This window comes from Aquabacterium sp. NJ1 (assembly GCF_000768065.1).
Classification (GTDB): domain Bacteria; phylum Pseudomonadota; class Gammaproteobacteria; order Burkholderiales; family Burkholderiaceae_C; genus Aquabacterium.
In genome coordinates, this window is the sequence record NZ_JRKM01000001.1 from 4,399,347 (window position 1) to 4,456,808 (window position 57,462).

Here is a 57,462-nt window from a genome sequence, read left to right on the forward strand (position 1 = left end):
GGTGTACGTGTGGTGACGGAAGTTGTGCGTCTTGATCCAGTTGGCGCTGGTGCCCACGATGTCCCACTCAAAGGTCTTGCCGTTGAATTTCGGGTCATTCATCCAGTCGAACTGGCCGTGGATGACGTTGTGGCCCAGTTCCATGTTGTCCAGGATCTTGGAGATGCCCAGGATGACCGCGCCGGCCAGCCAGGTGGTCCACAACCAGCCTTCGGGCATGAGGATGCCGGCCATCAGCAGGCCACGGCCCAGGACTTCCGTCCAGCGCACGGCGGCGAAGATGCGGCGGATGTAGCGGGCGTCGCGGTCGCCGAGGTCGGCCACGGTGCGGGCGCGCAGGGCGTCGATTTCAGCGCCGAAATGCTGGAGTTCGTCAGCGGTCAGGGGGCGGCGGAGGGCTTGGCTCATGTCTGTCTTGTCTCTCTCAGATGTCCAGCGAGATGTCGGTCACGGCGCGGCTGATGCACAGGCGCACCTGGGTGTCAGGCTCGGTGTCCTGGTCACCCGTGTTGATGTGGCTGGTGGTGCCTTCGTGCTTGGTGCACACGCAGGTGTTGCAGATGCCCATGCGGCAACCGGAGGCGGGGTTCATGCCGGCTTGTTCCAGCGCGACCAGCAGCGATTGGCCGGAGGACACGTCCAGCGCGCGGCCGCTCTTGCGCAGTTGCACGCGCACGGTGGTGATCGCTTCTGGTGCCAGCGCGGGTGCGGCCGGCGTGAAGCCTTCTGCCAGGAAGCTGCGGGCCTTGTCAGCCGTCAAGGTGCGTGCCGCTTCGATGAAGCCGCCGGGGCCGCAGGCGTAGATCTGGCGTTCGGGCAGATCCTGGATCAGCTCGGCCAATTGCTCGGCGCTGATCAGGCCACGGGCCTCGTCGGCCAGCGTCTGGGCTTCGTGGGTCAGCACGACCTGCAGCTTGAAGTTGGCGTGGCGCTGGGCGAGTTCACGCAATTCGCGCAGGAAGCACAACTCGGCACGGGTCTTGGCCCAGTAGATCAGGCTCAGGTCGACCGGCATGCCCTGCGTGGCCAGCTGCCGCGTCAGGCTCATCAGCGGGGTGATGCCGCTGCCGGCAGCCAGGAACAGCCACTTGCCCTGTGGGTGGGCGTTCAGCGTCATCTCGCCAAAGGCCGTGCCCAGCTCCAGCACGTCACCGGCGCGGATGTCGCGGCACAGGTGGGTGCTCAGCTTGCCGCCTTCGACGCGCTTGACCGTGATCTCGATGCGCCCGTCGCGGCCGGGCACGTTGGTGATGCTGTAGCTGCGGGTGGTGCGCCGGCCATTGATCTCGGCGCTCACATTGATGTGCTGGCCGGGGCGCACCTTGCTGCAGTGGCGGTTGGGCTGGAGCACCAGGGTGATGGCGTCTTGTGCTTCCACGCGGCGGTCCACCACGCGGGCCAGGGGGCGAGCCCAGGACCAGGCCGGGTTGATCAGGCCAGCCCAGAAATCGAACACCGACGGCTCGATCAAGGGCGCGACCAGCCTTTGCAGGGGGCCGGCACCAGGGCCGACCGAGGAGGTGGGGGCAGAAACGGACACGTGGGCAGCTTTCAAAAACAGGGCGGCGGGCTGGTCAGCCTGCGGATGCGCGCAAGTATACGCAAGCATAGACAATTGTCTATACACTTGTGCATTAATTGCTGACGATATGATGTCGGACCTTCTGATCGGCATCAATGAGTACGAACCTGTCCCCTGTTCAGGTGGCCACCCCCGGCCGCAAACCGGTGATCTCCCGCGAGGACATCATGACGGCGGCGCTCAAGCTGGTGGGGCCGCACCGCAGCGTGTCTTCCTTGAGCTTGCGCGAGGTGGCCCGGGAAGCGGGCATCGCGCCTAACAGCTTTTACCGACAGTTTCGCGATATGGACGAACTGGCGGTCGCCCTGATCGAGCGCGCCGGTGAATCCCTGCGCCAGATCATTGGTGAAGCGCGCCAGCGGGCCACCTCGGACCGCAGTGTGGTGCGTGGCTCGGTCGAAGCCTTCATGGAGCAATTGCACACAGACGATCGCCTGCTGCAGATCCTGCTGCGCGAAGGCACGGTTGGGTCGGATGCGTTCAAGCAGGCGGTGGACAGGCAGCTCAATTTCTTTGAGGAAGAGCTGAAGCTGGACTTGATTCGCCTGGCCGAGGCCAACAAGACCGGCCTGTTCGAGCCGGCTTTGACCGCCAAGGCCATCACGCGGCTGGTGTTCACCATGGGCGCCACGGCCATGGACCTGCCTCAGGACAAATACGCCGAGCTCACCGAGCAGGTGGTGCTGATGGTCCGAATGATCGTGACCGGCACGCAGACGCTGGCGGTGACGGGCGCGCCGGACCGTTAAAAAAATTCAGTCCCCCCACCCACCTGGGTAAACACATGAACTGCACATTGCCATGCAGCCGGGAGCGATGCTGCACCAGTGGAGAGATCGGCGCTGGAGCAGGCCCGGGCGGGCTGGGTCTTTGGGGGGACTGAACAAAACGTGTTGAAGGCCCGGACGATCAGGCCCTCAACACCCACCAATTGACGCGCGGGTTGAGTTGCTCGCAGCGCACCTCGCGCTTGACGATGTATTCGATGGTGGGGCAGTGCTCAGCCGGGACCACCGGCGCCTGGGTCAGCCAGTAATGCACGTGCGCCTGCGTGATCCCGTTGCCGATTTCGCGTGCCAGCCTCGTTTGTGAGCCGACGATGCCAATCGCCTTCAGTAAGGCTTCCTGCGGTGTCATTGTTTTCCTCCTGCAGACGTATTTGTAGTCAATTATCGATATTTCTGCAAGATGCTCAACAAAGAGTTTTGTAGCATCCACGCATGAGCAAGAAAAACAGTGAATGGGGCAGCTACACGGGGCGTCTGTTGTGGGCCATGAATCGGGCCGGCAAGACCAACCAGAGCGAGCTGGCGCGCGCCGTGGGCATCAAGCCGCAGTCCATCCAGTACCTGTGTGATCCCAACTCTGGTGCGCGGGGCAGCTCGCACACCCCGTCGTTGGCGCGCGAACTGGGCGTGGGGGCCGAGTGGCTGGCGACAGGGCTGGGGCAGCCTGGCGGCGTCACGGTGGTGGACACGCGCGAGGCGGCATCCCCGGGGTATGCCGTCGGGAAGCTGCAAGCGGGGCAGGGGGCCCATCATGGGGTTCATCTGCGGGTGACGGGCACGCTGCGCACGGGCGGCCAGCCGGGCGAATTGACCAGAACCGATCTGGACAAGGGGCAGACCGATGGGGGCTTGATCCTGCCCTTGATGCTGCCGGTGGCGCCTGCCGTGCTGCGCGTGCAGGGCACCGCCTTGTCGCCGGGCATCAAGGACGGGCAGTTCATGGTGCTGCAGGCTGCACCTGACCCGGTGCAACTGGAGCCCGAAGACACCTTGCTCATCACGCTCACGGATGGGCGCGTATTGCTGCGCGAACTGATGGTGGTGCGCGAGCACAGCCTGCTGGTGCTGCCTGTGATGGGGGGGCGGGCCGAGCCGCTCGCCCGTGAAGACATCGCGGGGATCGAGCTGCTGGTTTGTGTGGTGCCGCGCCGCTGGTGGCGTGCCGGAGCGTGAAGCAGCCTGCCGCGGCCCGTCTCGGCCCTTGTGGCATGCACGGCGTCGGCCATGACCACGCACCAAGGTGGTCCATAACTTGCTGCTGTCACACAGACGCCTGCACACTGGTGCGGGCTCGTCCTAGCCGGAGATCTGTGTGTCCATTCACGTTGCCCTCAATCACGTCACGCATTACCGCTACGACCGCCTGGTCAACTTGTCACCTCAGGTCGTTCGCCTGCGCCCCGCGCCACATTGCCGCACCCGCATCCTGTCGTATTCATTGAGGGTCGAGCCCGCCGTCCACTTCATCAACTGGCAGCAGGACCCGTTTTCCAACCACCTGGCCCGCCTCGTCTTTCCGGAGCAGACCCAGGAGTTCAAGATCACGGTGGACCTGGTCGCCGAGATGGCGGTCTACAACCCATTTGACTTTTTCCTGGAGCCCGAGGCGGAGACGTATCCCTTCAGCTACGACGCCTCCACGCTGCACGACCTCACGCCCTATCTCGTCAAGGGCGAGTTGACACCGGCCTTCAAGGCTTTTGTCGACAGCATCGACCGCACCGAGGTGCGCACCATCGATTTCCTGGTCGGGCTCAACCAGCGCCTGCAAAAGGACATCAGCTACACCATCCGCATGGAGCCCGGTGTGCAGACGCCCGAGGAGACGCTGACGCTGAAGTCCGGTTCATGCCGGGACACGGGCTGGCTGATGGTGCAGGCCCTGCGCCACCTCGGCCTGGCGGCCCGCTTCGTGTCCGGCTACCTGATCCAGTTGAAGGCCGATGTGGCCGCGCTGGACGGCCCCTCCGGCACCGAGGTGGACTTCACCGATCTGCACGCATGGTGCGAGGTCTTCCTGCCCGGCGCGGGCTGGATCGGCCTGGATCCGACGTCCGGCCTGCTGGCAGGCGAGGGCCACATCCCCGTGGCCTGCACGCCCGAGCCCACAGGCGCCGCGCCCGTGACAGGTGCGGTGGACGAGTGCGAGGTCAGCTTCGAGCACCTCATGGACATCACCCGCATCTATGAAAGCCCGCGGGTCACCAAGCCGTATACCGATGGGCAATGGGATGCCATTGACGCATTGGGCACCAAGGTGGATGCCGATCTGCAAGCGGGCGATGTGCGCCTGACCATGGGCGGCGAGCCCACCTTCGTGTCCGTGGACGACCGCGATGGCGCCGAGTGGAACACCGACGCCCTGGGGCCCACCAAGCGGGGCCTGGCCACCGAGCTGGTCCACAAGCTGCGCCAGCGTTATGGCGAGGGCGGCTTCCTGCACTTCGGGCAAGGCAAGTGGTACCCCGGCGAGCAACTGCCACGCTGGGCCTTGTCGATCTTCTGGCGCACCGATGGCCAGCCTTGCTGGCACGACCCCAGCCTGTTTGCCGACGAGCGCAACTCGGTGCGCTACACCAGCCAGGATGCGCGCCTGTTCATCGACACGCTGGCCAACAAGCTGGGCGTGGGGCCCAGCTACATCCAGCCCGGTTATGAGGACACCTTCTACTACCTGTGGCGCGAGCGGCGCCTGCCGGTCAACGTCGACCCCTTCGATGCCAGGCTGGATGACGAGATGGAGCGCATGCGCCTGCTGCGTGTGTTCGAGCAGGGTCTGGAGCACCAGGTCGGTTACGCCTTGCCGCTCAAGCGCAACGATGCCCTGGGCCTGAGCGGCCCCAAATGGATGACCGGGCCGTGGTTCTTCCGCGATGAGCGCATGTACCTGTTCCCGGGCGATTCGCCCATGGGCTACCGCCTGCCGCTGGATTCGCTGCCCTGGGTCAGCAAGGGCGACTATCCCTACAGCCACGAGCACGACCCGTTTGCGCCACGCGGGGCCTTGCCGGCCGCGGCCTCCTTGAAGGCCCAGTACGCGCAGCACCAGGTTGGTGGCGGCTTCGCTCAAGGTGGTGTCGTGAGCACGCAGGGGCAGAACGTGGCCGGCCTGGGTGGTGCGGGCGTCAACGGCGAGTGGGGGGCACTGGGTGCCAACCCGCCTTCGGGCCCGGGTGGGGCGGCTGCTCAAAGCGGTGACGCGGCGCGCATGCCCAACCGCTTCGAGTCGGCGCACTGGATCACACGCTCGGCCTTGTGCGTGGAGGTGCGCAACCCCGATCGCGCCAGCGGCCCCAAGGTCGAGGCCGAGGGGCAGGGTGGTGGCGTGATGTACGTGTTCATGCCGCCCCTGACCTTGCTGGACGACTACCTGGACCTGCTGGCCGCCGTCGAAGCCACCGCGGCCGAGTTGGGCATGGCCATCGTGCTGGAAGGCTACCCACCGCCTCGCGACCCTCGCCTCAAGGTGCTGCAGGTCACGCCGGACCCCGGTGTCATTGAAGTCAACATCCACCCCGCGTCCAGTTGGGGCCAACTGGTGGACCACACCGAGTTCCTCTACCAGGCCGCACATGAAACCCGCCTGTCCACCGAGAAGTTCATGGTCGATGGCCGGCACACCGGCACGGGCGGCGGCAACCACTTCGTGCTGGGGGGCGCCACACCGGCAGACAGCCCCTTCCTGCGCCGCCCCGACCTGATCCCCAGCCTGCTGACCTTCTGGCACAACCACCCGTCCTTGTCCTACCTGTTCTCGGGTTTGTTCATCGGGCCGACCAGCCAGGCGCCTCGCATCGACGAAGCCCGCATGGACCAGGTCTACGAGACCGAGATCGGCCTCAAGGAGATTGAGCGCCAGATGGACATCTGGGGGCAATGCCCGCCCTGGCTCATCGACCGCACCTTGCGCAACCTGCTGATCGACGCCACCGGCAACACCCACCGCAGCGAGTTCTGCATCGACAAGCTGTACTCGCCCGACGGCCCCACCGGCCGCCTGGGCCTGCTGGAGCTGCGTGCCTTCGAGATGCCGCCCCACGCCAAGATGAGCCTGGTGCAGCAGTTGCTGTTGCGTGCGCTGGTGGCCTGGTTCTGGAAGACGCCTTACCAAGGGCATGGCGCCCAGCGCCTGACCCGCTGGGGCACCGGGCTGCACGACCGCTTCCTGCTGCCCAGCTTTGTCGAGCAGGACTTTGCCGACGTACTGGCCGAGCTGCAGATGGCGGGCTACGGCTTCCAGAACGAGTGGTTTGCACCACATTTCGAGTTCCGCTTCCCCTACATCGGCGAAATCTCGGCAGCCGGGGTGCGCCTGACCTTGCGCGGGGCGCTGGAGCCCTGGCACGTGATGGGCGAGGAGGGCTCGCCAGGCGGCACCGTGCGCTATGTGGATTCGTCCCTGGAACGGCTGGAGGTGCGCGCCACCGGCCTCAACGGCAACCGCCATGTGGTCACGGTCAACGGCCAGATCCTGCCGCTGCACCCCACGGGCCGTGTGGGCGAGTTCGTGGCCGGGGTGCGCTACCGCGCCTGGCAGCCGCCGTCCTGCCTGCACCCCACCATCGGCTCGGATGCGCCCTTGACCTTTGACGTGGTGGACAGCTGGCTCAAACGCTCTCTGGGCGGGTGCCAGTACCACGTGGCACACCCGGGTGGGCGCAATTACGACAGCTTCCCGGTGAACGCCTACGAGGCCGAAAGCCGGCGCCTGGCGCGTTTCTTCCGCATGGGGCACACGCCAGGCTTGATGCCGATCAAGCCCAAGCCTGCTGGTATCGAGCACCCCTTGACGCTGGACTTGCGCACGTCACGCTCGGCTTGAGGGAGGGAAGGGGCAACCCTAGGTATCTGGGGGCCCTGGGTTTGACACACTGGACTTATGGGTTGTAATCCCAACCCGTCGTTCATTTGTCAGTACCCATGTCGGTTTCGCCCCCCAGTGGCACACCTCAACCATCGGCCCCCTCCCGTGAGGCGGCCTTGAGCGAGGCCGTGTACCGCGATTGCTTTGATCTGTCTCCCGCCGCCCAGGTGATCCTCAATCACCGTGGCGAGTTGCTGGATCTCAACCTCCAGGCCTGCACGGTGATGGGCCATGAGCGCGCCGTGCTGCTGGGCCGCCGCCTGACAGACGTGGTGCACGCTGATGACCGCGCGGAGATTTTCTCCGCCATCGAGCACAGCACGGAACACAAGGTGCCTTTCGAGCTGGAGTGCCGCGTGCAGTCACCCGGGCAGGCGCTGCGCTGGTTCCTGGTGCAATCGCGGCCGGCGGGCCAGCCCGGGCAAGGCACGCTCTGGTACACCTTGCTGGCCGACATCACCGAACGCAAGAGGCAGGAGGCGTGGCTGACTCACCGCAATGCCTTGCTCACGGCCTTGTCGCACAACCTGCCCGGCATGATTTACGTGTTCAGGCCGGGCATGGACAAGGGCGGGCGCCTGGACTTTGTCAGCGAGGGGGTGCGCCACTTGTTCGGTGCCACGCCTGAAGAAGCCCTGGCCAGCCCCTGGGTGCTGTACAACCGGGTGCCACCGGAAGACCTCAGCAACTTTTTCCAGCAGCGTGACCAGGCCATCGGCGAGGCCAGCCGCCTGCACAGCGAGTTCCGCGTGCGCAATGCCGAGGGTGAACTGCGCTGGTGTGCGGCTGATTCGGTCGCCGGCCTGGATGCCGACGGCAACGAGGTGCGCTGCGGCTACATCGCCGACATCACCGAGCACAAGCTGTATCAGGAGGCCTGCATGGCCGCAGAAACGGCCGAGCGCGCCAGCCGTGCCAAGTCGCAGTTCCTCTCACGCATGAGCCACGAATTGCGCACACCGCTCAACGCCGTCATCGGGTTTGCGCAGCTGCTGCAGATGGACAAGAGCCCCGAGCTGGCCGACAGCCAGCGCCAGAAGGTCGAGCTCATCGAACGCTCGGGGGCGCACCTGCTGGACGTCATCAGCGATGTGCTCGATCTGTCACGCATCGAGGCGGGCGACATGCCCTTGTCGGTCGAGCCCATCATGCTGGGTGGCGTGATCAACGATGCCCAGGCCATGGTGGCCGAGGCGGCGGGCCGCGCCAATGTGCTCATGACCGAATCCGGCCGCAGCTGGGACATGTACGTCATGGCCGACCGTGTGCGCCTGCGCCAGGTGCTGGTCAACCTGCTGAGCAATGCAGTCAAGTACAACCGGCCGGGCGGTGAGGTCTGTGTGGCCGTCAGCATGGAGAGCGACACGCGTGTCCTGCTGGAGGTCACCGATACCGGCGTGGGCCTGAGCGAGAGCCAGATCACCCACCTGTTCGAGCCCTTCAACCGGCTGGGCGCCGAGCATTCCGGCGTCGAGGGCACCGGCATCGGCCTGGTGATCGTGCACCGCCTGGTCGAGCTGATGGGCGGCACCATCGCCGTGCGCAGCCAGGCCGGGCAGGGCACCACCTTCTCCCTGAGCCTGCCCGCCGCGGAGGTGGACCTGGCTTCCGACCACGGCGTGCTGGACGAAGCGCTGCCCGAGGCCCGCCAGGCCACCATCCTGTACGCCGAAGACAATGAGATCAACGTGTTGCTGGTGCGCCAGATCCTGGAGTTGCGCCCCTCCTGGAAGCTGGAGGTGGCCCGCAGCGGCGCCGAAGCGCTCAAGCTGGTGAACCAGATCCAGCCTGACCTGCTGCTGCTGGACATGCACCTGGGCGACATGACCGGTTTCGAGCTGGCCGAGCTGCTCGACCAGAACCCGGCCTTGCAGGGTGTGACCAAGGTGGCCTTGTCTGCCGACGCCATGCCCGATCGGGTGCATGCCGCACGCACCAAGGGATTCAGCGCCTACCTCACCAAACCGCTGGACGTGGCCGCGCTCCTGCGTTGCCTGGACGAGCACCTGGCCGCCAAATGACGGCTTTGCAGGCCGGTGGCCGGCCTTTTGCTTGCATGCCTGACAATCGGACGGGCTGATGCCCGCTGCCTCGCCCTGACTTGCCCTTATGTCCTCGACCCTCCAGCTCTTCGATGACCCCGCCGACTCGCCCTCGGTCGCCGCAGAAATGCAGCGCCAGGCGCGTCCGGTGGAGCCTGGGCATTACGACGAGTTGCGCGACGAGCAAGGGCAGTTGCGCCCGGCCTGGCAGGCCTTCGCCGAACACCTGGGTGCACCGTTGTCTGACCTGACGCGCCGCCAGAGCCTGCTGGCCCACCAGATCCAGGAAGACGGCATCACCTACAACGTCTACAACGCGCAAGGGGGCCCCAGCCGCCCCTGGTCGCTGGAGGCCTTGCCCCTGATCCTGTCGGCGGCCGACTGGCAGGCGCTGGAGCGTGGCGTGGCCCAGCGCGCCAGCCTGCTCAACCGTGTGCTGGACGACGTGTACGGCGAGCAGACCGTGCTCCGGGGGGGCTTGTTGCCCTCGGCCCTGGTGCTGGGCCACCCCAGCTACCTGCGGGGCCTGCAAGGGGTCAAGCCCGTGGGCGGCGTTTACCTGCATGTGGTCGCCTTTGACCTCGTGCGCGGGCCCGACGGCGCCTGGTGGGTGGTGTCGCAGCGCACCCAGGCGCCGTCCGGCCTGGGCTACGTCATGCAGAACCGCCTGATCGTCTCGCGGCTGTTCCCCGAGGCGTATCGGGCCATGAACGTGCAGCACCTGGCGAGCGGCTACCGGCGCCTGCTGGACACCATGACCGAGCTGGCCAGCCTGTGCGCCGGCGGCGAAACCCCGCGCCTGGCCTTGCTCACCCCCGGGCCTTACAACGAGACCTACTTCGAGCACGCCTACCTGGCGCGCTACCTGGGCCTGCCCCTCGTTGAAGGCGGTGACCTGGTGGTGCGCGACGAAGGCCTGTTCCTCAAGACCGTGCAGGGCCTGGAGCCCATCCACGGCTTGCTGCGCCGCCTCGACGACGATTTCTGCGACCCGCTGGAGTTGCGCTCCGACTCGACACTCGGCATCCCCGGCCTGATGCAGGCGGTGCGTGCCGGCAAGGTGGCACTGGCCAATGCCCTGGGCACGGGCTTCCTCGAATCCCCGGCCGTGCATGGTTTCCTGCCGGCGCTGTCGCGCAAGCTGCTGGGTGAAGAACTGGTGCTGCCCTCGCTGCCGACCTGGTGGTGTGGTGAATCGGCCGCCTGGCAGGACGTGCGCGACGACCTGACCGAACGCGTGATCCGCCCCAGCTACCCGCATGCCGGCACACCGGGCTTTGGCGGCTCCAGCACCGTGCGCCAGAGTTTTGACGCCGTCATCGGGCGTGTGCTGACGCCGCCTGCGCTCAAGGCCTGGCGCGAACGCATTGACCACGACCCGGCCGCCTACACGGTGCAACGTTTCGAGCCCTATCCCCAGGCACCGGTCTGGTCGGGTGGGGCGCTGAGCATGCGGGGCGCATCGCTGCGGGTGTACGCCTTGTCCGACGGGCAGGGTGGCTGGCAGGTCCTGCCCGGAGGCATGACACGCATTGCCACGCGCGACGCCGGCCCCGTTTCCATGCAACTGGGCGGCAGCAGTCTGGACACCTGGGTACTGACCGAGGAGCCGGTGGACACCTTCTCGATGCTGCCCTCGTCCATCAAGCTCGACGAGTTGATGCAGCGCCAGCGCCCCGTGGCCAGCCGCACCGGCGAGAACCTGTTCTGGATGGGGCGCTACACCGAACGCACCGAGCAGCAACTGCGCTTGCTGCAAACCTCGGTCAGCCTGCAGTCGGGTGACGACGAGATGCAGGCCAGCGTGTCACGCGCCTTGTCGGATCTGGCCGAGACCAATGGCCTGGTGCCCCCCGGCACACCCAGCCTGATCAAGTCGCCCCGGGTGTTCGAGCGTGCGGCGCTGGATGCCCTGATGGACGTGTCGGCCTCACAAGGGGCCTACAGCCTGGGCTTCAACCTGGGCGCCCTGGCACGCTCCGCGCAGAGCCTGCGTGAGCGCCTGTCGCCCGAGCATGCGCGCTTGTTGCGGGCCCTGGGCAGCGACTTTCAGCACCGCCTGACGCAAGCAGCCATGCCGCCTGACGAACTCGCGCATGAACACGTCGATGAGCGCGGTGAGCAGCCGGCTCGCACCGCACCACCAACCCGCCTGCGCAGCCTCACGCAGGCGCAGGACGCCTTCGAGCACCTGGGCATGCAACTGGCCGCCGTGACCGGTGCCCAGACCGACCGCATGACGCGCGACCCAGGCTGGCGCCTGCTGACCGTGGGCCGGCTCATCGAGCGCCTGACCGGCTATGCCGGCATGCTCAAGGCCTTCTGGGAAAACGAGGCGCTCACGCACCCGCAAGGTTTTGACCTCGTGCTGGACTTGTTCGACAGCACCATCACCTTCCGCGCACGCTTTCAGCGTCGTCTGGAAGTGCCGGCCCTGCTGGCCTTGCTGGTGATGGACGAGACCAACCCCCGCGCACTGGCCTGCGTGCTGCGTCGCTTGCGCACCGAGTTGATCAAGCTGCCCGCCCGCGGCGGCTCGCATGCCGACATGCTGGCTTTGTTGCCTCATGAGGGCGTGGGGGTGTCGCTGGCCGACTTGTGTGCACCAGACAAGGGGCACGAAGCCGTGCTGGCCTTGCTCAACCGCCTGATCGACGCGGGCTGGCGCCTGTCCGACGAAGTCGGGCGCCGCTATTTCGCCCACGCCGAACCGACCGACTCCATGGTGAGCGCATGAGCGAGCCGTCACGCGAACCGCTGAGCGAGCCCATCAGTGAACCTACGAGCGGCCGGGCACGCCTGTCCGTCGAGCACGAAACCCTGTACGAGTACAGCCGCCCGGTGGATCAGGCGCAGCACATCGCCTGCCTGCGCCCCTTGAGCGACGCGGGCCAGACGCTGGAGGTGTTCGACATGTCGGTCAGCCCGACACCTTCGCAACACAGTGTTCGCCGCGACAGCCACGGCAACAGCCGCGCCTATTTCGCGCTGCACGCGGCCCACTCGACCCTGCGCGTCATGGCACGCAGCCAGGTGACGGTCACCGCGCGCTATGAGGGCCTGGCGCCGGATCAAGGCCCGACCTGCGGCGAGGTGAGGGCCTTGCTGGCCTACCGCGCCAAGGCCCCGTTTCAGCCAGCCAGCGAGTTCGTGTTCGCCTCGCCCTACGTGCCCTGCCTGACCGCCTTGCGTGAATACGCCGAGGTCTCGCTCAAGGACGACCGCCCGCTGGCCGAAGCCGCCATCGAACTGATGAGCCGCATCCACGCGGACTTCGATTACGCCCCAGCCTCCACCGACATCTCCACCCCCATCCTGGACGTCTTCCTGCAACGCAAGGGGGTGTGCCAGGACTTCGCGCACCTGATGCTCGGTTGCCTGCGCGCCTGCGGTCTGGCGGGGCGTTATGTCAGTGGCTACCTGCTCACACGCCCGCCGGCCGGGCAGCCGCAACTGGTGGGTGCCGACGCCTCACATGCCTGGGTCAGCGTCTGGATCCCCGGTCTGGGGCTCGATCGAGCCCAGGACTGGCTCGACCTGGACCCCACCAACGACTGCGTGCCCGGGATTCACCACGTCCGGGTGGCCCACGGCCGCGACTTTGGCGACGTCACGCCTTTGCGGGGTGTGATCCGCGGGGGGGGGCGCCACACCTTGTTGGTGCGCGTCACCACCCGCTTGCTGGACGACCCTGTCCGCCAAAACCCTGTTCGCACCAACGCTGCCTAGCGGCGCCCCAATATGGGGAGCATCATGGCGTGAGTGCCCGAAAGCTGTGCCAAGCCAATACCCCTGATGTCGACCCTGGCACACTCTGTGCATGACTGAGTTGACCGCAGCTTTATTCACCCCTGCAAGGGGCCAGACGATGCGATTCTTCGACGAGATGCACGTGAGCAGCGCCCAGGTGCGCGACCACTACAAGACCTACGACCGCTGGTTGGGGCGACAGCCCCGCGAGCTGATGGCCTCGCGGCGCGAAGAAGCAGAGATGATCTTCCGCCGTGTGGGGATCACCTTCGCGGTTTATGGCGACAAGGACGAAGACGGCTCGGGCACCGAGCGTCTCATTCCCTTCGACCTGATCCCGCGCATCATCCCCGCCAGCGAATGGCGCGAGATGGAAAAGGGCTTGAAGCAACGCGTCACCGCGCTCAACCGCTTCCTGGAGGACGTCTACCACGGTCAGGAAATCCTCAAGGCCGGCATCATCCCCGCCGAGCCGGTGCTCAACAACGCCCAGTTCCGCAAGGAGATGGTGGACCTCAAGGTGCCCGGCGGCATCTACTCCATCATCGCGGGCATCGACATCGTGCGCGCCTGCAACCCCGATGGCTCGGGCACCTACTACGTGCTCGAAGACAACCTGCGTGTGCCCTCCGGCGTGAGCTACATGCTGGAGAACCGCAAGATGATGATGCGGCTCTTCCCGGACCTGTTCGCCGAGCACCGTGTGGCCCCCGTGGCCCACTATCCGGACTTGCTGCTCGACACCCTGCGCGCCATGGCACCGGCCAACGTCAACGAGCCGACCGCCGTGGTGCTGACCCCGGGCGCCTACAACTCGGCCTACTTCGAGCACGCTTTCCTGGCGCAGCAGATGGGCATCGAGCTGGTGGAAGGGCAGGACCTGTTCGTCAAGGACGACTTCGTCTACATGCGCACCACCCGTGGACCGCAGCGCGTGGACGTGATCTACCGCCGCCTGGACGACGACTTCATGGACCCCGAGGTCTTCCGCAAGGATTCGACCCTGGGCGTGGCCGGCCTGCTGCGCGCCTACCGTGCGGGCAACGTCACGCTGGCCAACGCCTTTGGCACCGGTATCGCGGATGACAAGTCCATCTACCCCTACGTGCCCAAGATGATCGAGTTCTACCTGGGCGAAAAACCCATCCTGCAGAACGTGCCGACCTATGTCTGCCGCGAGAAGGACGACCTCAAGTACACCCTGGACAACCTGGCCGACCTGGTCGTCAAGGAAGTGCACGGGGCCGGGGGCTACGGCATGCTGGTGGGGCCGGCGGCCACCAAGGCCGAGGTCGAAGACTTCCGCAAGGCGCTGATCGCCAACCCGAGCAACTACATCGCCCAGCCCACGCTGTCGCTGTCGACCTGCCCGACCTTTGTCGAGTCCGGCATCGCGCCGCGCCACATCGACCTGCGGCCCTTTGTGCTCTCAGGCAAGACGGTGCAGATGGTGCCCGGCGGCCTGACCCGCGTGGCACTCAAGGAAGGCTCCCTGGTGGTCAACAGCTCGCAAGGCGGTGGCACCAAGGACACCTGGGTGCTCGAAACCTGATCTGAATTGCTGTTTTCACGGAGGACACCGCCATGCTCAATGAACGCATCGAAAGCCATCTGCCCTCCCACCTGATCGAGACTGAAACAGGGGCCTTGCGCGCAAGCAATGCCTCGCATCTGGAGACCAAGCCCATGCTGTCGCGCACCGCTGACCACCTCTTCTGGATGGCACGCTACATGGAGCGCGCCGAAAACACCGCACGCCTGCTCGACGTCAACTACCAGACCTCGCTGCTGCCGCAATCGAGCGAGTCCGCGCAGGCGGGCTGGCGCGGCCTGCTGGGCATCAGCGAGTTGATGCCCGAGTACACGGCCAAGTATGAAGACATCAACGCGCGTGACGTGATGGCCTTCATGGTGACGGACGCGACCAACCCGTCGAGCATCCTCAACTGCCTGCGTGCCGCGCGTGAGAACGCCCGGGCCGTGCGCGGCGCCCTGACCACCGAGGTGTGGGAGACCATGAACCAGACCTGGCTGGAGTACAACCGGCTGGTCAAGTCCGGTGCCCTGGCCAAGGACCCCGGCGAGCTGTTCGAATGGGTGAAGTTCCGCTCGCACCTGTCGCGCGGCGTGACCCTGGGCACCATGCTGCAGGACGAGTCCTTCCACTTCCAGCGCATTGGCACCTTCCTGGAGCGCGCCGACAACACCGCGCGCCTGCTGGACGTGAAGTTCCACGCCCGCAACACCGAGTTCTTTGGCTCCGGCCTGGGCAACGAGGGCAAGGAGGTGGACTTCTACCACTGGTCTGCCGTGCTGCGCAGCGTGTCGGCCTTCGAGGTGTACCGCAAGGTCTACCGCAACGTGATCCGCCCCGAGAAGGTGGCCGAGCTGCTGATCCTGCGTGCCGAGATGCCACGCTCGCTCGTGTTCTGCATGGACGAGGTCGTGAGCAACCTGCGCGCCGTGGCCAACGACCACAGCCATGAGACCCTGCGCCGCGCCGGTCGCCTGCGTGCCGACCTGCAGTTTGGCCGCATCGACGAGATCGTGGCCACGGGCCTGCACGCCTACCTCACGCAGTTCCTCGACCGCGTGGGTGACCTGGGTTATGGCATCAGCCGGGACTTCCTGATGCCGGCTTGAGCCTTGGCCAGGCCCTGGCGACAGGCGTGAAAAAGCCGACCCGCGGGTCGGCTTTGTTTTGGGTGCAACGTGGCGCTACATGTGCAGCGCCGCGCGGGAGCGACCCAATCAGGCCCGATCAGGCCCGATCAGGCCGCGCGGCGGCGGGCCATGATGGCGCCGAAAGACAGGCCCAGCGCCAGGTAGGCCAGGGTGCCCGCTTCAGGCACGGGTGCCGTGGTGCCACCAATGGCAAAGCGCGTCTGGCCGGCGGCGATGGCGGCATTGAGGTTGCTCAGGAATGCGCCGTTGAGCGTGAAGGTCTGGTTGATGAAACCGGTCGACACGAGGTCACCACCATACGTGGCACCTGTGCCCAGATCGGTGTAGATGCCCGCGTCACCGTTGCCGTTGACCAGCGTGCCAATGTCGCCGGTGTAGTCCACCAGGGTGTATTGCAGCGGCGCGGTGACGTCAAAGCTGTTGAGCGTCAGGGTGGCGCTGGTCACCGGGGCGGTCAGGCTGGAGATGTCGAAGACGAAGAAGTTGTTGTAGTAGTGGCCGCCGCAGTTGTTGCAGAAACCAGCGATGTAGTTCTGGTTGTCCGGATTGTGGACCGCGTCGTCACGGTACCAGCCGCTTTTGGACAGGTTCACCGTCTCCGTGCCGTTCAGCAGCAAGGCATTGCTGGCCGAGGTATCGCTGGAGCCGAAGATGTAGGCGTCACCCTCCATGGCGTGCGCCGAGGCACCGGCGAACAGGGTGGAGGCGACCAGAAGGGCGCAGGCGCGGAAATTCATGGACATCAAAGTTCTCCCTCAAATGATTGAAACACCATGAAGACGATGCCGTTGATCGGCATGCCGCCAGCACACGCTGCGTCTTCGCAAGCTGAGGGGATTCTAGAACTGGATGCCCGGGAAACAGGCGCCGCGAGATCGCCCGAATGGGGGGTTACCCCAATGTGCATCGGCCCTCAACAGCGGCGCTCAACGGTTGGGGAGCGGCGCATCCATGACCACGGACTTGGCGAAGTCTGTGCCGATGACCAGGGAGCCTGCCGCGGTCGGGTGGTTGCCGTCCCAGAAAAGATGCTTGTCGGGGTCGTCACAGACGGGGCCGGGGATGCCCATGAACTTGGGGTCATAGCAGGCTTTCATCACATCGATGCCTTCTGCGGCAGCCTGGCTCACGCGCGTTTGCGAATACGTGAAGGTGTTGAATGTGCGCACGGTGGCCTGGGGGTAGGCCTTGGCAAAGCCGGCGAGCATCTTCGACAAGGCCGCAGCCATCTCGGCGCTCCGTGCCTTTGCGTTCACGTTGTAGTTGGTCAAGGCGGCGTTGTGGATGTGAGCCGATGGCGTGATGCTGAGGTCCGGCATCTGCGGCACGAAGAAGTGCCGGGCACCACGCTGGTACAGGCGCGTCATTCCGGTGCGGATGTCGTCGATGATGGCGGCCGTGATCGCGGGGTTGAACACGTTGCCGTCGGCATAGTAGTCATCGGGGCCCGTCCACAGGACGTACAAGCCATTGGCATCCAGGCGTGCGGTGGTGCTGGGCTGGTTGTCCAGCAGATCCTGGATCTGCTGCAGCATGCCTTTTTGCATGCCGTAAACCGGCACCAGGTTGTTGTAGCCGGAGCGGGCGCCCGCGAACGCGTAGTTCACCAGTGGCAGGTTCAGGGCATTGGCCATGGCCTCCAGCACCACGGGGCCATTCGAAAAGCGGCCCTGGTAGTTGGGGCTCGTTGGCAGGGGTGTCCTGGCACCGTTGCCGCGCATGGCGGCATACAGGTTGCCGGTGTCGCTCATGCTGTCGCCGAACGAAAAGATCTGCGTGTAGCTGTTGGCGTACACCTGTGCCGGCGGCGTGGGGGCGCTGGGCACGGGCCGCAGCCGGGGTGTTTTCTTCAGGGCCAGCATGCGCAGATCGTCAGAGTAGGGCGCCATGTAGGGCACGACCAGCTTGACGAGGCTGTTCCACAGCCCGGGCGTGACGGCGATGGTGTACATGGTGACGGGCGACACCACCACGCCGGACAACTGGCCTGTGGTGGCCAGAAACGGCGTTGGAAGCTCCAGCTGGGCTTGGGCCGATGTGGTGAGCAAGGCGGTGGCGATCAACAGGCCGAGGCGTTGGGGGCGCTTGGGTGTGAGCTTCATGGTGTGGACGTCTCTGTTTTAGTACGGAAGATGTGCGCACCTTGCCATCCGTCGAGCGCGGCTTGTGGATCAGATCACGTCAGCCAAGGGTTGACCCGACCACGCGTTCGCGCGTGACGCAAAGCCCGTCTGCGTCAGGCCTTTAACACTTTTGGACCATGCCGGTGCACCCGGTGTCAGCGATGTTTCTTATTTCGGGCCTTTTCAGCACACAAGGCGGGGCGCGGCAGATGGCATGCCTGACACGGGTGCTTCCTATCCTGATCACATGTTCAAAAGCCTGCTGCCAGGCCTGTGTGAGGAGCTTCCTGTGATGCCAACCCGGTTCGCCATGGTCGCCTTGACGGCGCTTGGTCTTTCGTCTGCTTCTCTGGCCTGGGCCGATCCGGCCAACCATGTGGTGGCCAACTATGGGGATGTCACGCTGCCGTTCACGCGCAGCATTGGCAACACCTTCTCGGGCTCGCCAACCGCCGGGTTCGTCTCCCAGGATGGCCAGCCCGTGGTGTACGCCTCGGTGGGCGGGCTGTCGTACTTCTATGACGACTACGTGTTCAACCTGCCGCTGGCGCCGCAGGCCAGTTTCAACGCGGCCGCTGTGTCCATCGACCTGGGCAGCTTCCTGAGCCTGCAGAATTTTTCTGCCCGGCTGTACAAGCTGGACGCGGGCCTTGACTCCCTGACCACGGGCTTGCCCAGCAGTGGCACGCCCATTCAGGCGTGGACGTCAACCTCGTTGCTGGCCCCGGGCGTGACGGGTACCACGGTGTTGTTCCAGAACGTGGACTTGCAGGCCGGTGCCAGTTATGCACTGGAGCTGCGCGGCACCATCAACGGCAGTTATGGTGGCAGTTATGGCGGCAACCTGAACATCACGCCGGTGCCGGAGCCCAGTGGCATGGCCTTGCTGGCGGCCAGCCTGGGCGTGATGACACTGGTCAAGCGCCGCCGTTCGTGAATGCTTGAATGAGCGTACCCGAGGGGGCAAGCAAAAAGAAAAAAGGCCGAACACCACTGTTCGGCCTTTTTGCTTGGGCGCTTGCACCCGTGAGCGTGGGGCTCAGGTTTACTGCGCGGGCGGCACGTAGCCTTGCACCTGCTCGGCGCCGGCGCCAAAGAAGAACTGCTCCATCTGGCGGGCCAGGTACTGGCGCGCGCGGGCATCTGCCAGGTTCAGGCGGTTCTCATTGACCAGCATGGTCTGGTGCTTGAGCCACATCTGCCAGGCTTCCTTGCTGATCTCGTTGTAAATGCGCTTGCCCAACTCACCCGGGTAGGGCGCAAAGTCCAGGCCTTCGCCTTCCTTGTTGAGGTGCTTGCATTGAATGGTGCGTGCCATGGTGGTCTAGTCCAGAGAGAAAAATCGATTACTTGAGTTGCTTGACCAGCACCTGAGAGCGCCGGTCCCACTTGTAGCTGCGTTTGCGGGCTTCGGGCAGCCAGGCCGGGTCGACCGGCGCAAAGCCACGCTTGATGAACCAGTGCATGGTACGCGTGGTCAATACAAACAGTGTGGACAGGCCCATTGCCCGAGCGCGTTGCTCGATGCGTTTCAGAATGCGTTCGCCGTCGCCCTGGCCCTGTACGCTCGGCGAGATCGTGAGGGCCGCCATTTCGGCCGTGCTGGCCTCGGGGAAGGGGTAAAGGGCGGCGCAACCGAAGATCACGCCGTCGTGCTCGATCACGGTGTACTGGGCCACGTCGCGTTCGATTTCGGTGCGGCTGCGTTTGACCAGCGTGCCGTCCTGCTCGAAGGGTTCGATCAGCTGCAGGATGCCGCCCACGTCATCCGGCGAGGCTTCGCGCAGGCTTTCGAGCTTTTCGTCCACGATCATGGTGCCCACGCCATCGTGCGTGAACACCTCCATCAGCAGCGCGCCGTCCACCAGGAAGGGGATGATGTGCACGCGCTCCACGCCGCCTTCGCTGGCCTTGACGGCGTGCTGCAGGTAGAAGGCCGTGTCGGTGGGCTGCAAGGGGTTGGGCAGGGCGGCCAGCAGGCGTTTGGCCTCGGCCAGGGCCAGTTCCTGGTCGATCTCGACATCGGGGTCGTGCTGTTTGGCTTCCAGCTCCTTGGCCTTGGCGGGGTCCTGCACGATGCTTTGCAGGATGCCGCGCACCTCGGTCACGAAGATGAGCTTGTCGGCCTGCAGGGCGATGGCGGCGCTGGTGGCCACGTCTTCCATGCTGAGGTTGAAGGCCTCACCAGTATGTGAAAAACCGAAGGGCGAGAGCATGACCAGGGCGCCGGTGTCGATCGCACGGCGCACGGCCATGGCGTCGATCTTGCGGACCAGGCCCGTGTGCATGAAGTCCACGCCGTCAACGATGCCGACGGGGCGGGCGGTCACGAAGTTGCCCGAGATGACGCTGACCGAAGCACCGGCCATGGGCGTGTTGGGTAGCCCCAGCGAAAAAGCTGCCTCGATTTCATAGCGCAGCTGGCCGGCGGCTTCCTGGGCGCAGTCGAGTGCCACGGGGTCGGTGATGCGCATGCCGTGGCTGAATTTGGACTCCTGCCCCTTGGCGCGCAGCTGCTCTTCGAGCTGCGGGCGAAAGCCATGCGCCAGCACGATCTTGATGCCCATGGCCTGCATCAGGGCCAGGTCTTGCACGAAGCTCTCGAGCTTGCCTGCGGCGATCAGCTCGCCTGACAGGCCGACGACAAAGGTCTTGCCCCGGTGCGCGTGGATGTGGGGTGCCACGGAACGAAACCACGGCACGAAGGTGTGGGGAAAGACCAGGTCCATTGAGAGGATGCAAGAGGGGCGCCAGCAAGGCGGCCGTTCAAAAAGGGTGGGGAATGCGTCAAGCCGTAATGTTACGGGCAATGTGCGTCTTCCACACGTTGTTGAACGGGCCTTGCGTGCGCGCCCGTGCGCCGCCTCTCACAGTTTGGGGCGTTTGTCGAACCAGGGGCGGGCTTGTTCCAGCTGGGCGGCCAGTTGCAGCAACAGGGTTTCCGAGTTGACGCCGCCCACGAATTGCACGCCCAGGGGCAGGCCATCAGGCGTCCAGTACAGCGGCACGGACATCGCCGGGCGGCCGGTGATGTTGGCCAACTGGGTATAGGGCGTCCAGGCGAGGTTCTTGAGGATGACGTCGCGGAAGAAGCGGGTCTTGCGGACGATCCCGAACAGGCCCAGCCCGGACATGAGCTTGTTGACCATGTGCAACGCCGGTGGGGTGGTCAGGGCGCCGATGGGGATGGGCGGCGCGCTGAGTGTGGGCGAGAGCCAGAAATCGAACCGCGCGTGAAAGCGGGCCAGGTCCATGGTGTGCTGGTGCCAGCGCTCCAGGCAGGCGATCAGCTCAGGTGCAGAGACCGTTCGTCCCACCGCTGCCAACACCTGGGTGTCGGGTTCGCAGTCCGAGGGCTTGATGCCCATTTGCCGACCGAGTTCGTCGATCAACATGGCCTGGGCGCAGGACCACGTCAGCAAGAAATCGGCCGACAGTTGCTCGCCGTCGAATGGCAACTTGACCTCTTCGACATGGTGGCCCAGCGAGGTCAGCAGCTTGACGGCATCCTCGGTGGCGGCCACCGCCTGCGGGTCGACGGGCGTGCCTGTGGGCGAGACGGTGGCGTAACCGATGCGCAGCGCCTTGGGCGGCCGGGTGATGGCCTGCAGATAGGGCTGCTCGGGTGGAGGCATCCAATAAGGAGCATGGGGCTCGGGGCCTTGCAGCAGGTCAAGCATGGCGGCGGTGTCACGCACGCTGCGTGACACCACGCCTTGCACGGCGGCACCGAACAGGCCTTCTGCGGCCAGCGGGCCCATGGAGATGCGGCCGCGCCCGGCCTTCAGGCCGAACAGGCCATTGCAAGCCGCGGGGATGCGGATGGAGCCACCGCCATCGTTGGCGCCGGCCACGGGCACAATGCCGGCGGCCACGGCCGAGGCGGAACCGCCAGACGAGCCGCCCGGCGTGCGAGACGTGTCCCACGGGTTGCGGGTCACACCGCAAGCCAGGGGCTCGGTGACGTTGCGCGCGCCGAACTCCGGGGAGTTGGTGGCGCCGAAGATGACCAGGCCGGCGTCGTTCCAGCGTCGGACGACGTCGCTGGTGAGCGGGGCAGGCTGGTTTGCAAGCCGGCGATTGCCCCAGCCACAGGGCACGCCCTCCCACTCCTGGAACAGATCCTTGATCAGGAAGGGCACGCCGGCAAAGGGCTGGTCGGGACGGAAGCCCTGCTTGACGCGTTGCTGCGCGCGGTCGTCGTAGCGCCGGATGATGGCGTTGAGCTTGCCGTTGACCTCATCGGCCCGGCTGCTGGCCGCCGCCAGCAATTCCGCAGGCGAGACCTCGCCGCGACGAACAAGGTCGGCCAGGCCCAGGCCGTCGTACTGGATGTAGTCGTGAAATTCCATGGCCGGCATCATGGCTGACTTTTTTCGTGCCGCGCATCCGTTTTTGCCTTGAAACGTGTTGCGTTGTTTTTGACAAGGTGCGCCAGCTTTCTGCCGCTCTGGTGGCCGCGAACGCATGGCGCCGGGCGCCTCGGGCACTCGCTGGATAATGTGCGCCTTGCCCGCGCGCCACCAAGTCTTCCGTGTCTGTCCGTCCCACCCTCATCGAGTTTCCCGAATCCCTGCCTGTCAGCGGCAAGCGCCACGAAATCGAGGCGGCTTTGCGCGAGCACCAGGTCATCATCGTCTGTGGCGAAACGGGCTCGGGCAAGACCACGCAGCTGCCCAAGATCGCGCTGGCCATGGGGCGAGGTGGCTGGGGGCAGGAGCGGGATCCGAACGCCCCACGCCACCTGCGGCCCAAGCTGATCGGCCACACCCAGCCCCGGCGGATCGCGGCTTCCAGCGTGGCCAAGCGCATTGCGGAAGAGCTCAACTCGCCGCTGGGCGAGGTGGTGGGCTACAAAGTGCGCTTCCAGGATCGCCTGCAGCCCGGCGCCAGCGTCAAGCTGATGACCGACGGCATCCTGCTGGCCGAAACCCAGGGTGATCCGGACCTCAGGGCCTACGACACCATCATCATCGACGAGGCGCACGAACGCAGCCTCAACATCGACTTCCTGCTGGGTTACCTGCGCCAGTTGCTGCCGCGCCGGCCTGATCTGAAGATCATCGTGACCTCGGCGACGATCGATGCCGAACGGTTTGCCAAGCACTTTGAATCTGCCAAGGGGCCGGCGCCGGTCATCATGGTCTCGGGGCGACTGTTCCCGGTGGAGCAGCGTTACCGGCCGTTCGAGGAAAGCCGCGAGTACGGTCTGAACGAAGCCATCACCGATGCGGCGGACGAACTCTGGCGCGAGGGCAGCGGCGACATCCTCGTCTTTCTGCCCGGCGAGCGCGAGATCCGCGAGGCGGCGGACCACCTGCGCAAGCACTTCGCTCACCACCGCGTCACCGCCAACATCCTGCCGCTGTTCGCGCGCCTGAGCCAGCAGGAGCAGGACGAGGTCTTCAAGACCGGCGGCGGGCGGCGCATCGTGCTGGCCACCAACGTGGCCGAAACCTCGCTGACGGTGCCGGGCATCCGTTATGTGATCGACTCGGGCATGGCGCGGGTCAAGCGCTACAGCTTTCGCAACAAGGTCGAGCAGCTGCAGATCGAGCCCATCAGCCAGGCCGCGGCCAACCAGCGGGCCGGGCGATGCGGCCGGGTGGCCAATGGCATCTGCATCCGCCTGTATGACGAGAAGGATTTCAACGCGCGGCCGCGCTTCACCGATCCGGAAATCCTGCGGTCTTCGCTGGCGGGCGTGATCCTGCGAATGAAGTCCTTGCACCTGGGCCTGGTGGACGACTTCCCCTTTATCGAGCCGCCGCTGCGCAAGGCGATCGCCGACGGCTACCAGCTGCTCAACGAGCTGGGCGCGGTCGACGACAACAACGAGATCACCAAGCTGGGCATGGACCTGGCCCGCCTGCCGCTGGACCCGCGCGTGGGCCGCATGATCCTGGAAGCCAAGGACCGGCAGGCCCTGGCCGAGGTGCTGGTGATCGCCGCGAGCTTGAGCGTGCAGGACGTACGTGACCGGCCCATCGACCAGCAACAGCAGGCGGATACCAAGCACAAGCAGTTCGACGACGAGAAGTCGGAGTTCATGGGCACGCTGAAATTGTGGAAGTGGCTGGATGACTCGCGCGGCGGGCACGGGCAGCACGAGCCGGGGCAGCCTGAGAAACACAAGCTCAGCCACCGCAAGTACGAGCAATTGCTGCGTGACAACTACATCAACCCGCGCCGTGTGCGCGAGTGGCGGGATGTCTACACGCAGCTGCACACCGTGGTGGCCGAGCACAACTGGCGCCTCAATGGCAGCCCCGCCACGTATGAGCAGGTGCACCTGTCACTGCTGGCCGGTTTGCTGGGCAACATCGGCTGCAAGAGCGATGACGAAGACTGGTACCTGGGTGCGCGCGGCATCAAGTTCTACAAGCACCCTGGCGCCAACCTGAGCAAGAAGCCGGGGCGATGGATCCTGGCGGCCGAACTGGTCGAGACCACGCGCCTGTTCGGCCGTGGCATCGCCAACATCGATCAGCAGTGGCTGGTGTTCATGGGCGGCCACCTGCTCAAGAAACAGTTGCTCGAACCCCATTGGGAAAAGAAGGCCGCCGAGGTGGTGGCGCTGGAGCGGGCCACGCTGTATGGCCTGGTGGTCTACAACAACAAGCGCGTCAACTTCGGGTTGGTTGATCCGCCCAAGGCGCGCGAGATCTTCATCCGCGAAGGCCTGGTGAACGACGAGTGGGAAACGCGCCTGCCCTTCCTGGCGGCCAACCGCAAGCTGATCAACCAGGTCGAGCAGCTGGAGCACAAGTCGCGCCGGCAGGACGTGCTGGTCGACGACGAGCTGATCTTCGCCTTCTACGACGCGCAGATCCCGCCCGAGGTGATGAGCGGCCACAGCTTCGAGCGCTGGTACAAACAAGCCAGCCGCGAGAACCCGAAGCTGCTGTACCTCAGCCGCGAAGAGCTGATGCGCCACGAGGCCGCCGGCATCACCAGCAGCGCCTTCCCCAAGGTCTTGCGCATCGGCGGGGTGGACTGCACCACGGCCTATCTGCACGAGCCTGGTGACGCGCGCGATGGTGTGACCGTGACAGTGCCCATCTTCGCGCTCAATCAGGTCAGCGAAGAAGCGGGTGAATGGCTGGTGCCGGGCATGTTGAAAGACAAGGTACTGGCCCTGGTCAAGAGCCTGCACCAGAAGCCGCGTGCACGCCTGGTGCCGCTGCCGGACTATGCCGAGTCCTTTGTCGAGTCGGCCGAGTTCGGCAAGGGCAGCCTGATGGACGCCTTGCTCAAGGCCGTGCGCGACAAGACGCAACTGGACGTCAAGCGCGCGGACTTCAAGCTCGACATGCTGTCGCCGCACCTGTTCATGAACTACCGGGTGGTGGACGAACACGGCCGCCAGCTGGGCATGGGCCGCAATCTGCCGGCGCTGAAGGCTGAGCTGGGCTCGCTGGCACGCGGGGCCTTCCAGGCGCTGGCGGCGCTCAAGGCGCAGGCGGTGGTGCAGGGTGGCGATATGGCCTCGGCGCCTGAGCGGCAGGTTTCGGCTGCGCAGCAGGCGGGGGCGCCACAAGGTGGGGCTCAGCCCGGTGGGGCCAAGCCTGGCTTGCAGCGCGTGCAGGGTGCGCAGGCGGCAGGCAAGGGCGGGGCGGGCAACGCCGCCGCGCCCGCTGGCAACAAGCCCGCCCAGGCCGCCCAAGCCCTGACGGACTGGACCTTTGGCGAGCTGCCCGAGCTGATGGAAATCCAGCGTGGTGGCCACACCCTCATCGGTTTCCCGGCGCTGATCGACAAAGGCCAGCACGTCGAGATCGAGGTGTTTGACGAGCCCGACGTGGCCGCAGCCAAGCACCGCGCGGGCCTGCGCCGCCTGATCGCTCTGCAGATCAAGGAGCCGCTGAAGTACCTTGAGAAGAACATCCCCGATCTGCAGAAGATGGCCATGACCTACATGAGCCTGGGCACGGCCGACGAGCTGCGTGACCAGATCATCGAAGTGGCGCTGGACCGCGCTTACCTCAACGACCCGCTCCCCACTGACGCCGCCAGCTTCAAGGCGCGGGTGGAAGAAGGGCGCACGCGCCTGAACCTGATCGCGCAAGAAGTGGCCCGCCTGACCGGCAACGTGCTGACCGAGTACGCCGCCGCCACACGCAAACTCAAGGACGCCCGCCCCCCGAAGGACGTGGCCGACGACATCACCGCGCAACTGCAGCGCCTCATGCCCAAGCGCTTCGTGGCGCTGACGCCCTACACGCAGATGCAGCACTTCCCGCGCTACCTCAAGGGCATCACCCTGCGGCTGGACAAGCTCAAGGGCGACCCGGCGCGGGACACGCAGCGCCTGGCCGAGCTGCGCCCGCTAGACCAGCGCCTGACGCGCCGCTTGAGCGAGCTCAAGGGCACGCATGACGCCCGCCTGGACGAGTTCCGCTGGTTGCTGGAAGAACTGCGCATCAGCCTGTTCGCGCAGGAGCTGCGCACGCCGCAGCCCGTGAGTGTCAAGCGGCTGGAAAAAGTCTGGGCTCAGATGACGTCCTGAGGCTGGCGGCTCTGCTGCCGGAAGGCCGAGGGCGTCTGCCCCGTCCAGCGTTTGAAGGCGTGCGCAAAGGCCGCGGTCTCGCTGTAGCCCAGCTTCTCGGCAATCAGTTCGATGGGCAGCTGCGTGTGGCGCAGATGGTGGATGGCGCGCTGCTGCTGGATCTGCGTGACCAGATCCTGAAACGTGCAGGATTCGCTTTGCAGCCGCCGCCGCAGTGTGCGCTCTGCGCAATGCAGGCGCTCGGCCACTGTGCCCAGGTCCGGCATGGGGTGGGTGCTCAGCAACAGGTTCTCGACCTGCCTGGTCCAGGGGTTCTGCTGGCGCTTGAGCAACTGGGCATCACATTGCTCCTGCATGATCTTGAGCGTGATGGGGTTGGCCAGCCTCAAGGGCTTGAGCAGTGACTGCCTGTGCGCGATCACACGCGTCTCGCTGGCGCCGAAATGCACGGGCCAGCCAAAGAAGGCCTGCACGGCGCCTATGTCGGCGGGCGCATCCATGGCGATCTCCATGTCGTCCACCAGTTGCGCCCAATCCTCCGCGCCCGCCTCCTTGCTCAGGTTGCGGATGAAGGCCAGATCCCGCATCAGGTAAAAGTCGCGGCATTCACCCAGGTCCATGCAGTCTACATAGCGCGCGCAGACCTGCTCACCGGCTTCTTCCATCAGGACGCGAAAGGGCGTGAAGGTCAGGTCTACATAGCGGGCCAGGAAGCGGCAGGCCTCCAGCATGGTGGGGTGGCTCACCAGCGCCGCACCCAGCGTGCCGAAGCTGTTGTAGTGATAGAAGGTGCTGGCGCGCAGGCCGGGCACCGATTCACGGGTCAGGCTCAGGTAATTGCGCACCACGATCAGCTCATGGCTGAAGGGCACGTCCCGGTTGGCATCGCGCAGCAAGGCTTCTGTCAGGCCGGTGCCCTGGAGCAGCTGTGCACTGTCCAGCCCCTCGTCCAGCGCGCACTGGAGCAAGGGGTAAACCGACATGGTGGGGACGCGAAGCGAGCGCTCGTTCATGACATCGTGATGGGCCTGAGGCATGGGTGCTGACAGCTCATGAAGCGGAATGGCCAGATCGATCAGTAGCCTGACCGTTCGCAGCATCCACACCGGTGGGCTGCCTGCCTAGCATGAGCCTGTTCATGATAACGAGGAGCAGTCGTGCAGTTGAGCGATGAAGACATCGTCATGATCGACGACAGTTTGCGGCACCTGTGCAAGGACCTGGCAGCGGCCGTGTTCTCCAGGCCGGAGCGGGCATGTGAGCCTGAGCCGTTTGTTCGGGCGATGAATCTGGTGATGGATCAAGGATTCGTCAACACGGATGAAGAATCGGGTTGCGGTTTGTGGGAAGCATGCGGGCAGGCGCCCCAGCTGGCCTTGACCTTGCGCAGCCTCACGGCGCTTGCCAGGGTAAACGCGGCCCTGGCCTTGAGCTTGCACCGCTCAGCCCTGGCGCATTTTGTCTTGCGGCAGTTGGGCCGGACCGACATGGGCGTATCGCACCCTGGCATCTGCCTGCATGGGCGGCATGGCATCGGCCGAGGCGAGCTGGCCAACTGGTGGCGTGGCCAGCCGGTGGATGAGGCCGTGCTGCGTGACGTGTTGGCCCCTGATCGGCCCTTCAGTGGCCTCATGCAACCGCAGACGCAGCTGCTGCTGGCACCAGCCTTCACCAAAGGGACGATGGCCTGGCTGTTGATCCAGGGCCAGGTCAAGCGGGTCGAGCCCGGCCATGGCCTGGACGAACTGCACGATGGCGCTTTCGAGCCTGCCCAGGTTCAAGTCATCGCCTTGCCCGAGCAGCAGGCCAGGGCCCTGTCCATGGATATCTGGCACCGCGAGTGGCTTGGCCTGCTGGCCATCCAGCAAGGTTGCGTCCAGCAGATGACGGAGATGGCGCGGCAGTTCAGCGCCTTGCGCTTCCAGGGTGGGCGCGTCATCGCCGGGCATCCGGCCGTGCAGATCATGTTGTCTGACATGCAAATGGCCTTGACCGATGTGCGCACCGTGCTCGCTGGCCAGGCGCTCAACGAAGCGGGCTTCGCCGATTTGCTGCGAGCCCGCAACAGGCTCAACGATGGCCTGGCGCTGGCCGCCAATGTGGCCATGCAGACCTTCGGTGGGCTGGGCTATATGCGGGACAACGGCATCGAAAAACGCTGGCGGGATGTCAACCACCTGCGGCAGCAAAGCGGCGGCGCGCTGGACATGCAGTTGATGTCCGCCAACTGGTGCAGCAACACGGGAGCCACGGCATGAGCACGCTTGACCACATCGACGGGCATGTGCCGCCCGTGCACAGGCTCAACCCCCTGCAGCGCATCAAGGAACTCAACACCTTGGCCCGGGCCTTGACCCACTACGGCCCCGCCGACCTCTGGGAGATGGACACCGCCAGCCTGCCAGCGGCACTGGGCCAGTTGCGTCGGCGTGCGCGGCAGTTCGCACAGACCCACATGGCACCCCATGTGCGCCTGCTGGACGAAGCCGAGCATGCACAGCCCGGCACCCTGCACCCCGTGGCGCGGCAACTGTTGATCAAGGCCGGGCACGAGGGCTTGATGTCCAACGTGGTGCCGGCGCCGCTGGGTTCGGCCTCACTGTGGGACATGCGCTTCTCGCCCGCCTACCGCATGGCGATCCAGGTCGAAGAACTGTCGGCCGTTTGCGCCGGGCAGATGCTGCTGTTGAGTGCGCACAACCTGGGCCTGGCACCCGTGCTGCTCAGCGGCGACCTGAAAGCCATGTGGCGCTTCATTCGCCCCATGCACCAGGATTTCATGCGGGGCCAGCCGCACCTGTTCGCCTACGCCATCACCGAGCCCACCGCTGGTAGCGATGTCGAGGATGGCCACGGCGCGCAGACCAACCGCCCCCGTGTGGTGGCCAGGGCCGTGCCCGGCGGCTACCGCATCAGCGGCCAGAAGTGCTACATCAGCGGCGGTGACGTGGCGCGCAAGGTGGCCGTGTTTGCCTCGCTGGAAGGCGAGGGCTTCGAGTCCTGGACTTGCTTCATGCTGGACGCCAGCAACCCCGGCATGAGCGCCCGCCGCACCGAGCTGAAGATGGGCATGCGCGCCAGCAGCGCCGCCGAGCTGACTTTCGAGGACGCCTTCGTGCCGGACGCCGACGTGATCGGTGGCCTGCGCAAGGGCTGGGCACTCAACCGCGCCACCCTCAATGCGTCGCGCTACCCCGTGGCCGCCATGGCCGTGGGCATCGCCCGCCGGGCTTGCGAACTGGCCTTGAGCCATGCGATGGACACCCGCCTGGGCGGCCGCCCGCTCATCGCCTACCAGGAGGTGCAGTTGCAACTGGCTCAGATGGTGGCCGAGACCCGCACTATCCGCTCCCTGCTGTGGCAGCAAGCCAGTGCCAGCCAGCAGGCCCGGCAATCGGGTGCCTGCATCAGCAAGTTCATGGCGACGGACCTGGCCCAGGCCATCTGTGAGATGGGCATGGCCTTGATGGCCGAGCACGGCACACGCACGGCCACCGGCCTGGAAAAGCTGCTGCGCGACATTCGCCTGACCCGCATCTTCGAGGGCACCAACCAGATCAACCGCCTGGGCCTGATCGAGGACATGCAGCCCCAACTGCTGGCCCACATGGCCGGCCAGCCCATCCATATCAGCGTGTAAGCCAACCAGGACAAGACATCATGCGAACCTATTTCGACGTGGACAGACAGACTTACCCGACGCGCGTCGGGCCGGTGGAGCTGCCCATCCTTTACTACAACGCCGCGGCCGTGTTCGCCTCGTTCCTGGTGGACGAGGACAAGGCCCAGGCTGTCTTGCCCCCGGAGCTGAAGGCCGTGACCCTGCGCCCAGGCAAGGGGCTGGTGACCGTGGCCTTCTTCGAGTACGTGGACACCTCCGTGGGTTCGTACAACGAGATGGGCATTGCCGTGGCCGGCAGCCCCGTCAAGTCGAGGTTCAAGGACACGGCCGCCTGGCATCTCGGGCAATCGGCCCTGCCGGGCATGTACGTGGCGGACTTGCCCGTGACCACCGCGGCCGCCCATGCCGCCGGGCATGATTGCTGGGGCTACCCCAAGATCATCGTGCCCATTGACTTCCAGTTGCGAGACCGTGATCTGGATTGCGGGGTGCGCAGCGAAGATGGACAGGCGCAGCTTTGCCGCCTGTCCGGCCGCATCGGGTCGGGCGTGAGGATGTCGGCGCCCAACCTCATGACCTACACGCTGTTCAAGGGGCAACTGTGGCGCACGGTGATCAACACGCGCGGCCGCATGCGGCACGCGCTGGGCGGCGAGGTGAGGCTGCAGTGCGATGGCGACGGCGCCCACCCGCTGAGCACACGCCTGCGTGACCTGGGCCTGCATGGCGCCAAACCCCTCATGGTGCAGAGCATTCAAGGGATGCAGGCGATCCTGCCCGCGGGCGTGCCAGTCAAATGATTTTCGGCTGAGCAGCCTGGGCCGGCGGTTTTCGGTATAAACTCTCGGTCTCGTCGGGGCGTAGCGCAGCCTGGTAGCGCATCTGCTTTGGGAGCAGAGGGTCGTGAGTTCGAATCCCACCGCCCCGACCATTGAATCAACGGGTCAGCATCTTGTGGTGCTGGCCCGTTTTGTTTTGTGTGCTCGTCTGGGCGCTCGCTCATTCAGAGGCTGTTCGCGGGCGTTGGCGTCTCCTAGAATGCCTGCCACTGCGGCATATTGCACACCCGTTTTGTGATGCAAAAAGCCGCCAGGGAGGCCGGCTTTGAAGATCAGCACAAGTACTCGAACCAGGCGCACGCAGCGGGGCATGTCCCTGCTGGAAATGGTGTGCACCGTTTCCATCATGGGCGGCTTGTCCGCGACGGCCTTGCCGCATTTCGCGGATCTGCCGGGCGATGCACGCAAGTCGGTCGTCATGAACATGCAGGGCGCCTTGACGTCCGCCAGCACGCTGATGCACATGAAATGTGCCACCCAGTCGGATTGCAGTCTCCACAGCGGGGGCGCCTTGGTGGCCATCAGCGACACGAGCGTGGCCATGACCCGAGGCTATCCACAGGGCGGTGATCCAGCAGGCATCCAGAACGCCGTGCAGTTCTCTGGTTTCGTCCCTGTTCATGTCGGCGAGAAAACCGTCTTCCAGAAGGAGGGCGCGCCGGATGCCACTGCATGCTCGGTGAGCTATGTGTCTCCCCAGGTCGATGGTGGCTTGCCGCTCATCACGGCCGAGGTTTCCGGTTGCTGACCGCCGACCCTGCCTGAATCACGCTGCGCCGGACCTGACACCCGCGGCGCCGCCCGACAACTGCTGTCGCAGGAAGGGCACCACGGCTTGGGCCACGCCCTGAGGGTCATCCGCAAAAGGGAAGTGCCCGCTTTGCGGCAACAGCACTACCTGCGCTTTGGCAAAGGTCTCTTTCTGCTGCTCGGCGTAGCGGGCCGGCAGATACGGGTCGGCCGCGCCCCACACCACGAGCGTGGGCGGGTTGAGGGGCGCGAGCATCTTGCCGAGCGCCTGGCTGCGGTTGTTCAGGTCGCCCGTGGCTCGGTAGAGCTTGAGGATGGCCCGTTTGGTGCCCCAGTCCAGATCCTGGTACATGCGGTTGATGAACTCAAGTGGCAAACCCTTGGGGCAACCCACCGAAATCGCCCATTTGAAGCCGCTGCGGGTGGTGATCAACTGCTGCAGTTCGCCCAGCAAGGGGGTGCGCCAGATGCGTGCCATGTAGTGCCAGCGGTAGCCTTTGAGCACACCCGTGTTGATCAGCGTGAGGCTGGCCAGCCCCAGCGGGTTCATGGCCGCCCACATCAGGCCCCAGGGGCCGCCGAAATCGTGCAGCACCAGGTGGGCTCGCACGATCCCCAGTTGCTTGAGTGCCTCAGTGAGGAAGGCGGTGCCGCCTTCCACGGAGTAGGGATAGTCGGCGGGCTTGTCGGCCTGGCCGAAGCCGGGCATGTCCAGGGCCACGACGCGGCCAAGCGGCGCCACAGCCTGCATCAATGGCCGCCAGTCTTCGCTGGAGCCCGGGTTGCCGTGCACGAAGACCACGGCTTCCGTGGCCTTGAGGTCCTGCCCGCCTTGCAGCACCCGCGTGCGGATGCCGCAGGCGCTCAGGCTGGATGACTGCAGTGGCCACTCGGCTTGGGGTGTGCTGGACATGGGCGGGCTCCTCGTGTTGTAGATGGGGCAGGCCCCAGATCATGCACGCAAAGCCCGCCGTTCGTCATGCACGGGGCGCCCAACCGCCTCAATGTCGCGACGAATGGCAGCCTGCTGCCGCGGTCGGCAATGGTGTGCCGGCCAGGTCATCCAGGATCGGGCAGCAGGCACGCTCGTCGCCATGGCATTGCTCGGCCAGGTCGTTCAAGGTGCGCTTCATGGCTTCGAGTGCCTGGATGCGGGCCTCCAGCGTGGCCACGTGCTGAACGGCCAGCTTCTTGACGGCGGCACTGGAGCGACGGCGGTTGCGCCACAGGTCCAGCAACTGCCCGATGTCTGCCATGCTGAACCCCAGGTCGCGCGCACGCCGGATGAAATGCAGCGTGTTGATGGCGTCTGGGTCATAGCGCCTGTAGCCCGAGTCGGTTCGTGGCGGTGCCGGCAGCAAGCCCAGCCCCTCGTAATGCCGGATCATCTTGGCCGACACGCCCGTCAGCCGGGATGCTTCGCCAATATTGACCGGCTGGCCGGTGGGCGTGGCCTCAGGCAGGGCGTCAGGGCTGGACTTCATAACCTTCTTCACCGATGGCTTGCGCCGTGGCTTCGCGGCTGAGCGTGGTGAGCACCGTGACCGTGCCTTGCGGCAGATCCACCGTCACTGTGGCGCCCGCATCACGACTCTGGATCGCTTTGGTGACGGCTTTCACGCAGTGCTGGCAGCTCATGCCTTTGACCTGAAGTTGATGGTTGTGGGTGTCGCTCATGGAAGTCCTTTCGATGGAATGGTCAGTATCAACGCAGTTCAGTCTGAACCTTGACATCATGGCAAGGTCAAGCGGATGCCCATGACCGTGATCAAACCAGGGTGAGGTGTTCGGCGGACTTGACCTTGACATCATGTCAGGGTTGAAAGTGCCATCATCATGGACCCATTCAAAGGCCGCGTCATGTCCTCCGTTTCTGTTTCTTCGTCGCCGATCGAGCCGGTGCAGCTTGCCGTGCGGGGCATGACCTGCGCCGCCTGTGTCGGCCGTGTCGAGCGCGCCTTGCGCAAGGTGCCCGGTGTGCAGGAGGCGCAGGTCAATTTCGCCACCGAAACCGCCAGCGTCACCTTGAGCCCTGAGGCTTGTGACCTGGACCCAACTGGCCTGGTGAGCGCGGTGGAGGATGCCGGTTACCACGCCTTGATCCAGCAACCGGATGCGCCGGTGGTGGAGGCCGTGGTGCCCTGGTGGGACGTCTGGGGCGCCGTGATCCTGGGGGCTGCGGCCAGCTTGCCCCTGTTGCTGCCCATGCTCTGGGGCGCGCACCATTTCTGGCCTGCCTGGGTGCAGTTCGCGTTGGCCACACCGGTTCAGTTTGGCCTCGGTGCGCGCTTTTACAAGGCGGGCTGGGCCGCGCTCAAGGATGGCAGCGGCAACATGGATCAGCTGGTGGCCCTGGGCACCAGCGCAGCCTGGGGGCTGTCATGCTGGCTGTGGTGGACGCATGCGCAGTCCGTACACGCGGCGCATGGCGGGCCGGATCTGTATTTCGAATCTTCGGCTGTGGTGATCACCCTGGTCTTGCTGGGCAAGGCCCTTGAAGCGCGAGCCAAGCGCCAGACCACGGCCGCCATCCGGGCTCTACAGGCATTGCGGCCTGACACGGTGTCTCGCCTGGGCCCGCAAGGCGAGGTGACCGTGCCCTTGTCCCAGGTGCTGGTGGGCGACACGCTGGTTGTGCGCCCGGGTGAGCGCATCCCCACCGACGGCACGGTCACCGAAGGCGCCAGCCATGTCGACGAGGCCATGCTCACGGGTGAGCCCTTGCCGGTGGCCAAGAACCAGGGCGACCGCCTGACCGGTGGCGCGGTCAACGGCGAAGGGCGGCTGGTCATGCTGGTGACGGCCGTGGGCGGGCAGACCATGCTGGCCCACATCATCCGCCGTGTGGTGGATGCGCAAGCGACCAAGGCGCCCATCCAGCGCGTGGTGGACCGGGTCTCCGCCGTGTTCGTGCCCACGGTGCTGCTGGTGGCCTTGTTGACGGGGCTGGGCTGGTGGTGGTCGGGCGCTGGCGGCGAAGTGGCCTTGATCCGCGCTGTGGCCGTGCTGGTGATCGCCTGCCCATGTGCCTTGGGCCTGGCCACACCCGCGGCCATCATGGCGGGTACCGGCGCGGCCGCACGCCAGGGCATCCTGATCAAGGACCCCGAAGCGCTTGAGACGGCGCACCGCGTGCAGGTCGTGGCATTCGACAAGACGGGGACCTTGACGCAGGGGCATCCCCGGTTGATTGAATGGCAGGTCGCGCACGAACCGGCTGCCCTCGGCGTTGCTTGGGGCAAGCCACAGGCCTTGCAGGTGGCCGCAGCCCTGCAGGCTGGCAGCGAGCACCCCTTGGCGCGTGCGGTGCTGGAGGCCGTGGAAGGCGCGCCCCGGTTTGTCGCGCAAGCTGTTCAGTCCATGCCCGGTAGAGGTGTGGTGGGGCGCTTGAGCGAGGCTGGGGGCCAGGTTGAGTTGCTGGGGGATTGGGGCTTGGGCAGCGCCCGTTGGGTGGAAGAACAGGCTTGCGCCGTTGAGCCTTCTTTGAGGGTTCAGGCGGATGCCTGGGCCACCAGCGGCGCCACGGTGTCCTGGCTCATGCGTCAGGCAGCGGCACCAGCAGGCGGCGAGCCAGTCTGGCAGGTCATGGCGGCCATGGCCTTCGGTGACGAACTCAAGCCAGGTGCCGCCGAGGCCGTGGCCCGCCTGCATGCCCTGAACGTGCGCACCGTGATGATTTCCGGCGACAACCGGGGTGCGGCGCAGGCCATGGCCAGCCGATTGGGCATCCAGCAGGTGGTGGCCGAGGTGCTGCCTGGTGACAAGGCCGACCATATCCAGCATCTGCGGCAAGGCGAGGGCGGTGCACGCCTGACCGTGGCCATGGTGGGCGATGGCCTCAACGATGCGCCGGCGCTGGCCGCTGCCGATGTGGGCATGGCCATGGCCAACCCCGAAGGTGGCACGGACGTGGCGCTGCAGGCCGCAGGCATCACCCTGATGCGCGGCGACCCGATGCTGGTGCCCGCCGCACTGGACATCTCCCGCCGCACCTCCACCAAGATCTGGCAGAACCTGGCGTGGGCTTTTGGCTACAACGTGATCGGCATCCCGCTGGCGGCATTTGGCGGGCTCAACCCCATGCTGGCTGGCGCGGCCATGGCGCTCAGCAGCGTCAGCGTGGTGACCAACGCCTTGTGGCTGTCGCGCTGGAAGCCTGCGCGCATCGCTTAAACTGCCAGCTTGGCTGCCCGTAGCTCAACTGGATAGAGCAACTGCCTTCTAAGCAGTAGGTCGGGGGTTCGAGTCCCTCCGGGCAGGCCAGATGGATTCAGGGATTTCGCCATGTGTTTTTCAGCTATCTGAATGGAAACGCTCAGGTAGACTGCCTCATGGATAGACCCAAAGTTCCTTCTGGAACCACCTCCGCATGTTTGCCTCCATCAAGCGACTGATCGGTTCTGTGCCTTCCAGGCAGGATGAAGGGCAGGCGCTGTCCGCGTGGGCCAAATCCCAGGGGTTCGCCTTCAAGCGCGTCAAGGACAAGACCGGCGGCGGTTACGTGGTCGAGACCGACCAGGGCTGGCGCGTGGAGTGGGGTTCGTCCCAGCGGCCTTACATCATCGGGCACGAGTTGCGTTTTCGATGTGACACCGGCCTGCCGGGTGATGTGCAGATGATCCTGGTGAGCAAGGTGGTGGCCCAGACACTCGAATCCGATGTGTTCAGCCGCTTCACCAACGCCATGCAGACGCAGATCGACAACACCCTGCCTGACGAAATGCGTTGGTTGGCCATGCATCCCCGCGTGAGCCTCAATGCCTCGGCCATGCTGGCCAAGCGCTATGCACTGTTCTGTAATGCCGAGACCGTCATACAGGCCTGGCTGGACGCGCCCACGATTCAGGAACTCGAAAGCGCCGCGGCCAACTGGTGGACAGACGGCCTGTTGTTGGTGATGACGCTCAACAGGGGCATGCTCACCCTGCGCATGCCCGGCCAGAATGTGGAGTCCGGGCAGTTGCAGATGGTGGGCAAGCTGTTTGCACAGCTGTCAACGCGCATGCGCCAGGTGGCTTTCGAGCTGAACTGATTCAGCGGCTCTTGCCCTGCAAGAAACGCTCGATGGCCTGGCCTGCTTCGGGGCGGCTGAGGTTCACCAGGAAGTGTTGCTTTTCGGCGTCCAGGTGGGCGCGCAAGGGGCGGTCTGAATCGTTGACCAACTCTTTCACGCTGGTCAGAACCTGCGGGGCCATCTGCGCCAGTTGCTCCGCCAGCTGAAGCGCATGCTCCAGCACCATGCCGGCGGGCGCCAATCGGCTGACCAGCCCCAGGGCTTGCCATTGCTGCGCAGATTGCTGCTCACCCAGCCACAAACATTCCAGGGCTCTGGCGCGGCCTAATGCCTTGCTCAGGTGCCAGCTGGCGCCACCGTCTGGTGACAGCGCGACCTTGTTGTAGGCCATCACGAAACGGGCGCTTTCCGAGGCCACGATCAGGTCGCAAGCCAGGGCCAGCGACACGCCGCCACCAGCGGCCACGCCCTCCACGGCGGCGATCACGGGCTTGGGAAAGCTGCGCAGCGCCTCGATCCATTGATGGAAGGCGTCCAGGTTCGCGCCTTGTGCCTGCATGTCGTGCTGGCGGTTGTGCGCCAGTCTTTGAAGGTCGCCACCGGCGCAGAAGTGGTCACCCGCACCGGTCAGCACCACGGCACGCACGTCCGGGCTGGATTCGGCCATGTTCAGGGTTTCGATGCCGGCAGCGTAGACCTGTGGGGACAGGGCGTTGCGCGTGGCCGGGCCCGACAGGGTCATCACCAGTGTCTGGCCTTGTCGTTCGGTCTGCAGTTCGGTTGTCATGCTTTATTTGTGGGAAATCGGATGTCTTGTTGTCAGCAAGTCGCAAAGTCGGGAGTTGGCCGCATTCTCACGGGCTTCCCACCAGATGGGAGCGAAAGCCTTCATGCTAGAGTCAAAACCTGGGCCTCATGATGCACCGACATGAATAACTTTAAGCGGGTATCGGCCGCGGTTCTAGCTGGTATGGCGCTGCTGTGTGCAGCTGGGGCTGCCTACGGCTTGGGCTTCGGTCACGCAAACAGCCGAGCCATTTTGGGCGACACCCTGAAGGTGAGCGTCCCCCTTCGCCTTGAGCCGGGTGAGGATGTACCCAATGAATGCGTCGCCGCCGATGTGTATTTCGGTGATGAAAAGGTTTCGCCCAAGGCCATTTTCACCGAGGTGGTGGGCGGCGAAGGGCGTGATCGCGTCCTGTATGTCCGCAGCTCCATCGCCATCAGCGAGCCCGTGGTCACCATTTATGTGGCGGCAGGCTGCAAGTCACGCATCACGCGCAAGATTGTCACTTTCCCGGACCCGCCCAACGCGTCCGTTCCGCTGGTCAGCGAAGCCGCGCCCGTCAGCGTGGCTGACGCCATCCAGGCCGCCACCTTGCCCGCTACGGGCACGGTGAGCCCGCCTGGTGCCTTGCCCATGGGCAAAGCGCCCGACCGCATCGAGGCCTCGGGCAAGCCGGTGCATGCAGAACCATCTGCGCCGGCACGGGCAGATCGGCCCGCCAAGTCTTCCAGGCCTGCAAATGGCGTGATGCCCAGCATGACCATGGCCGATGTGGCCGTGTCGGTGGGTGACAAACCTTCTGCCAGCAAGGCTTCCATGACGAAGGCTGCTGGCAAGGCGCACAGGCACTCGCCCACGCCGGCCCATCAAGGGCCCGCTGAAGGGGGGCGCCTGTTGCTGGACCCCGCCGATGCGGATGCCATGGTGATCCCCAGCCTGCGCATGACGCCGGCCCTGGGTTCGCCCACCTCCGCAGAGGAGACCTCGCCCGAGCTGGTCGCGCGTCGGCAGGCCGCGGCCGCAGTCTGGCTGGCGCTCAACGCGTCGCCTGAGCAGATGGCCCGTGACCGTGATCGCCTGCAGCAGCTGGAGCAGCGCCTGGCGCAACTCAAGCAGCAGGGGGACCAGGCTCAGCAGAACGTGGCGGCCTTGAAGACGCGCCTTCAAAAGGCGGAATCCAGTTCCGGCAAATCGGCCTATCTGCTTTGGGCCCTGATGCTGGCTGCCTTGGCGCTGTCCGCGTATCTGTATCAGCGTCTTCGCCACGAGCGCAAGCGCAATGAATCATGGTGGCACTCTCAGGCTCAGTCCAACCTGAGTGAGCCGGATCTGGACCGCGAGCCGGAGCTTTCGCGCACCTCTGCGGAGTTCGTGCACGTTCCCTCAGGTTCGCCGGCAGCGGAGGGGCAGACCGAGGCTGGGGTGTTCACCCCCATGGCAACCGAGCCCAGCAGTCCGTTGACCTCCGCGGCGATCCACAAGTTCGTGCCGGACGCGGTTCCGCCTGCCGTGCAGGCGCCGCCAGCAAGCGTGGCGCACAACGAGCCGCTGCGTGAAGTGTCGGTTGAAGAGTTGATCGACCTGGAGCAGCAAGCCGAGTTCTTTGTGGTGCTGGGGCAGGACGACGCGGCCATTGATCTGCTCGAAGGCCATGTGCACCACACCACTGGTGCCAGTCCCTTGCCCTTCCTGAAGCTGCTGGAGATCTACCGCCGAGTGGGCAAACGCGCCGACTATGAGCGCGTGCAAGCCGAGTTCAACCAGCGCTTCAACGCCTATGCGCCAGCCTGGGAGGCCGACCTGCAGCAAGGACACACGCTGGAAGACTACCCCGGCGTGATCGAGCGGCTGCAGACCTTGTGGGCGGAGCCTGTCCGTGCCATGGCTGTGCTGGAGAAGTCCTTGACACGGCCTGAAAGCGGCGACGACACCTTCGAGTTGCCAGCCTACCGCGAGTTGCTGTTCCTCTACGCTGTGGCGCGTGACCTGTCCGAGCGCGACATCGTGGACCGCCACAGTGTGGATCTGCTGCTGCCGGTGGTGGATTTATCCGGTCGCGAGCCGATGGAATCGGTTCACGCGACGCCCGTGATCGAGCCCCTGATGGCCACGCGCCCCATCAAGGCTCAGCCGGAAGTCAGCCCCAGCATGAGCCTGGATCTGCAGCTGGACGACCTGCCGGTGACGCCGCCGGATCAACGGCATTGATCAAAGGCCGTAGTCGCCTTCGCTCTGGCTATTGGCTGGTGACTGCATGGCCTGCATGATCAGGGCCTTGGTCAGGCGATCCGAGATCAACTCGGCAAAGGCCAGCACGAACTGGCGCAGGTAAGCGCCGCGCTTGAAGGCCAGCCTGGCCATATTGGGCCCGAACAGGTGCCCCACCGGGCGCCAGACCAGTTCACTGCCGGGTGTGCCCATGGTCGGGTCGTCCTTGACCGCCATTTCGGCCACCAGGCCAACGCCCAGGCCCAGGCGCGTGTAGGTCTTGATCACGTCGGCGTCGATCGCTTCAAGTACCACATTGGGCGTCAGGCCCCGTTGCGCGAAAGCCGAATCAATGCGCTTGCGGCCCGTGAACGAGGGGTGATACGAGATCAAAGGTTCGGCGGCCAGTTGCTCCAGCGTCAGGCGCGAAACCTGGGTCAGCGGATGCGAGGCCGGCATCACCACCACGTGCTGCCATTCATAGCAGGGCAGGGTGACCAGCTCGGGGAAGTCGCTGAGCGATTCGGTGGCCAGGCCGATGTCGGCAGTTTCATCCAGCACCATCTGGGCCACCTGCTCGGGCGTGCCCTGGTGCAGGCTGACTGACACCTTCGGGTACTTCTTGCGCAGTGCGGCCACCGGCTCGGGCAGCACGTAGCGGGCTTGCGTGTGCGTGGTCGCGATCGACAAGGTGCCCGCATCCTGCATGGCGTATTCATCGCCGATGCGGCGCAGGTTGCCCAGTTCGCGCAGGATGATGTCGATGGACTGCAGCACCTGCTGGCCTGGCTCGGTCACACGCTTGAGGCGTTTGCCATGCCGCACGAAGATGTCCACGCCCAGTTCTTCTTCCAGCTCCATGATGGCTTTGGAGATGCCCGGCTGCGAGGTGTGCAGGGCCTTGGCGGTTTCCGTCAGGTTGAGGTTGCGGCGGGCGGCCTCGTAGACGAACCGGAACTGGTGCAGGTTCATGGCGCGGCTTTCTTCAGTCTTCCGGCTGCGACAGCTGCCAGGCGGCGTCCACCAGGCCCTGGATCAGCACGTCGGTTTCGCCCACGGCCTGGCTCAGCGTCCAGCGGATGTCGGGGTGCTGGCGGGCCATGTCGTCCAGCAATTGGGGCAGGTCCTTGCGCACGTGGCCACCGGCGCCCAGGAACAGGGGCACCACCGTGATGCGCGTGCAACCTTTGCGCACCAGGTCGGCCGCAGCCTTGGCGATGCTGGGCGACATGAACTCCAGGTAAGCGAGCTCGACCTCGTCACCGCTGGCTGCAGCGCGGGCGCGCAGCCGGTCGGCCACGGTCTCGAAAGGGCGCGCCCAATTGGGGTCTCGCGCGCCATGGGCAAAAAGCAGGATGCCGGATCGGTCCATGAATCAACCTCGAAACGTGAACAGCAAGGGGGTCAGCGGTAGCGCACCAGCCAGACAAAAGCGCTGAGCGACAGCAACAGGTAGGCGATGCTGGGTGCGGCTGCGGCCAGCCAGGGTTGCCATTGGTGCAACAGGCCCAGGTGGCTGGAAATGTGGTTGATCAGCACGAAGCTGATGCCCAGCATGATGCCGCCAAAAATCTTCAGGCTCATGCTGCCGCTGCGTGCGTGAAGATAGGCGAAGGGCAGGGCGAGCGCCACCATCACCATGCAGACCAGCGGGTAGAAGGTCTTCTTCCAGAACTCGATTTCGTAGCGCTGTGCGGCCTGGGCATTGGTGGCCAGGTGCTGGGTGTAGCGCCACAGGGCGAGCGTGGACATGGTTTCCGGCGGCAGCACCGAGGCCGACACCACCAGCGGCGTCAGGCTGCTTTGCCAGTCGAGTTGATCCGGATGCGTCTCGGCGATGATCTTGCTGCCATCGAGCACGGCCTGCTCGCCCACCATCTCGTGCGACAGCCAGCGGGTGTCCGTCACCTTCTTGAGGTGCCAGACGGAGCCGGTGGCCGTGGTGGCATCACCCAGCGCTTCGACCTCGGCTCGCTCGGCGGCCACGCGGCGGATCAGGCGCCCCTGGGTGTCGAACTCGAAGATGCGCACCAGCCCGAATTCGCCCTGGCTGTTGGCCGAACCCACGTTCACGGTGATGTTGTGGAAGCCCTTGCCCAACACTTCGCGGCGTTCGCGCAACCACGTGCCACCGTGGCCCAGGTTGAGGCCCTGCCGGTTGCTGAACTTGGCGCGGTGCAGCGCCAGTTGCTCTTCGGACCAGGGCACGTACCAGTTGCCCACCACCACCATGAGCAGGGCCGCCAGCACGCCCAGGATGCCCAGCAGCGCCAGTGCGCGCCCGGGGCCCAGGCCGCCGGTGCGCAGGATGGTGAACTCCGACGTCTGGGCCATGCGGGCCAGCGCCAGGATGCCCCCGATCAGCAGCGCGATCGGGAACAGGTCGTAAAAGTGGGCGCCTTGCAGGAAGACGCAGGTCCAGATGGCGTTGGTCAGGGTGTAGCCATGGTGACCCAGGTCCTGCAGTTCCTCAACGAAGTCGATGAAGAAGAACAGCGCAGAGAAGGCCAGCGTCACGAAACCCACATGCGTGATCATCGTGCTGAAGATCAGTCGGCGAACGGTGTTCATGCCGTACCTCCGGCTCGTTTGAGTCGGCCCGAGGGCCCTGCGCGGCGCGCCACCGTCTGCCCGGGCATCAAGGCGCCATCGCGCCACCACAGCACGGCCAGCGCACCCAGCGTCAGGCCGCCATGCACGAGCAACAGAGCCGTGATCCAGCCCAGCTTGCCCTGGCTCACCCAGTTCTGGCTCAGGCTCAGCAGGTTGAAATACACCACGAACACCAGCAGGGCATAGACCAGGTTCCAGTTGCTGTTGCGGCGCGCGTTGCCCGCAGCCAGACTCAGGCCTGCCAGCACCATGTTCAAGGTGGCCCAGACCAGGCCGAAGCGCCAGTTCAGCTCGCCATGGGCTTCCGTGCTGTGGACGCCCAGCAGCTTGTGCGTGGGCAGGGCGCGTACCTCTGGTGCCAGCTTTTGCGGGTCCACCACCTCGCCCACCAGGAGGCGCGCCGTGTCGAAGCGCGACAGCGTTTTTTCTGAGGTGGCCAGATCCGTCTGGATGCGTTCACCCTGGCTCAGCACCAGGTAGCGCACGTCATTGTCGATGCGCAGCTGGCCCTCACGCGCGGTGATGACCGACTCCTGCCCCTTGTCGGTCAGCACCATGAAGACGTTCTTGCCGGTTTGCTGGCCGTCGCTGTGGCTGTCGATGAAAAACACGCGCTTGCCGTCGGCCGAAGTCTGGAACTGCCCCGGTGATACGCGGGCCATGTCTGAGCGCTTTTCGAATCGGTACTTGAGCACCTGCGTCTGGCTCTGGGCCCAGGGGCGCGCCACCAGCGTCGAGAACGCCACCACGGCCAGCACGGGCCAGGCCATGCGCAGCAGCGGCGGGACGAAGCTGAACTGCCGCGCACCGCTGGCCTGCCAGACCACCATCTCGCTGTCGCGCCACAGACGGCTGAGCACGGTCACCACCGCCACGAACAAGGCCAGGGCAATGAGGATGGGCAACTGGCCGATGACGGTGTAGCTCAGCACCAGGCTGACGTCAGCGGGCGCGAAGCTGCCCTTGGTGGCCTGGCCGAGGATGCGGATCAGCACCATGGTCAGGACCACGGTGAGCAACACCACCAGGGTGCCGATAAAGCTGCGCCAGAGTTCGCGGCGCACGGAGGAATCGAATAACATTGGTCAGATCAAATCAATCCGTCCATTATGGACTTGCACTGCATGGACTACCGCTCCACCGTGGCCGAAGGGCCCGCACTGTCTCAGGTCAACGCTGACGCGCTGCTGCTGGTTCTGGCCAGCGATCATGCCCATACGGGCGACGCGGTGCTGGACAAGCTCGTCAAAGAGGCTGTGGCGGCTGAAGATTTCGCCTTCAAGGCTGGCCGCGTGTTGTATGTGCACCGCCCCGCGGGCGTCAAGGCGGCCCGCCTGGTGCTGCTCGGTGCGGCGGACAACAAGCCCAAATCCTACAAATCGGCGGTGGCCAAGGGCCTGGCCCAGGTGAAGGAGCTGGGCGCCGCGCATGTGGCCGTGGCCGCCGCCAAAGGCTTCAAGCTGGGTGCAGAGCATGCCAAGGCCCTGGTGCTGGGCGTGGCCGATGCCACCTATGTGTACCGCCACACCAAGCCCAGTGCACCCAAGGCTGGTGCGCTCAAGAAGGTCACAGTGGTCTCTTCTCAGTCCGAGGCGGCCGCCGTCAAGGCGGGCCTGGCGCAAGGCCAGGCGGTGGCTGAGGGCGTGGCCCTGGGCCGCGAGTTGGGCAACCTGCCGGCCAACTACTGCACGCCCACGCACCTGGCCAATGAGGCCAAGCGCCTGGCACGCACGTTCAAGCACATCAAGGCCGAGGTGCTGGAGCGTCGCGCCCTGGAAAAGCTGGGCATGGGCTCCTTCCTGTCCGTGACGAACGGCTCTGCACAGCCACCCAAGTTCATCATCCTGCGCTACCAGGGTGCGGCGGCTTCGCAAGCACCGGTGGTGCTGGTGGGCAAGGGCATCACCTTCGATACGGGCGGCATCTCGCTCAAGCCTGGTGCCGGCATGGACGAGATGAAGTTCGACATGGGCGGCGCAGCCAGCGTGCTGGGTACCTTCCGTGCCGTGGCTGACCTGCAACCCAAGCTCAACCTGATCGGCCTGATCCCCACGTGCGAGAACATGCCAAGCGGCACGGCCACCAAGCCGGGCGACGTGGTCACCAGCATGTCGGGCCAGACCATCGAGGTGCTCAACACCGACGCCGAAGGCCGTTTGATCCTGTGTGATGCCCTGACGTATGCCGAGCGCTTCAAGCCTGCAGCCGTGGTGGACATCGCCACCCTGACGGGCGCCTGCGTGGTGGCACTGGGCAACGTGCACAGCGGCTTGTTCTCGGCGGATGACCAGCTCGCCAACGCGCTGCTGGCCGCTGGCCAGACCGCTCAGGACACCGCCTGGCGCATGCCGATGGACGAAGAGTACGGCGAGTCGCTCAAGAGCAACTTTGCCGACCTGGGCAACGTCGGTGGCCGCGAGGGTGGTGCCATCACGGCGGCTGTGTTCCTGAGCAAGTTCACCAAGGCCTACCGCTGGGCCCACCTGGACATCGCGGGCTCGGCCTGGAAGTCGGGCGGCGCCAAGGGGGGCACCGGCCGCCCGGTTGGCTTGCTGACCCAGTTCATTCTGGACCAGGCTGCCGCAGGCAAGGATGCGATTGCGCCTTTGCCCCATAAGGCAGAAGCCAAGGCGGCAGCCGGCAAGACCGCGCGCCGTGTCGCAGCACCCCGCAAGACGGCGGGCAGGGTGGCAGCCAAGAAGGCTGCAGCCAAGGCCTGACAAGGTAGCCATGGGCAAGGTCGAGTTTCATCACGGCGTGGGCGACAAGCTGTCGTATGCCTGCCGCCTTTTGCGCAAGGCCTACAAGGCCGGCGCCAAGGTTGTCGTGACCGGCGACGCGGCCACGCTGCGCACGCTGGACAAGCAGTTGTGGGTGTTTGACGATCAGGAGTTCCTGCCGCACGTCATGGCGCAGCCTGGGCAGACCGTGCCGCCGCGCCAGCACGACACGCCGATCTGGCTGTCGGTGGACCCGGACACGGCGCCCGGCGAGCGCGGCATCCTGATCAACCTGGGGCAGGAGATGCCGCCCGGCATGGCCCGGTTCGAGCGCTTGTTCGACATCGTCAGCAGTGCGCCGGACGACCGCCAGCTCGGTCGCCAGCGCTGGAAGGCGTATGCGGCCATGGGCTGGCAGGTACAGCCGCATGAGGTCAAGGAATGAGCCAAGGCGCCCAACCCAATCCAGCCCAGGTGCCCACCTTGACCGAGGTGATCGAGCTGCTGTCACCCACCCCGGTGCGGGACGATGGCCTGAACAATGTGGCACGGCCGGCTGCGCCTGCGCAGGGCACGCCAGCAGCCTCTCCCATCATCACCCGTGGTTTGCCCCCCAGCCAGCAGGGGCGAGGCGCCTGGGCGCCCATGACCACGGTGGTCGTGCCTTCGCTGGAGGCCATGCCTGGCCAGGCCGTCGTGGCGCTGGCCGACCTGCCGGTGCTGGAGGCCGTGGTGCCCGAGCCCCTTGCGCAGCAGCCCGTTGCATCCCCGGCCGCTCCTGTGCAGCCGGTGGCGCCTGCCGTGCCCCCGGCCGCAGCGCCGCTCGCCCGGCCACAACCCGTGCAGGCCGCCTTGATCCCGACGGTGACCGATGAGGTCAAACCGGTGGAGGCACTTGCTGCCCCTGCCTTGGTGCCGCCTCAAGCGCCGGTGTTACCCGAGATCACCGAAGCCCAACTGGCCCAGCGTGTGATGGGGGATGTCCAGCGCCAGATCGATGGCATGCTGGACTTCCGCCTGCGTGAGGCCATCGGCCCGATCCTGGCCCGGCACACCGAGGCCCTGGTGAAGGATCTGCGCGAAGAACTCAACCGCACCATGCGTGATGTGGTCACCCGTTCGGTGGCCCAGGAAATGGCCAAGCTGCGCCAGCGCTGAGGCCTTGTTTTTTTCTCCTTACTCATCAATCAATTTTGAGGTGGCTCTGATGTCTGGATCTGTTTTGTCTGTTCAAGCGCGCCTGAGCCTGGCTGCGCTGGCCGCTGCGGCCTTGCTGGTACCTGCCGCCCAGGCCCAAACCGTCGTGAAGATCGGCCACGTTGGCCCGGTGTCCGGCCCACAGGCCCATTACGGCCGCGACAATGAAAACGGCGCCCGCATGGCCGTGGATGAACTCAACGCCCAAGGTGTGCAGATCGGCGGCAAGAAGATCAAGTTCGAGTTGATGGCCGAAGACGACGCGGCCGACCCCAAACAAGGCACCGCCGCAGCCCAGAAGCTGTGTGATGCCAAGGTCAACGGCGTGGTCGGCCACTTGAACTCGGGCACCACCATCCCCGCGGCCAAGGTCTACAACCAGTGCGGCCTGCCCATGATCTCGCCCTCGGCCACCAACCCCGAGCTGACCACGCTGGGCTACAAGAACGTGTTCCGCCTGCTGGCCAACGACAACCACCTGGGCGCGGGCCTGGCCAACTACGCGGTTGACACGCTCAAGCTCAAGAAGGTCGCCATCATCGATGACCGCACGGCTTATGGCAAAGGCGTGGCCGAGGTGTTTGCCAAGGTCGCCAAGGAACGTGGCCTGGAAGTGGTCAGCCAGCAGTACACCAATGACAAGGCGGTGGACTTCAGCGCCATCCTCACGGCCATCAAGGCCAAGAAACCCGATGGCATCTTCTTTGGTGGCATGGACCCCCAGGCCGGCCCCATGCTGCGCCAGATGCAGCAGCTGGGCCTGAGCAAGGTTTACCTGTTTGGTGGCGACGGCATCTGCACCGACAAGCTCATGGACTTGTCCAGCGGCGCCAAGACCCTGGCCAACGTGGTGTGCGCCGTGGGCGGTGCCTCGCTGGACAAGCTGCCTTCAGGCAAAGCCTGGCGCGCGCGTTACGACGCCAAGTTCCCCAACCAGTTCCAGGTCTATTCGCCTTACACCTATGACGCGACCATGGTGCTGGTGGATGCCATGAAGCGCGCCAACTCGGTCGACCCCAAGGTCTACGGCCCCAAGATCGTGGAGGCGTCTTACCAGGGCGTGACCGCCAAGGTGGCCTTCGAGCCCAATGGCGAACTCAAGAACCCCGCCATGACGCTCTACAGCTACAAGAATGGCAAGAAAGTGCCACTGAACTGATTTCCGCGGAACAGGCTGAAATCCTTGCTACAATAGCGGGCTTCGGAGAGGTGGATGAGCGGTTTAAGTCGCACGCCTGGAAAGCGTGTGTAGGTTAATCCCTACCGCGGGTTCGAATCCCGCCCTCTCCGCCAGATGCAAACCCCAAGTGAGTCAATCGCTTGGGGTTTTTTGCTTTCTGGCCATTTGTCATGCGCGACAACGGCGCGCTCAAATCGGCTCGCGGTACATTGCAGGGGAGGCCTTATCCAGCTGTCTCCAAGACTCAAGCGCGCGCGCCCACATGCTCCACCCGCAAACTGCATTTTTCCTGGCAGGCCTGCTGTACATCGCCTTGCCTCTGACGGCGTGGTCCATCCTGCGGCGGCGGCATGACGGGCGGACGGTGACCCTGTGGTGCCTGGGCGGCGGCGCCTTCGGCATTGGCACGGCGCTGATCGGCATGCGTGGCATCGCACCTGAGTGGTTGAGCCTGCCTGTGGCCAACTTGCTGATTTTTGGCAGCTATGCCTTGCGGTCCGCCTCGCTTCGGCGTGAGCTCGGCCTGAGCGAGGGCTATCGGGTGTCCGGGGTGGCCTGGGTGCTGATGAGCGCGCTGTACATGGCGCTGCTGATCTGGGTGCCGCTGGATGCGCCTCGTGTGGTGCTCAGCTCTGTGGCCAACACGGCTGGGGGGCTGACCCTGGCCTGGCTGGCGTGGCGGCTGTTTCGCATCAAAGCTTATCGCAGCGCGGCCATGCTGTCGGTGGCCTACAGCGTGTTTGCCTTGTCGATGCTGGTGCGTGGCGTGGTCAGTGCGGTCCACTGGCAGCAATTGGTGATCTTTTCCTCTGGCCCGGAGTTCGTCTTCGCGTTTCTGGCGGCGCTGATTGCAGCCTTGTACGGCAACCTGGGCTACATCGGCATCGCCCTGGAGTCGGCGCGGGAAGTCGAGCTGGCACGCGCCATGGAGTTGAGCCGTGAGCAGGAGAAACGCGAGCAGGTCGAACTGCACTCGCGGGAGTTGTCCGCGCTGCTGGACGAGCGCACGCAGTTGCTGGCGCACCGCGAGGAGATGTTGGGCGTGATGGCACATGAGGTGCGCCAGCCCCTGAACAACGCGTCTGCGGCCTTGCAAAGCGCCGCGGCGGTGCTGGCGCGCGCCCAGGATGGGCAGGAGGCCAGGCTGCGGCTCAATCGCGCCAACACGGTGCTGATGCAGGTGTCGGCGTCGATCGATAACGTCCTGACCGACGCGGTGCTGCTCGATGGCGGTGAGGCCATGGTGCGTCAGGAAACGGACATCGACACCTTGCTCGCCCTGGTCGTGGCTGACATCTCGCCGGACAGTCGGGCCAGGGTGCGGATCGAGCGCCTGGCCGCGGCAAGAACGGCGGACATGAACGCCAGCCTGATGCGCCTGGCGCTGCGCAACCTGATCGTCAATGCCCTGGTGTATTCGCCACCCGATGCGGAGGTGATCGTGCGCGTGAGTGACAGCGACAGCCCGCTTGGTCTGAACATCGACGTCATTGACCGTGGCCCAGGTTTCGAGCCTGCCGTGCTGGACAAGCTGTTCACGCGTGGCACCCGCGGTACGAGGGCCTTGCAGCCAGGCGGGCACGGCCTGGGCCTGCACATCGTCAAGCGCGTCATGCACATGCACGGAGGCTCCGCCCAGCTGGTGCAAAACCAGCCAGGCGAGGCCGTGGTCATGCGGCTGGTGTTGCCGCAGACCGAGGCCTGATCAGTTCAGGGCGCTGGTGGGTACCACGGGCAGCACCACGCTGGACGGGTAGTTCGGCTCGTTGAGGATGGTGCTCACGTTGCCATTCGCGGCGGCCTGCTGGGGCGTGGGCCACACACCTTGAGCCTGGTTGCTGGCGCTGATGGCGATGCGCAGCTTGTGGCCTTTGCGAACCAGGGCCGCAGCGGGGAACACCTCCACGGGCACCAGCATGGGTTGGCCAGGCACCACAGCCTGTTTCGACGCCGCTGTGAACGGGTGCCAGGGCTGGATCATGATGCCCTTGATGTAGCGGGAGCGGGTGGTGTCCACCGCGCGGTAGCTCGCCGACATCAGGCCATTGGTGATCGGCGTGGCACGGCCGAAGATGTCGACGTCGTCCACGCGAATCGACACCGCGGCCTCGGTCTTGCTGGCCTTCATCCAGATGTCGGCCTGGATCGGGCCGTTGAGGTAGAGGTCGCTGGTGAGCATCGGTGTTTCGTAGGCCAGTGCCTTTTGTGCGTTCTCGACATACGCGTCATTCGAGTAGCAGGCTTTGGGCAGCAGGCCGGCAATGCCAAGCGACCACTGCACGAAACTGATCGAGCAATCGCTGCCATCGTTGAGCGTGACCTTGGCCGTGACGGTGCTGCCGCTGCTGCTCACGCCGTAGGTCACCACGGGTGCCGCTGGCTCGCTGATGGTGTGCGAGGGCTCGGCGATCACGGGCTTTTGTGCGCTCAGGCTCATGTTGCCGCGCAGGTACATGCGCTGCGGCGTCAATTGCGGATGAGGCCAATCGGTGGCGCGGGCGTAGCGGTCAGTGCTCAACAGCCCGTAGCCTTGTACGTATTGCGTGACGTTGGGCAAGCTGGCCGCGCCGGTGTTCATGCCCTTGAGGTACTGGTCGAACCATTGCAACAGCAGCGATGCAGCGCCAGGCGCGCCCTTGGATGTCGCGTTGTTGGCACCGCTCAAGGCGGCTTGAACGGCCCCGACGTGCGAGCCTGGCAGGATCACCAGCTTGGCGTTGACGTTGTTCTTCAGTTGCTCGTACAGCAGGGGCTCGTCGCGCTGGAAGATGTCGTTGGAGCCGCCGATGAGGAAGGTAGGCACCTTGATCTTCGAGGCCGTTTCGATGGGCGAGCGCACCGACCAGAACGAGCCGTCGTCCGTGGCATAGCCTGTCACGCCGGCCAGAGAGCTGTTGACGGTGGGCAGGTACCAGTCGTTGATGGCCGCGATGTGCTCCTGGTTGGCTGCTTCGATCTGGTCGGCATATTCCGGGTGCAGCGACTTGGCCAGGTCATTGGCCACGCTCAGGGATTGGGTCAGTGGCAACCAGATGCTGATGAACTTGGCATTGAGCAAGCCGCCGGTGCCCACGGTGCCGCGATAGGCATCACCCATCGGCACTTCGGCGAATACGGCCTTCACGGCAGGGTGCTGCTGGCCAGCGGTCAACAAGCTGGTGATACCCAGGTAGGAGGTGCCAGCCAGGCCCAGTTGCCCGTTGAACCAGGGTTGCCGGGTGACCCAGTCCACGGCTTCCCCATAGGCGGCCTGCTCGGCTTCACCGATCAAGGCTTCTTCGCCGTCTGACATGCCGGAGCCGAGGATGTCCACCGCCACAGACACATAGCCGCGCTTGATGATGAATTCGTCCTTGCCGCCCACCAGCAGGGTGTTGCCCTTGGTGGCAAACGTGCCCAGCAGCAGGCCGGTGTCAATGCGGTAGGCCGTCTGGGTCAGCACGGCCGGGAAGTTGCCGGCGACGGGGTTGCCATCGGCATCGGCGGGCATGGATACAAACACGGCCAGCTTCTTGCCGTTCTTCATCGTGATGAACTGCAGCGGCAAGGTGGTGATCTTGGGGTACTGCTCGGCCCGCGTGTACTCCGACCAGGTGCTGCCGGCATTCGTGGTGATGGCCGTGTTGGTGCTGCTGTTGCTGCCGCGCGTGCCCAGGGTGGTGGTTTGCGCCGTGGCCAGGCCGGCTGCGCCGATCGACAGCAGGGCAGCGACCAGCCCACGGACCACGAAGCGGGTGCCGTTCTCCGATGAAAGATTCACGTTGACTCCTCATTGTTGTCGTGATCCCTCATGCTAGAAACCGAACGAAGTTCTACCAATAGCCGGATTGACCAACTTATTGGCCATGCCGGTTCAGGCTAACCCTGATCCTGCGCGAGGCCTTTGCCCTCACGCCACGCAGAGGGCGTCAGGCCGGACCAGCGCCTGAAAGCGCGGTGGAAGCTGTGGACGGAGGAAAAGCCCAGGGCATCGGCAATTTGTTTGAGCGGCAGCTTGCCCTCGGCCAGCAGGCGTTCGGCCATGAGGCGCTGGCACTCTTGCGCGAGTTCGGCATGAGAGGTGCCCAGCATGCCCAGCTGGCGCCGGAAGCTGCGTTCGTTCATGCCCATCTGCGCCGCTGTTTCCGACACCGTTGGCAAGCGGGGAAAAGCGTTGAGCAGCCACTGGCGAACCGCATCGGCCATGTCGGTGCCGGCTTGTCGCGCAGCCAATACGGACTCCGCGCGCGTGCGGGCCGTCATGTAGGCCACCGGGTCATGGGTGGGCATCCTGAGGTCCAGGATGGCCGGGTTGAAGCTGATCGAGCAGGCCTTGCGTTCGAAAAGGATGCGGGGGCCGAACGTGCTGAGGTAGCGTTGTTCGTGCCCGGTCGGGATGGCGTAGGGGAACTCGACCTGGTAGATGTCCGATGTGCTGGCCCCGGTGAACCTCAGCATCTGCACGGCACTGGTGGCCACCTGTTCGGTACGGAAGCGGCCGCTCAGGCCGTTCTCGATCACGGGGTTCACCATGAGGCAGGCCGTCTGCCCTGATTCCAGCAACTCCACCTCGGCGCGCTCGACCGCCAGCAGGGCAAAGCGGCGGATGTCCTCCAGCAGCTGGCGCAGGCTGGGGGTGGACAGTGCCAGGGGGGTGATGGCGCCGTACTTCATCAGCGCGATGCTCTTGCCGGCCACCAGCCCGAAAAACGGGTCGCCGGTTTCCTCGATGGCCGCGGCCATCAACCGGTCGAACAGGTGCAGGGGCAGCCAGTCGCCGTCTTCTTGCAGATCGTCGGCCGATTCGATGCCGCACCGCCTCAGGACGTCGCTGGAGTCGAAGCCTTCGACGTCCAGGGTGTAGGCCAGGATCTTCAGGTTGACGGGCGAGAGGCGCATAGGAACAAAGGGCACGGGCGGCGTGAGCGGCAAAATGGGCATGTCCGCAGGCCCGCTAGTCTGCGGTCTTTCTGCAGGCCAATACACATCGAACGATCGGTGATTTCCCTAGCGAAACCCGTCGGAGCTTTAAGCTCCACCTAAGTGGGGCGCTGCATAGTGGTGACTTTCAAGGACAGAGAGAATGAGGCTGCTGCTGGTAGAAGACGATCACATGATCGGTGAGTCCGTGTCGGACATTCTTCGCGCGGAGCACTATGCCGTGGACTGGGTGAAAGACGGCGCGGTGGCCGACTCCGTTCTGCACACGGAAGCCTACGACCTGGTCTTGCTGGACCTGGGCTTGCCGGGCAAGGATGGCATCGAGGTGTTGCGCACCATGCGCCAGGCCCGCAACCGCACGCCGGTGCTGATTGCCACGGCGCGTGACGCCGTTGAACAACGCATTGCAGGGCTGGATGCGGGGGCGGATGACTACGTGCTCAAGCCCTACGACCTGGGCGAGTTGCTGGCCCGCGTCAGGGCGCTGCTGCGGCGGGCGGCGGGCCGCGCCGAGCCGCACTACGAACATCTGGGTGTGACGATTGACCCGGCCACACGCGAGGTCTCGGTGGCGGGGCAGCCCGTGGTGTTGTCTTCCCGCGAATGGGCCGTGCTGGAGTTGCTGCTGGCCCGCCCGGGCGCCGTGCTGTCCCGCAGCCAGCTGGAGTCCAAGATCTTTGGTTGGGAAGATGGCGTGGTGAGCAACGCCGTCGAGGTCTACATCCATGGCTTGCGCAAGAAGCTGGGTGCTGGTTTGATCCAGAACGTGCGCGGCGTGGGGTACATGGTGCCCAAAGGATGAGGGGGCCAGCCACGCACTCGCTGCGCACGCGCCTGCTGGTCTTCCTGCTGGGGGCGATCACGGTGGCGGCCTTGATCCAGGCCATCACCGTCTACCAGACAGCGCTGTCGCAGGCCGATGTCATCTTTGACCGGCACATGCAGAAGATGGCGCTGTCGCTGCGCTCGGGGGTGCCCTTGTCCAATGCACAGGCCACCGAGGCGTTCAGCCAGAGCCGGGAAAACGAAGATTTTGTTGTCCAGATGTGGACGGCCAAGGGCGTGCCGCTCTTTCAGTCCGCGGCGCATCGCACGCTGCGAAGGCCGGCCCAGCCGGGCTTTTCGGATGTGAGGACGCTGGACAACCGCATCTTCCGCGTCTTCTCCGTCAGCACGCCGGTGCAGGTCATCCAGGTGGCGCAGGACATGGCCGCGCGCCGGGACATGGCCAGTGCGCTGGCCCTGCGCACGGTGGGCCCCAGCCTGCTGGCTGCACCCATCCTCATGCTGATCGTAGGCTGGGTCGTGACGCGCTCTTTGGCGCCGGTGGCCAAGGTGCGCTCGCAGATGGCATCGCGCAAGGCGGACGACCTGTCGCCGGTGAACGAGGCCGGCCTGCCTGAAGAGATCCAGCCTTTGATCCAGGAACTCAACCTGCTGTTCGGCCGGCTGCAGCATGCTTTCGAGGCGCAAAAGAGCTTTGTGGCGGACGCAGCCCACGAATTGCGATCGCCCCTGGCCGCGCTCAAGATCCAGGTGCAAGGGCTGCAGCGCGCCTCGGACGACAGCACGCGCGAGACCGCCATCAAGCGCCTGGCCGGTGGCATTGACCGGGCCTCGCGCATGGTGGACCAGTTGCTGGTGCTGGCCAGGCAGGAGGCCAGCGTGGTGGCGGGTGTCCAGTTCGAGCACCTTGACCTGGCCCAGGTTGGCCTGCTGGCACTCACCGATACCTTGCTGGCCGCACAGACCCGCCAGATCGATCTGGGTGTGCACCAGGCCAACCTGTCCATGATCAATGGGCATGCAGAGGCGCTGCGTGTGCTGATTCGCAATTTGCTGGACAACGCGGTGAAGTACACGCCTTCTGGCGGCACGGTGGACCTCGATGTGGCGCCATCGCCTCAGGGCGTGGTCGTGTCGGTCGAGGATTCGGGCGCTGGCATACCGGCCGCAGATCGAGAGCGTGTGCTGGACCGCTTCTACCGTGTCAGTGGCACGGGGCCGGAAGGCAGCGGGTTGGGCCTGGCCATCGTCAAGTCGATTGCCGACCTGCATGGCGCCAGGATCCTGCTGGACACCTCACCGCGCCTGGGTGGCTTGCGTGTGCAGGTGATTTTTCCCGCTTTGGCAGAGTAGGGCGGGTTTTTTAAGGTTCGTCTAAGTGTTATTGCTGACAATCCAGTAACAGCCCGTATGAATAACGGGCGCCTTGATTTGTTCTTCACATCAAAGGACACCATGCGTTTCTCTTTCATTGCCCTGGCATCCGTTGCCACCTTGCTGGCCGCTTGCAGCAGCAGGCCCCCTTTGACTGCACAAGCCCCGGCGGCGTCGGCTGTTGCACCTCAGAAGACCGCTTCTGCCAGCGCGCAAGGCAACTCGGTCAACCAGGCTCAACTGGATGCCGAGAAGCTGGCCGCTCAAGTTCGCCAGCAGCGAGCTGATCTCAACGCCAGCCAGGTGCTGTTCGATTTCGATGACTACCGCGTCAAGTCTGACTACACGGACATGCTGCAAAAGCAGGCCCAGTTCATGAAGGCGCAGGGCATCGACAAGCTGGTGCTGCAAGGCAACTCCGACGAGCGCGGCGGTGCCGAGTACAACCTGGCCCTGGGTCAGAAGCGCGCAGACGCGGTGCGCAAGGCCCTGGTGTTGCTGGGCGCGCCTGAAGACCGCATCGAGACGATCAGCTTCGGCAAGGAAAAGCCCAAGGCCACTTGCCACGAAGAGTCCTGCTGGTCGCAAAACCGTCGCGTGGATTTCGTTCACAGCGACAAGCACTGACACAGTGTTGTCATGTTGGCGTTGCAAAGTGTCGAGACCTTTATCTTGATTTTTTTGCAACATGACCAACACACTCATGACTCGTACTTTCTCTGCTCTGGCACTGTGCGCACTGGCGCCAATGGCGTTCGCTCAGAACATCACGGGCGCCGGCGCCTCCTTCCCGGCTCCGGTCTACAGCAAGTGGGCCGCTGAATACCAGCGCAGCACCCAGCAACAGGTGAACTACCAGTCGGTGGGCTCGGGCGCCGGCATCAAGCAGATCAAGGGCAAGACCGTGGACTTTGGTGCCTCGGACATGCCGCTCACTGACGAGGATCTGGACAAGGATGGCCTGCTGCAGTTCCCCACCGTGATCGGCGGTGTGGTGCCTGTGGTGAACATCAAGGGCATCAAGCCCGGCCAGATTCACCTGACCGGCCCGCTGCTGGCTGACATCTACCTGGGCAAGATCACCCGCTGGAACGACGCTTCGCTCAAGGCGCTGAATCGCGACGTGCAACTGCCTGATGCGCCGATTGCCGTGGTGCGCCGCGCCGATGGTTCCGGCACCACCTTCATCTTCACGAACTACCTGTCCAAGATCAGCCCTGACTGGAAGAGCCGGGTTGGCGAGAGCACGGCCGTCAACTGGCCGCTGGGCACGGGTGGCAAGGGCAATGAAGGCGTATCGGCCTTTGTGCAGCGCCTGGACAACTCGATCGGTTACGTCGAGTACGCCTACGCCAAGCAGAACAAGATGGCCTATGTGCTGATGGCCAACCGCGAAGGCCGCTTTGTGGAACCGCTGGACAAGAACTTCAAGGCTGCTGCCGCGGGTGCGGACTGGTCCAAGTCCTTCTACCAGGTGCTGACCAACCAGCCGGGTGCAGATGCCTGGCCGATCTCCGGTGCCACCTTCATCCTGATGCACAAGGTTCAGGACAAGCCCTTGCAAGCCAAGGCTGCGCTGAAGTTCTTCGACTGGGCCTATGCGCACGGCGACAAGATGGCCGCAGACCTGGATTACGTGCCGATGCCTGACTCGGTCAAGGCCATCATCCACAAGAAGTGGGATGGCATCAAGGGCGCCGACGGCAAGGCCGTGTTGAGCATGTAATGGGACTGGGTGACGACGACGCTGTGCTTCGTCACCCAGACATCCATCAAGGCCGGTTGAGGCCGCGGTGCAGGCGCTGATGCATCCTGCCGCCACGAGGGCCAGGCGCAGGGCAATTCGGAGCGGATGCCGAAGAGGCTGCGCAAGGTGGCATGGCTGCGCCGGAACCTTGACGCATCATGCCGGCCCGTGAGCCAGGCCCGCCGGGCATGGCGGGAGGCATGTCAGGCAAGGTCATGCCCTTGGCCTGTGCGCGCTTCTGCATTTCTTCATGGTGCTCGGCGCGAATGCGGTTGCGCTCTTCATCGCTTTGCGCGGCCCACATCCTGGCGCGGAAGGCTGTGCGCTCGGAGTCGGTCATCAACTGGCTGCCGTAGATGGGCATCTCGCTGCTCGTGGCTGCCTCGGTGGTGGCGGGCTTGGCTGCATGGGCAACCTGCATTGCCATGGGTACCAAAGTGGACAGGCTGGCTGTCAGCAGTCCGATCAACAGTTGTTTGCGGTCCATGTCTTTCTCCTGGCCGGGCCATCGGTTTATGGTTGCAAAGGCAGGCCCTTCACCTCGCAATGGCCATTGTCGGCTCGCGGGTCACCAACGTGTTGCGGTGCAGCAGACTTTACGTGGATTCCCTAAAAGGGAGACGCTTTTCACAATTTTGCAATGTTATGGTGTGCAGCAAATTGCACATTTCGGTCATCAGGGTTAACATCCGCATGCCTTGATTCCTCAAGGCCCGGCTTTCCTCCCTGAGCCGGTGGTGCACCGTGATGACAGCGTTGCACTTTGCAGCCTGCTGGTCCTTCGGACTGGCAGGCTTTCTTTTTTGTTGCGTGCGCTTTTGGGTGGCGCCATAACGACAAAGCGCCCCGAAGGGCGCTTGGCGAAACCGTTGCCCGGCGCGAAGGCCGAGTGAGGATCAGCGGTTGCTTTCCTTGACGATGACCCACTGGCCATCGATCTGCTTCCAGGTCAGGACCTTGAGCGTCTTGTCCTTGAAGTTGGCCGAGGTGTAGGTTTGGGTGAAGCTGGTCACGACCGAATCACCCTTGGGCACGGCCTTGATGTCGCCCACCTTGACGTCGATCTCGCCGGTCTTGCCCACCAGGCGGCGGCGTTCGCTGATCCACTTGGCCGAGGTTGATTTCGCGGGGGCGAAGTCCTTGGCGTAGAAGGTGAAGTAGCGGGCCACGTCCTTGGCCATCCAGGCAGCCGCCCAGTCGCGCAGGCGCTGGGCCACGGTCTCGGCGGCAACCTCGTCGGCCATGGGGGCTTCGGGCTTGGTGGCCAGGGCAGCAGGCGCCGCCACAGGCGTCACCACGGCGGGGCCGGCCATCTTGCGGGCACGGGCATCCAGCTCTTCTCGGCTGACCGAAGTGGCGTCC

47 protein-coding genes and 3 tRNA genes (2 of these 50 running past the window's edge) are annotated in these 57,462 nt (G+C 65.1%); 29 read left to right on the forward strand and 21 right to left on the reverse strand.

The annotated features are described in order from the left end of the window. Together JY96_RS19000 and JY96_RS19005 are read right to left on the reverse strand one after the other, a co-directional pair. Nucleotides 1–408 carry the 5' end (the start) of an acyl-CoA desaturase gene (locus tag JY96_RS19000; protein WP_035039833.1) on the reverse strand. 708 nt of this gene lie to the left of the window's left edge, so only the first 408 of its 1,116 coding nucleotides appear in the window; the start codon lies at nt 406–408; the stop codon falls past the left edge of the window. Nucleotides 409–424: 16 nt separating this feature from the next. Then, nucleotides 425–1,540, reverse strand: coding sequence for a ferredoxin reductase (locus tag JY96_RS19005; protein WP_035039835.1), 1,116 nt, complete (start codon nt 1,538–1,540; stop codon nt 425–427). Nucleotides 1,541–1,677: 137 nt separating this feature from the next. On the opposite strand from JY96_RS19005, the gene fabR reads away from it, so the two are divergent. Continuing rightward, nucleotides 1,678–2,331 carry an HTH-type transcriptional repressor FabR gene (fabR, locus tag JY96_RS19010; protein WP_035039837.1) on the forward strand — a complete coding sequence of 218 codons (654 nt, stop codon included), beginning with the start codon at nt 1,678–1,680 and terminating at the stop codon, nt 2,329–2,331. Nucleotides 2,332–2,491: 160 nt separating this feature from the next. On the opposite strand, the gene JY96_RS19015 is transcribed toward fabR, so the two are convergent. After that, nucleotides 2,492–2,719, reverse strand: coding sequence for a YdaS family helix-turn-helix protein (locus tag JY96_RS19015; RefSeq protein ID WP_035039839.1), 228 nt, complete (start codon nt 2,717–2,719; stop codon nt 2,492–2,494). 83 nt (nt 2,720–2,802) lie between these two features. Between JY96_RS19015 and JY96_RS19020 the strand changes: the two genes are divergently transcribed. The 7 genes from JY96_RS19020 to JY96_RS19050 all read left to right on the forward strand — a co-directional run bounded on the left by JY96_RS19020 (nt 2,803) and on the right by JY96_RS19050 (nt 15,669). Continuing rightward, the gene (locus tag JY96_RS19020) at nt 2,803–3,543 is read left to right on the forward strand and encodes a hypothetical protein (protein WP_035039841.1); all 741 of its coding nucleotides are present in this window, start codon (nt 2,803–2,805) and stop codon (nt 3,541–3,543) included. Between the two features lie 139 nt (nt 3,544–3,682). Then, entirely contained in the window at nt 3,683–7,192 is a 3,510-nt protein-coding gene (locus JY96_RS19025) for a DUF2126 domain-containing protein (RefSeq protein WP_035039843.1), read from the forward strand. Nucleotides 7,193–7,290: 98 nt separating this feature from the next. After that, the gene (locus tag JY96_RS22535) at nt 7,291–9,255 is read left to right on the forward strand and encodes a PAS domain-containing hybrid sensor histidine kinase/response regulator (protein WP_081961429.1); all 1,965 of its coding nucleotides are present in this window, start codon (nt 7,291–7,293) and stop codon (nt 9,253–9,255) included. Nucleotides 9,256–9,343: 88 nt separating this feature from the next. Continuing rightward, nucleotides 9,344–12,013: a circularly permuted type 2 ATP-grasp protein gene (locus JY96_RS19035; protein WP_035039845.1), complete on the forward strand. Its 2,670-nt coding sequence runs from the start codon at nt 9,344–9,346 to the stop codon at nt 12,011–12,013. Next, nucleotides 12,010–13,005 (forward strand): transglutaminase family protein, encoded by a 996-nt coding sequence (locus JY96_RS19040; RefSeq protein ID WP_081961431.1) that lies wholly within the window; start codon nt 12,010–12,012, stop codon nt 13,003–13,005. The genes JY96_RS19035 and JY96_RS19040 overlap by 4 nt, the downstream gene beginning before the upstream one ends. Before the next feature lie 139 nt (nt 13,006–13,144). After that, the gene (locus JY96_RS19045; RefSeq protein WP_035039847.1) at nt 13,145–14,578 is read left to right on the forward strand and encodes a circularly permuted type 2 ATP-grasp protein; all 1,434 of its coding nucleotides are present in this window, start codon (nt 13,145–13,147) and stop codon (nt 14,576–14,578) included. 134 nt (nt 14,579–14,712) lie between these two features. After that, complete coding sequence (locus JY96_RS19050; protein ID WP_035043672.1) at nt 14,713–15,669, forward strand: alpha-E domain-containing protein; 957 nt, start codon at nt 14,713–14,715, stop codon at nt 15,667–15,669. Nucleotides 15,670–15,797: 128 nt separating this feature from the next. Here JY96_RS19050 and JY96_RS19055 read toward each other — a convergent pair whose 3' ends face one another. Both JY96_RS19055 and JY96_RS19060 read right to left on the reverse strand, forming a co-directional pair. Further along, nucleotides 15,798–16,454 (reverse strand): hypothetical protein, encoded by a 657-nt coding sequence (locus tag JY96_RS19055; RefSeq protein WP_052162737.1) that lies wholly within the window; start codon nt 16,452–16,454, stop codon nt 15,798–15,800. A 183-nt stretch (nt 16,455–16,637) separates the two neighbouring features. Beyond that, a complete protein-coding gene (locus JY96_RS19060; protein WP_035039850.1) occupies nt 16,638–17,813 on the reverse strand; it encodes an SGNH/GDSL hydrolase family protein in 1,176 nt (391 codons plus the stop codon). Nucleotides 17,814–18,126: 313 nt separating this feature from the next. Here JY96_RS19060 and JY96_RS19065 point away from each other — a divergent pair, with 313 nt between their 5' ends. Then, nucleotides 18,127–18,771, forward strand: coding sequence for an FxDxF family PEP-CTERM protein (locus JY96_RS19065; RefSeq protein ID WP_161784364.1), 645 nt, complete (start codon nt 18,127–18,129; stop codon nt 18,769–18,771). A 108-nt stretch (nt 18,772–18,879) separates the two neighbouring features. On the opposite strand, the gene JY96_RS19070 is transcribed toward JY96_RS19065, so the two are convergent. From JY96_RS19070 to JY96_RS19080, 3 genes are all read right to left on the reverse strand, one after another. Beyond that, a complete protein-coding gene (locus tag JY96_RS19070; RefSeq protein WP_035039853.1) occupies nt 18,880–19,152 on the reverse strand; it encodes an oxidative damage protection protein in 273 nt (90 codons plus the stop codon). Nucleotides 19,153–19,180: 28 nt separating this feature from the next. Next, nucleotides 19,181–20,563, reverse strand: coding sequence for an amino-acid N-acetyltransferase (gene argA / locus JY96_RS19075; RefSeq protein ID WP_035039855.1), 1,383 nt, complete (start codon nt 20,561–20,563; stop codon nt 19,181–19,183). Nucleotides 20,564–20,701: 138 nt separating this feature from the next. Beyond that, nucleotides 20,702–22,186: an amidase gene (locus tag JY96_RS19080; protein WP_035039857.1), complete on the reverse strand. Its 1,485-nt coding sequence runs from the start codon at nt 22,184–22,186 to the stop codon at nt 20,702–20,704. Nucleotides 22,187–22,368: 182 nt separating this feature from the next. Between JY96_RS19080 and hrpA the strand changes: the two genes are divergently transcribed. Beyond that, a complete protein-coding gene (hrpA, locus tag JY96_RS19085; RefSeq protein WP_035039859.1) occupies nt 22,369–26,343 on the forward strand; it encodes an ATP-dependent RNA helicase HrpA in 3,975 nt (1,324 codons plus the stop codon). Here hrpA and JY96_RS19090 read toward each other — a convergent pair. Further along, on the reverse strand, nt 26,328–27,380 hold the full coding sequence (locus tag JY96_RS19090; protein WP_035039861.1) for an AraC family transcriptional regulator: 1,053 nt from the start codon (nt 27,378–27,380) through the stop codon (nt 26,328–26,330). The two genes, hrpA and JY96_RS19090, sit on opposite strands and share 16 nt — an antisense overlap. A 120-nt stretch (nt 27,381–27,500) precedes the next feature. On the opposite strand from JY96_RS19090, the gene JY96_RS19095 reads away from it, so the two are divergent. The 5 genes from JY96_RS19095 (at nt 27,501) to JY96_RS19115 (ending at nt 31,552) form a co-directional block, all read left to right on the forward strand. Then, nucleotides 27,501–28,601 (forward strand): acyl-CoA dehydrogenase family protein, encoded by a 1,101-nt coding sequence (locus JY96_RS19095; RefSeq protein ID WP_035039863.1) that lies wholly within the window; start codon nt 27,501–27,503, stop codon nt 28,599–28,601. Further along, a complete protein-coding gene (locus tag JY96_RS19100; RefSeq protein ID WP_035039869.1) occupies nt 28,598–29,983 on the forward strand; it encodes an acyl-CoA dehydrogenase family protein in 1,386 nt (461 codons plus the stop codon). Before JY96_RS19095 ends, JY96_RS19100 begins: the two co-directional genes overlap by 4 nt. A gap of 20 nt (nt 29,984–30,003) precedes the next feature. After that, a complete protein-coding gene (locus JY96_RS19105) occupies nt 30,004–30,765 on the forward strand; it encodes an acetoacetate decarboxylase family protein (protein WP_052162738.1) in 762 nt (253 codons plus the stop codon). A 54-nt stretch (nt 30,766–30,819) separates the two neighbouring features. Then, nucleotides 30,820–30,896 (forward strand) — tRNA-Pro (locus JY96_RS19110). A gap of 218 nt (nt 30,897–31,114) precedes the next feature. Beyond that, the gene (locus tag JY96_RS19115; protein WP_052162739.1) at nt 31,115–31,552 is read left to right on the forward strand and encodes a Tfp pilus assembly protein FimT/FimU; all 438 of its coding nucleotides are present in this window, start codon (nt 31,115–31,117) and stop codon (nt 31,550–31,552) included. Between the two features lie 18 nt (nt 31,553–31,570). Here JY96_RS19115 and JY96_RS19120 read toward each other — a convergent pair whose 3' ends face one another. The 3 genes from JY96_RS19120 to JY96_RS19130 form a co-directional block, all read right to left on the reverse strand. Next, entirely contained in the window at nt 31,571–32,467 is an 897-nt protein-coding gene (locus tag JY96_RS19120; RefSeq protein ID WP_052162740.1) for an alpha/beta fold hydrolase, read from the reverse strand. Between the two features lie 88 nt (nt 32,468–32,555). Continuing rightward, a complete protein-coding gene (cueR, locus tag JY96_RS19125; RefSeq protein ID WP_052162741.1) occupies nt 32,556–33,038 on the reverse strand; it encodes a Cu(I)-responsive transcriptional regulator in 483 nt (160 codons plus the stop codon). Beyond that, a complete protein-coding gene (locus JY96_RS19130) occupies nt 33,022–33,231 on the reverse strand; it encodes a heavy-metal-associated domain-containing protein (RefSeq protein ID WP_035039871.1) in 210 nt (69 codons plus the stop codon). The genes cueR and JY96_RS19130 overlap by 17 nt, the downstream gene beginning before the upstream one ends. Before the next feature lie 183 nt (nt 33,232–33,414). Between JY96_RS19130 and JY96_RS19135 the strand changes: the two genes are divergently transcribed. The 3 genes from JY96_RS19135 (at nt 33,415) to JY96_RS22540 (ending at nt 36,586) form a co-directional block, all read left to right on the forward strand. Beyond that, on the forward strand, nt 33,415–35,727 hold the full coding sequence (locus JY96_RS19135) for a cation-translocating P-type ATPase (protein ID WP_035043683.1): 2,313 nt from the start codon (nt 33,415–33,417) through the stop codon (nt 35,725–35,727). Between the two features lie 13 nt (nt 35,728–35,740). Beyond that, nucleotides 35,741–35,817 (forward strand) — tRNA-Arg (locus JY96_RS19140). Nucleotides 35,818–35,923: 106 nt separating this feature from the next. After that, complete coding sequence (locus JY96_RS22540; RefSeq protein ID WP_052162742.1) at nt 35,924–36,586, forward strand: hypothetical protein; 663 nt, start codon at nt 35,924–35,926, stop codon at nt 36,584–36,586. A gap of 1 nt (nt 36,587) precedes the next feature. On the opposite strand, the gene JY96_RS19150 is transcribed toward JY96_RS22540, so the two are convergent. Then, a complete protein-coding gene (locus JY96_RS19150; RefSeq protein WP_035039873.1) occupies nt 36,588–37,355 on the reverse strand; it encodes an oxepin-CoA hydrolase, alternative type in 768 nt (255 codons plus the stop codon). Nucleotides 37,356–37,625: 270 nt separating this feature from the next. Between JY96_RS19150 and JY96_RS19155 the strand changes: the two genes are divergently transcribed. Next, nucleotides 37,626–39,563 (forward strand): hypothetical protein, encoded by a 1,938-nt coding sequence (locus JY96_RS19155; protein ID WP_152606583.1) that lies wholly within the window; start codon nt 37,626–37,628, stop codon nt 39,561–39,563. On the opposite strand, the gene JY96_RS19160 is transcribed toward JY96_RS19155, so the two are convergent. The 4 genes from JY96_RS19160 to lptF are packed head-to-tail and all read right to left on the reverse strand — an operon-like array spanning nt 39,564 to nt 43,258. Then, on the reverse strand, nt 39,564–40,535 hold the full coding sequence (locus JY96_RS19160; RefSeq protein WP_035039877.1) for a CysB family HTH-type transcriptional regulator: 972 nt from the start codon (nt 40,533–40,535) through the stop codon (nt 39,564–39,566). It abuts the gene before it with no gap. A 13-nt stretch (nt 40,536–40,548) separates the two neighbouring features. Beyond that, on the reverse strand, nt 40,549–40,935 hold the full coding sequence (locus tag JY96_RS19165; RefSeq protein WP_035039878.1) for a sirohydrochlorin chelatase: 387 nt from the start codon (nt 40,933–40,935) through the stop codon (nt 40,549–40,551). Between the two features lie 32 nt (nt 40,936–40,967). Next, the gene (gene lptG / locus JY96_RS19170; protein ID WP_035039880.1) at nt 40,968–42,134 is read right to left on the reverse strand and encodes an LPS export ABC transporter permease LptG; all 1,167 of its coding nucleotides are present in this window, start codon (nt 42,132–42,134) and stop codon (nt 40,968–40,970) included. After that, nucleotides 42,131–43,258: an LPS export ABC transporter permease LptF gene (gene lptF / locus JY96_RS19175; protein ID WP_035039882.1), complete on the reverse strand. Its 1,128-nt coding sequence runs from the start codon at nt 43,256–43,258 to the stop codon at nt 42,131–42,133. Before lptF ends, lptG begins: the two co-directional genes overlap by 4 nt. A gap of 42 nt (nt 43,259–43,300) precedes the next feature. Between lptF and JY96_RS19180 the strand changes: the two genes are divergently transcribed. From JY96_RS19180 to JY96_RS22550, 6 genes are all read left to right on the forward strand, one after another. Next, the gene (locus JY96_RS19180; RefSeq protein ID WP_052162989.1) at nt 43,301–44,896 is read left to right on the forward strand and encodes a leucyl aminopeptidase; all 1,596 of its coding nucleotides are present in this window, start codon (nt 43,301–43,303) and stop codon (nt 44,894–44,896) included. A 10-nt stretch (nt 44,897–44,906) separates the two neighbouring features. After that, the gene (locus JY96_RS19185; RefSeq protein WP_035039884.1) at nt 44,907–45,341 is read left to right on the forward strand and encodes a DNA polymerase III subunit chi; all 435 of its coding nucleotides are present in this window, start codon (nt 44,907–44,909) and stop codon (nt 45,339–45,341) included. After that, a complete protein-coding gene (locus JY96_RS23640; protein WP_052162743.1) occupies nt 45,338–46,054 on the forward strand; it encodes a hypothetical protein in 717 nt (238 codons plus the stop codon). Before JY96_RS19185 ends, JY96_RS23640 begins: the two co-directional genes overlap by 4 nt. A 49-nt stretch (nt 46,055–46,103) precedes the next feature. Further along, a complete protein-coding gene (locus JY96_RS19195) occupies nt 46,104–47,252 on the forward strand; it encodes a branched-chain amino acid ABC transporter substrate-binding protein (RefSeq protein WP_035039886.1) in 1,149 nt (382 codons plus the stop codon). A gap of 44 nt (nt 47,253–47,296) precedes the next feature. Further along, nucleotides 47,297–47,386: transfer RNA gene (locus JY96_RS19200), tRNA-Ser, on the forward strand. Nucleotides 47,387–47,535: 149 nt separating this feature from the next. Further along, nucleotides 47,536–48,978, forward strand: a complete 1,443-nt coding sequence (locus JY96_RS22550; RefSeq protein WP_052162744.1) for a sensor histidine kinase KdpD — start codon at nt 47,536–47,538, stop codon at nt 48,976–48,978. On the opposite strand, the gene JY96_RS19210 is transcribed toward JY96_RS22550, so the two are convergent. Next, nucleotides 48,979–51,033 (reverse strand): CocE/NonD family hydrolase, encoded by a 2,055-nt coding sequence (locus tag JY96_RS19210; protein ID WP_152606586.1) that lies wholly within the window; start codon nt 51,031–51,033, stop codon nt 48,979–48,981. Between the two features lie 98 nt (nt 51,034–51,131). Further along, the gene (locus tag JY96_RS19215; protein ID WP_081961436.1) at nt 51,132–52,193 is read right to left on the reverse strand and encodes an AraC family transcriptional regulator; all 1,062 of its coding nucleotides are present in this window, start codon (nt 52,191–52,193) and stop codon (nt 51,132–51,134) included. A 142-nt stretch (nt 52,194–52,335) separates the two neighbouring features. Here JY96_RS19215 and JY96_RS19220 point away from each other — a divergent pair, with 142 nt between their 5' ends. From JY96_RS19220 to pstS, 4 genes are all read left to right on the forward strand, one after another. Then, the gene (locus tag JY96_RS19220) at nt 52,336–52,995 is read left to right on the forward strand and encodes a response regulator transcription factor (protein ID WP_035039890.1); all 660 of its coding nucleotides are present in this window, start codon (nt 52,336–52,338) and stop codon (nt 52,993–52,995) included. After that, nucleotides 52,992–54,332 carry an ATP-binding protein gene (locus tag JY96_RS19225; protein WP_035039892.1) on the forward strand — a complete coding sequence of 447 codons (1,341 nt, stop codon included), beginning with the start codon at nt 52,992–52,994 and terminating at the stop codon, nt 54,330–54,332. Before JY96_RS19220 ends, JY96_RS19225 begins: the two co-directional genes overlap by 4 nt. Before the next feature lie 102 nt (nt 54,333–54,434). After that, entirely contained in the window at nt 54,435–54,980 is a 546-nt protein-coding gene (pal, locus tag JY96_RS19230) for a peptidoglycan-associated lipoprotein Pal (protein ID WP_035043694.1), read from the forward strand. Between the two features lie 61 nt (nt 54,981–55,041). After that, the gene (gene pstS / locus JY96_RS19235; RefSeq protein ID WP_081961438.1) at nt 55,042–56,079 is read left to right on the forward strand and encodes a phosphate ABC transporter substrate-binding protein PstS; all 1,038 of its coding nucleotides are present in this window, start codon (nt 55,042–55,044) and stop codon (nt 56,077–56,079) included. Between the two features lie 46 nt (nt 56,080–56,125). On the opposite strand, the gene JY96_RS23770 is transcribed toward pstS, so the two are convergent. Both JY96_RS23770 and JY96_RS19245 read right to left on the reverse strand, forming a co-directional pair. Further along, nucleotides 56,126–56,587, reverse strand: coding sequence for a hypothetical protein (locus tag JY96_RS23770; protein ID WP_052162747.1), 462 nt, complete (start codon nt 56,585–56,587; stop codon nt 56,126–56,128). 409 nt (nt 56,588–56,996) lie between these two features. After that, nucleotides 56,997–57,462: the final stretch of a TolC family outer membrane protein gene (locus JY96_RS19245; RefSeq protein ID WP_052162748.1), read on the reverse strand. 1,376 nt of this gene lie beyond the right edge of the window; 466 of the gene's 1,842 nt are visible here — the last part of the coding sequence; its start codon lies beyond the right edge, outside the window; it ends in the stop codon at nt 56,997–56,999.

What these genes read in the sequence shown, in the direction of transcription:
- fabR (WP_035039837.1), top strand. Translation starts at nt 1,678, where the DNA reads ATGAGTACGAACCTGTCCCCTGTTCAGGTGGCCACCCCCGGCCGCAAA.
- JY96_RS19015 (WP_035039839.1), bottom strand. Translation starts at nt 2,719, where the DNA reads ATGACACCGCAGGAAGCCTTACTGAAGGCGATTGGCATCGTCGGCTCA.
- JY96_RS19020 (WP_035039841.1), top strand. Translation starts at nt 2,803, where the DNA reads ATGAGCAAGAAAAACAGTGAATGGGGCAGCTACACGGGGCGTCTGTTG.
- JY96_RS22535 (WP_081961429.1), top strand. Translation starts at nt 7,291, where the DNA reads ATGTCGGTTTCGCCCCCCAGTGGCACACCTCAACCATCGGCCCCCTCC.
- JY96_RS19035 (WP_035039845.1), top strand. Translation starts at nt 9,344, where the DNA reads ATGTCCTCGACCCTCCAGCTCTTCGATGACCCCGCCGACTCGCCCTCG.
- JY96_RS19040 (WP_081961431.1), top strand. Translation starts at nt 12,010, where the DNA reads ATGAGCGAGCCGTCACGCGAACCGCTGAGCGAGCCCATCAGTGAACCT.
- JY96_RS19045 (WP_035039847.1), top strand. Translation starts at nt 13,145, where the DNA reads ATGCGATTCTTCGACGAGATGCACGTGAGCAGCGCCCAGGTGCGCGAC.
- JY96_RS19050 (WP_035043672.1), top strand. Translation starts at nt 14,713, where the DNA reads ATGCTGTCGCGCACCGCTGACCACCTCTTCTGGATGGCACGCTACATG.
- JY96_RS19055 (WP_052162737.1), bottom strand. Translation starts at nt 16,454, where the DNA reads ATGTCCATGAATTTCCGCGCCTGCGCCCTTCTGGTCGCCTCCACCCTG.
- JY96_RS19060 (WP_035039850.1), bottom strand. Translation starts at nt 17,813, where the DNA reads ATGAAGCTCACACCCAAGCGCCCCCAACGCCTCGGCCTGTTGATCGCC.
- JY96_RS19065 (WP_161784364.1), top strand. Translation starts at nt 18,127, where the DNA reads ATGCCAACCCGGTTCGCCATGGTCGCCTTGACGGCGCTTGGTCTTTCG.
- JY96_RS19070 (WP_035039853.1), bottom strand. Translation starts at nt 19,152, where the DNA reads ATGGCACGCACCATTCAATGCAAGCACCTCAACAAGGAAGGCGAAGGC.
- argA (WP_035039855.1), bottom strand. Translation starts at nt 20,563, where the DNA reads ATGGACCTGGTCTTTCCCCACACCTTCGTGCCGTGGTTTCGTTCCGTG.
- JY96_RS19080 (WP_035039857.1), bottom strand. Translation starts at nt 22,186, where the DNA reads ATGGAATTTCACGACTACATCCAGTACGACGGCCTGGGCCTGGCCGAC.
- JY96_RS19090 (WP_035039861.1), bottom strand. Translation starts at nt 27,380, where the DNA reads ATGCCTCAGGCCCATCACGATGTCATGAACGAGCGCTCGCTTCGCGTC.
- JY96_RS19100 (WP_035039869.1), top strand. Translation starts at nt 28,598, where the DNA reads ATGAGCACGCTTGACCACATCGACGGGCATGTGCCGCCCGTGCACAGG.
- JY96_RS19105 (WP_052162738.1), top strand. Translation starts at nt 30,004, where the DNA reads ATGCGAACCTATTTCGACGTGGACAGACAGACTTACCCGACGCGCGTC.
- JY96_RS19115 (WP_052162739.1), top strand. Translation starts at nt 31,115, where the DNA reads ATGTCCCTGCTGGAAATGGTGTGCACCGTTTCCATCATGGGCGGCTTG.
- JY96_RS19120 (WP_052162740.1), bottom strand. Translation starts at nt 32,467, where the DNA reads ATGTCCAGCACACCCCAAGCCGAGTGGCCACTGCAGTCATCCAGCCTG.
- cueR (WP_052162741.1), bottom strand. Translation starts at nt 33,038, where the DNA reads ATGAAGTCCAGCCCTGACGCCCTGCCTGAGGCCACGCCCACCGGCCAG.
- JY96_RS19130 (WP_035039871.1), bottom strand. Translation starts at nt 33,231, where the DNA reads ATGAGCGACACCCACAACCATCAACTTCAGGTCAAAGGCATGAGCTGC.
- JY96_RS19135 (WP_035043683.1), top strand. Translation starts at nt 33,415, where the DNA reads ATGTCCTCCGTTTCTGTTTCTTCGTCGCCGATCGAGCCGGTGCAGCTT.
- JY96_RS22540 (WP_052162742.1), top strand. Translation starts at nt 35,924, where the DNA reads ATGTTTGCCTCCATCAAGCGACTGATCGGTTCTGTGCCTTCCAGGCAG.
- JY96_RS19150 (WP_035039873.1), bottom strand. Translation starts at nt 37,355, where the DNA reads ATGACAACCGAACTGCAGACCGAACGACAAGGCCAGACACTGGTGATG.
- JY96_RS19160 (WP_035039877.1), bottom strand. Translation starts at nt 40,535, where the DNA reads ATGAACCTGCACCAGTTCCGGTTCGTCTACGAGGCCGCCCGCCGCAAC.
- JY96_RS19165 (WP_035039878.1), bottom strand. Translation starts at nt 40,935, where the DNA reads ATGGACCGATCCGGCATCCTGCTTTTTGCCCATGGCGCGCGAGACCCC.
- lptG (WP_035039880.1), bottom strand. Translation starts at nt 42,134, where the DNA reads ATGAACACCGTTCGCCGACTGATCTTCAGCACGATGATCACGCATGTG.
- lptF (WP_035039882.1), bottom strand. Translation starts at nt 43,258, where the DNA reads ATGTTATTCGATTCCTCCGTGCGCCGCGAACTCTGGCGCAGCTTTATC.
- JY96_RS19180 (WP_052162989.1), top strand. Translation starts at nt 43,301, where the DNA reads ATGGACTACCGCTCCACCGTGGCCGAAGGGCCCGCACTGTCTCAGGTC.
- JY96_RS19185 (WP_035039884.1), top strand. Translation starts at nt 44,907, where the DNA reads ATGGGCAAGGTCGAGTTTCATCACGGCGTGGGCGACAAGCTGTCGTAT.
- JY96_RS23640 (WP_052162743.1), top strand. Translation starts at nt 45,338, where the DNA reads ATGAGCCAAGGCGCCCAACCCAATCCAGCCCAGGTGCCCACCTTGACC.
- JY96_RS19195 (WP_035039886.1), top strand. Translation starts at nt 46,104, where the DNA reads ATGTCTGGATCTGTTTTGTCTGTTCAAGCGCGCCTGAGCCTGGCTGCG.
- JY96_RS22550 (WP_052162744.1), top strand. Translation starts at nt 47,536, where the DNA reads ATGCTCCACCCGCAAACTGCATTTTTCCTGGCAGGCCTGCTGTACATC.
- JY96_RS19215 (WP_081961436.1), bottom strand. Translation starts at nt 52,193, where the DNA reads ATGCCCATTTTGCCGCTCACGCCGCCCGTGCCCTTTGTTCCTATGCGC.
- JY96_RS19220 (WP_035039890.1), top strand. Translation starts at nt 52,336, where the DNA reads ATGAGGCTGCTGCTGGTAGAAGACGATCACATGATCGGTGAGTCCGTG.
- JY96_RS19225 (WP_035039892.1), top strand. Translation starts at nt 52,992, where the DNA reads ATGAGGGGGCCAGCCACGCACTCGCTGCGCACGCGCCTGCTGGTCTTC.
- pal (WP_035043694.1), top strand. Translation starts at nt 54,435, where the DNA reads ATGCGTTTCTCTTTCATTGCCCTGGCATCCGTTGCCACCTTGCTGGCC.
- pstS (WP_081961438.1), top strand. Translation starts at nt 55,042, where the DNA reads ATGACCAACACACTCATGACTCGTACTTTCTCTGCTCTGGCACTGTGC.
- JY96_RS23770 (WP_052162747.1), bottom strand. Translation starts at nt 56,587, where the DNA reads ATGGACCGCAAACAACTGTTGATCGGACTGCTGACAGCCAGCCTGTCC.